This window comes from Streptomyces bungoensis (genome assembly GCF_001514215.1).
In the GTDB taxonomy this organism is placed as follows: domain Bacteria; phylum Actinomycetota; class Actinomycetes; order Streptomycetales; family Streptomycetaceae; genus Streptomyces; species Streptomyces bungoensis.
In genome coordinates this window covers 187,860-245,530 of sequence record NZ_KQ948861.1, presented here as the reverse complement: position 1 = coordinate 245,530, position 57,671 = coordinate 187,860, and the positions used below count along the sequence as shown (strand labels likewise).

46 protein-coding genes and 2 pseudogenes (1 of these 48 only partly in view) are annotated in these 57,671 nt (G+C 71.0%); 30 read left to right on the top strand and 18 right to left on the bottom strand.

Annotated elements, in window-relative coordinates; translation table 11 throughout:
- Together AQJ66_RS22600 and AQJ66_RS22595 are read left to right on the top strand one after the other, a co-directional pair.
- A protein-coding gene (locus AQJ66_RS22600; protein WP_061925256.1) for a DUF6153 family protein crosses the window boundary here: on the top strand, positions 1-9 show its 3' end. Its footprint begins 414 nt before the window's first position; 9 of the gene's 423 nt are visible here — the last part of the coding sequence; its start codon lies off the left edge, out of view; the stop codon is at positions 7-9.
- Positions 10-115: 106 nt separating this feature from the next.
- Entirely contained in the window at positions 116-784 is a 669-nt protein-coding gene (locus AQJ66_RS22595; protein WP_061925254.1) for a DUF305 domain-containing protein, read from the top strand.
- A gap of 67 nt (positions 785-851) precedes the next feature.
- Here AQJ66_RS22595 and AQJ66_RS22590 read toward each other — a convergent pair whose 3' ends face one another.
- Positions 852-2,417, bottom strand: coding sequence for a multicopper oxidase family protein (locus tag AQJ66_RS22590; protein WP_061925371.1), 1,566 nt, complete (start codon positions 2,415-2,417; stop codon positions 852-854).
- 706 nt (positions 2,418-3,123) lie between these two features.
- Between AQJ66_RS22590 and AQJ66_RS22580 the strand changes: the two genes are divergently transcribed.
- Positions 3,124-3,417 (top strand): heavy-metal-associated domain-containing protein, encoded by a 294-nt coding sequence (locus AQJ66_RS22580; protein WP_061925248.1) that lies wholly within the window; start codon positions 3,124-3,126, stop codon positions 3,415-3,417.
- 113 nt (positions 3,418-3,530) lie between these two features.
- The gene (locus tag AQJ66_RS22575; protein WP_061925245.1) at positions 3,531-5,813 is read left to right on the top strand and encodes a heavy metal translocating P-type ATPase; all 2,283 of its coding nucleotides are present in this window, start codon (positions 3,531-3,533) and stop codon (positions 5,811-5,813) included.
- Positions 5,814-5,884: 71 nt separating this feature from the next.
- On the opposite strand, the gene AQJ66_RS22570 is transcribed toward AQJ66_RS22575, so the two are convergent.
- The gene (locus AQJ66_RS22570) at positions 5,885-7,309 is read right to left on the bottom strand and encodes a pre-peptidase C-terminal domain-containing protein (protein ID WP_244162893.1); all 1,425 of its coding nucleotides are present in this window, start codon (positions 7,307-7,309) and stop codon (positions 5,885-5,887) included.
- A 314-nt stretch (positions 7,310-7,623) separates the two neighbouring features.
- On the opposite strand from AQJ66_RS22570, the gene AQJ66_RS22565 reads away from it, so the two are divergent.
- The 6 genes from AQJ66_RS22565 (at position 7,624) to AQJ66_RS22540 (ending at position 13,906) form a co-directional block, all read left to right on the top strand.
- Positions 7,624-8,571 carry an ABC transporter substrate-binding protein gene (locus tag AQJ66_RS22565; protein ID WP_079060354.1) on the top strand — a complete coding sequence of 316 codons (948 nt, stop codon included), beginning with the start codon at positions 7,624-7,626 and terminating at the stop codon, positions 8,569-8,571.
- Positions 8,572-8,573: 2 nt separating this feature from the next.
- Complete coding sequence (locus tag AQJ66_RS22560) at positions 8,574-9,536, top strand: amino acid ABC transporter permease (RefSeq protein ID WP_061925239.1); 963 nt, start codon at positions 8,574-8,576, stop codon at positions 9,534-9,536.
- Complete coding sequence (locus AQJ66_RS22555; RefSeq protein ID WP_061925236.1) at positions 9,533-10,297, top strand: amino acid ABC transporter ATP-binding protein; 765 nt, start codon at positions 9,533-9,535, stop codon at positions 10,295-10,297. Before AQJ66_RS22560 ends, AQJ66_RS22555 begins: the two co-directional genes overlap by 4 nt.
- The gene (locus AQJ66_RS22550) at positions 10,294-11,511 is read left to right on the top strand and encodes a M20 family metallopeptidase (RefSeq protein WP_061925233.1); all 1,218 of its coding nucleotides are present in this window, start codon (positions 10,294-10,296) and stop codon (positions 11,509-11,511) included. The genes AQJ66_RS22555 and AQJ66_RS22550 overlap by 4 nt, the downstream gene beginning before the upstream one ends.
- Before the next feature lie 114 nt (positions 11,512-11,625).
- Positions 11,626-12,918, top strand: coding sequence for a cyanophycinase (locus tag AQJ66_RS22545; protein WP_061925230.1), 1,293 nt, complete (start codon positions 11,626-11,628; stop codon positions 12,916-12,918).
- 124 nt (positions 12,919-13,042) lie between these two features.
- Positions 13,043-13,906, top strand: coding sequence for a MurR/RpiR family transcriptional regulator (locus tag AQJ66_RS22540; protein ID WP_061925227.1), 864 nt, complete (start codon positions 13,043-13,045; stop codon positions 13,904-13,906).
- A 10-nt stretch (positions 13,907-13,916) separates the two neighbouring features.
- Here AQJ66_RS22540 and AQJ66_RS22535 read toward each other — a convergent pair whose 3' ends face one another.
- Positions 13,917-14,789 carry a MurR/RpiR family transcriptional regulator gene (locus AQJ66_RS22535; protein WP_061925224.1) on the bottom strand — a complete coding sequence of 291 codons (873 nt, stop codon included), beginning with the start codon at positions 14,787-14,789 and terminating at the stop codon, positions 13,917-13,919.
- 140 nt (positions 14,790-14,929) lie between these two features.
- Positions 14,930-16,111, bottom strand: a complete 1,182-nt coding sequence (locus AQJ66_RS22530) for an alkane 1-monooxygenase (protein ID WP_061925365.1) — start codon at positions 16,109-16,111, stop codon at positions 14,930-14,932.
- 242 nt (positions 16,112-16,353) lie between these two features.
- On the opposite strand from AQJ66_RS22530, the gene AQJ66_RS22525 reads away from it, so the two are divergent.
- The 4 genes from AQJ66_RS22525 to AQJ66_RS22510 all read left to right on the top strand — a co-directional run bounded on the left by AQJ66_RS22525 (position 16,354) and on the right by AQJ66_RS22510 (position 19,970).
- Entirely contained in the window at positions 16,354-16,935 is a 582-nt protein-coding gene (locus AQJ66_RS22525) for a TetR/AcrR family transcriptional regulator (RefSeq protein WP_061925221.1), read from the top strand.
- A gap of 180 nt (positions 16,936-17,115) precedes the next feature.
- Positions 17,116-17,967, top strand: a complete 852-nt coding sequence (locus AQJ66_RS22520; protein WP_079060353.1) for a GAF and ANTAR domain-containing protein — start codon at positions 17,116-17,118, stop codon at positions 17,965-17,967.
- 339 nt (positions 17,968-18,306) lie between these two features.
- Positions 18,307-18,912, top strand: coding sequence for an RNA polymerase sigma factor (locus AQJ66_RS22515; RefSeq protein ID WP_061925219.1), 606 nt, complete (start codon positions 18,307-18,309; stop codon positions 18,910-18,912).
- Entirely contained in the window at positions 18,909-19,970 is a 1,062-nt protein-coding gene (locus AQJ66_RS22510) for a CU044_5270 family protein (RefSeq protein ID WP_061925216.1), read from the top strand. Before AQJ66_RS22515 ends, AQJ66_RS22510 begins: the two co-directional genes overlap by 4 nt.
- A 443-nt stretch (positions 19,971-20,413) precedes the next feature.
- Here the strand turns inward: AQJ66_RS22510 and AQJ66_RS22505 are convergent, their stop codons facing one another.
- Positions 20,414-21,787 (bottom strand): MBL fold metallo-hydrolase, encoded by a 1,374-nt coding sequence (locus AQJ66_RS22505; RefSeq protein ID WP_061925213.1) that lies wholly within the window; start codon positions 21,785-21,787, stop codon positions 20,414-20,416.
- 333 nt (positions 21,788-22,120) lie between these two features.
- On the opposite strand from AQJ66_RS22505, the gene AQJ66_RS22500 reads away from it, so the two are divergent.
- The 4 genes from AQJ66_RS22500 to AQJ66_RS22485 all read left to right on the top strand — a co-directional run bounded on the left by AQJ66_RS22500 (position 22,121) and on the right by AQJ66_RS22485 (position 25,434).
- Entirely contained in the window at positions 22,121-22,486 is a 366-nt protein-coding gene (locus AQJ66_RS22500; protein ID WP_107119008.1) for a rhodanese-like domain-containing protein, read from the top strand.
- Positions 22,483-23,232, top strand: a complete 750-nt coding sequence (locus AQJ66_RS22495) for a sulfite exporter TauE/SafE family protein (RefSeq protein WP_061925208.1) — start codon at positions 22,483-22,485, stop codon at positions 23,230-23,232. Before AQJ66_RS22500 ends, AQJ66_RS22495 begins: the two co-directional genes overlap by 4 nt.
- Before the next feature lie 121 nt (positions 23,233-23,353).
- On the top strand, positions 23,354-23,929 hold the full coding sequence (locus AQJ66_RS22490) for a rhodanese-like domain-containing protein (protein WP_061925205.1): 576 nt from the start codon (positions 23,354-23,356) through the stop codon (positions 23,927-23,929).
- A 62-nt stretch (positions 23,930-23,991) separates the two neighbouring features.
- Positions 23,992-25,434: an MFS transporter gene (locus tag AQJ66_RS22485; protein WP_061925202.1), complete on the top strand. Its 1,443-nt coding sequence runs from the start codon at positions 23,992-23,994 to the stop codon at positions 25,432-25,434.
- Here AQJ66_RS22485 and AQJ66_RS22480 read toward each other — a convergent pair.
- From AQJ66_RS22480 to AQJ66_RS22440, 10 genes are all read right to left on the bottom strand, one after another.
- Entirely contained in the window at positions 25,423-25,710 is a 288-nt protein-coding gene (locus AQJ66_RS22480) for a metal-sensitive transcriptional regulator (protein ID WP_061925200.1), read from the bottom strand. The two genes, AQJ66_RS22485 and AQJ66_RS22480, sit on opposite strands and share 12 nt — an antisense overlap.
- Before the next feature lie 104 nt (positions 25,711-25,814).
- On the bottom strand, positions 25,815-26,417 hold the full coding sequence (locus tag AQJ66_RS22475; protein ID WP_061925197.1) for a class I SAM-dependent methyltransferase: 603 nt from the start codon (positions 26,415-26,417) through the stop codon (positions 25,815-25,817).
- A 228-nt stretch (positions 26,418-26,645) separates the two neighbouring features.
- Positions 26,646-27,875 (bottom strand): NAD(P)/FAD-dependent oxidoreductase, encoded by a 1,230-nt coding sequence (locus AQJ66_RS22470; protein WP_061925194.1) that lies wholly within the window; start codon positions 27,873-27,875, stop codon positions 26,646-26,648.
- Positions 27,876-28,224: 349 nt separating this feature from the next.
- Positions 28,225-31,845: a SpoIIE family protein phosphatase gene (locus AQJ66_RS40985; protein ID WP_061925191.1), complete on the bottom strand. Its 3,621-nt coding sequence runs from the start codon at positions 31,843-31,845 to the stop codon at positions 28,225-28,227.
- Positions 31,846-31,848: 3 nt separating this feature from the next.
- The gene (locus AQJ66_RS22460; protein WP_061925188.1) at positions 31,849-32,055 is read right to left on the bottom strand and encodes a hypothetical protein; all 207 of its coding nucleotides are present in this window, start codon (positions 32,053-32,055) and stop codon (positions 31,849-31,851) included.
- A 220-nt stretch (positions 32,056-32,275) separates the two neighbouring features.
- The gene (locus tag AQJ66_RS22455; protein ID WP_061925185.1) at positions 32,276-33,415 is read right to left on the bottom strand and encodes an ABC transporter substrate-binding protein; all 1,140 of its coding nucleotides are present in this window, start codon (positions 33,413-33,415) and stop codon (positions 32,276-32,278) included.
- Between the two features lie 235 nt (positions 33,416-33,650).
- Positions 33,651-36,449, bottom strand: a complete 2,799-nt coding sequence (locus tag AQJ66_RS22450) for a SpoIIE family protein phosphatase (RefSeq protein ID WP_079060351.1) — start codon at positions 36,447-36,449, stop codon at positions 33,651-33,653.
- Positions 36,450-36,491: 42 nt separating this feature from the next.
- Positions 36,492-36,620 carry a hypothetical protein gene (locus AQJ66_RS40665; protein WP_279617333.1) on the bottom strand — a complete coding sequence of 43 codons (129 nt, stop codon included), beginning with the start codon at positions 36,618-36,620 and terminating at the stop codon, positions 36,492-36,494.
- A 488-nt stretch (positions 36,621-37,108) separates the two neighbouring features.
- A complete protein-coding gene (locus AQJ66_RS22445; protein ID WP_061925182.1) occupies positions 37,109-37,627 on the bottom strand; it encodes a hypothetical protein in 519 nt (172 codons plus the stop codon).
- A 111-nt stretch (positions 37,628-37,738) separates the two neighbouring features.
- Positions 37,739-39,688: an APC family permease gene (locus tag AQJ66_RS22440; RefSeq protein ID WP_061925179.1), complete on the bottom strand. Its 1,950-nt coding sequence runs from the start codon at positions 39,686-39,688 to the stop codon at positions 37,739-37,741.
- Between the two features lie 377 nt (positions 39,689-40,065).
- Between AQJ66_RS22440 and AQJ66_RS22435 the strand changes: the two genes are divergently transcribed.
- Both AQJ66_RS22435 and AQJ66_RS22430 read left to right on the top strand, forming a co-directional pair.
- A complete protein-coding gene (locus AQJ66_RS22435) occupies positions 40,066-41,595 on the top strand; it encodes an ATP-binding protein (protein WP_061925176.1) in 1,530 nt (509 codons plus the stop codon).
- The gene (locus AQJ66_RS22430; RefSeq protein ID WP_244162890.1) at positions 41,595-42,398 is read left to right on the top strand and encodes a DUF4118 domain-containing protein; all 804 of its coding nucleotides are present in this window, start codon (positions 41,595-41,597) and stop codon (positions 42,396-42,398) included. Before AQJ66_RS22435 ends, AQJ66_RS22430 begins: the two co-directional genes overlap by 1 nt.
- Before the next feature lie 219 nt (positions 42,399-42,617).
- Here AQJ66_RS22430 and AQJ66_RS22425 read toward each other — a convergent pair whose 3' ends face one another.
- The gene (locus AQJ66_RS22425) at positions 42,618-43,139 is read right to left on the bottom strand and encodes a hypothetical protein (RefSeq protein ID WP_061925173.1); all 522 of its coding nucleotides are present in this window, start codon (positions 43,137-43,139) and stop codon (positions 42,618-42,620) included.
- 206 nt (positions 43,140-43,345) lie between these two features.
- Here AQJ66_RS22425 and AQJ66_RS22420 point away from each other — a divergent pair, with 206 nt between their 5' ends.
- From AQJ66_RS22420 to AQJ66_RS22390, 7 genes are all read left to right on the top strand, one after another.
- Entirely contained in the window at positions 43,346-45,187 is a 1,842-nt protein-coding gene (locus AQJ66_RS22420; protein ID WP_061925170.1) for an APC family permease, read from the top strand.
- Positions 45,188-45,442: 255 nt separating this feature from the next.
- Entirely contained in the window at positions 45,443-45,532 is a 90-nt protein-coding gene (kdpF, locus tag AQJ66_RS22415; RefSeq protein ID WP_016434100.1) for a K(+)-transporting ATPase subunit F, read from the top strand.
- 32 nt (positions 45,533-45,564) lie between these two features.
- Positions 45,565-47,226 carry a potassium-transporting ATPase subunit KdpA gene (kdpA, locus tag AQJ66_RS22410; RefSeq protein WP_061925168.1) on the top strand — a complete coding sequence of 554 codons (1,662 nt, stop codon included), beginning with the start codon at positions 45,565-45,567 and terminating at the stop codon, positions 47,224-47,226.
- Positions 47,226-49,361: a potassium-transporting ATPase subunit KdpB gene (kdpB, locus tag AQJ66_RS22405; protein ID WP_208611419.1), complete on the top strand. Its 2,136-nt coding sequence runs from the start codon at positions 47,226-47,228 to the stop codon at positions 49,359-49,361. The genes kdpA and kdpB overlap by 1 nt, the downstream gene beginning before the upstream one ends.
- Positions 49,362-49,385: 24 nt before the next feature.
- Positions 49,386-50,054 carry a potassium-transporting ATPase subunit C gene (locus AQJ66_RS22400; RefSeq protein WP_208611418.1) on the top strand — a complete coding sequence of 223 codons (669 nt, stop codon included), beginning with the start codon at positions 49,386-49,388 and terminating at the stop codon, positions 50,052-50,054.
- Positions 50,055-50,187: 133 nt separating this feature from the next.
- The gene (locus tag AQJ66_RS22395) at positions 50,188-50,871 is read left to right on the top strand and encodes a response regulator (protein ID WP_061925161.1); all 684 of its coding nucleotides are present in this window, start codon (positions 50,188-50,190) and stop codon (positions 50,869-50,871) included.
- A 2-nt stretch (positions 50,872-50,873) separates the two neighbouring features.
- Positions 50,874-53,426 (top strand): sensor histidine kinase, encoded by a 2,553-nt coding sequence (locus AQJ66_RS22390; protein ID WP_061925159.1) that lies wholly within the window; start codon positions 50,874-50,876, stop codon positions 53,424-53,426.
- Here the strand turns inward: AQJ66_RS22390 and AQJ66_RS22385 are convergent.
- A complete protein-coding gene (locus AQJ66_RS22385) occupies positions 53,416-53,997 on the bottom strand; it encodes a universal stress protein (protein WP_061925354.1) in 582 nt (193 codons plus the stop codon). The genes AQJ66_RS22390 and AQJ66_RS22385 overlap by 11 nt on opposite strands.
- Positions 53,998-54,283: 286 nt before the next feature.
- Here AQJ66_RS22385 and AQJ66_RS40135 point away from each other — a divergent pair.
- A pseudogene (locus tag AQJ66_RS40135) lies at positions 54,284-54,550 on the top strand (SAV_915 family protein); the annotation flags it as partial.
- Between the two features lie 59 nt (positions 54,551-54,609).
- Here AQJ66_RS40135 and AQJ66_RS22380 read toward each other — a convergent pair.
- Positions 54,610-55,554 (bottom strand): annotated as a pseudogene (locus tag AQJ66_RS22380) (KUP/HAK/KT family potassium transporter); the annotation flags it as partial.
- 644 nt (positions 55,555-56,198) lie between these two features.
- On the opposite strand from AQJ66_RS22380, the gene panD reads away from it, so the two are divergent.
- Positions 56,199-56,618, top strand: a complete 420-nt coding sequence (gene panD, locus AQJ66_RS22375; protein ID WP_061925156.1) for an aspartate 1-decarboxylase — start codon at positions 56,199-56,201, stop codon at positions 56,616-56,618.
- A gap of 29 nt (positions 56,619-56,647) precedes the next feature.
- Positions 56,648-56,992 carry a GNAT family N-acetyltransferase gene (locus AQJ66_RS22370; RefSeq protein WP_061925153.1) on the top strand — a complete coding sequence of 115 codons (345 nt, stop codon included), beginning with the start codon at positions 56,648-56,650 and terminating at the stop codon, positions 56,990-56,992.
- Positions 56,993-57,671: the final 679 nt, after the last annotated feature.

Sequence of the window (57,671 nt, the reverse complement as noted above, 5' to 3'; positions counted from 1 at the left end):
CGGATCTAGAGGCGCCCGCACGGCCCCCTCCCGATGAGGGTGGCGTGCTCCGGGCCTGCCTGAATCCGTTTCTTCCCGCGCGTGGGCGCGGGCACTTCAAGGAGTTGTACCTCGCATGGCATCTCGCCGTTCCCTCGTCCGCCGGGCCGTCGCGCTGACCACCGCCGCCACCGCCGCGGTGGTGCTGGCCGCCTGCGGCAGCAGTGATTCCTCGTCCTCCTCCTCGTCCCCGGCGCCGGGGCACTCGGGCCACGACATGGGGGCGATGCACCCCTCGGGCACCGCTTCCGAGGGCAGCCACGACCCGCAGGACGCGTCGTTCGCCCAGGGGATGATCCCGCACCACCGGCAGGCCGTGGCCATGGCCGACCTGGCCGCCTCGCGGGCGAAGTCCCCGCAGGTGAAGGACCTGGCCGCGAAGATCAAGAAGGCGCAGGATCCGGAGATCGACACCATGTCCGGCTGGCTGAAGGCCTGGGGCGAGAAGGTCCCGGGTGACAGCGAGTCCGGCATGGGGAGCATGCCGGGCATGGACCACTCCGCCTCGTCGATGCCCGGCATGATGTCGGACCAGGACATGGGCAGGCTGAAGGGCCTGTCCGGTGACGCCTTCGACAAGGCGTTCCTGCAGATGATGATCAGCCACCACCAGGGCGCGATCGCGATGGCGAAGACCGAACAGGCCAAGGGCGCCTACGGTCCCGCGAAGCTCATGGCGAAGTCGATCGTCACCTCGCAGTCGGCCGAGATCACCGAGATGAACAAGATGCTCGGCAGGCAGTAGATCCTCAGCCGGCTGGACCCGGGGCCGACAGGACGTACGACTGTCGGCCCCGGGCACCGGTGAAGCGTCAGGCCCGGTAGGCCACGAGTGCCATCATGCCCGCCTCACCGTGGTAGGCGTTGTGGCAGTGCAGCATCCACCGGCCCGGGTTGTCCGCGTCGAAGAACACCGACACCGTCCTCTTGGGCAGCACGATCGTGGTGTCCTTGCGCGGGCCGCCGGTGCCGAGCTGGTACGTGTGCCCGTGCAGGTGCATCGGGTGCCACATGGTGGTGGTGTTGACGAAGTCCAGCCGTACCCGCTGACCCTCCTCGACCGTGATCGGGTGTGCGGCCGGGTCGTTCACGTCGAACCGCTCGCCGTTGACGGCCCAGTCGTAGGCCATCATGCTGCCGTTCAGCTCGATGCGGTGAACACGGTCGGTCTTCTTCGAGGGCAGCCGTACGTCGTCCGCCGCCCGGAGCCGTGAGGCGGCCATGATCAGGCCGTCGAGTTCCCCGGGGTGGACGTTCGTCTCGGGGACGGCGCCGGACCCGGTCCGGACGACGGCCATCCCGGCGGCGTTCTTGCCCTCCGCGAGCGCGACGAGGGGGAAGACACCGTCGGCCAGGGTGACCAGGGCGTCGTAGCGTTCCCCCATGCCGATCAGCAGGGCGTCGACCTGCTGGTGCGCGACGGGGAAGCCGTCGGTGTGGGTGAGGGTGAGCCGGTGGCCGCCGAGGGCGACGCGGTACGCGGTGTCGCTTCCCGCGTTGATCAGACGCAGCCGGACCCGCTTGCCCGGCTTGCTCCGGAACACCTGCGGATCCGCCGGGACGCGCCCGTTGACCAGGTGGTACGGGTACTTCACGTCGCCGGCGTCCCCGCCGAGCAGCGGGCTCCGCGCGCCCATGAGCATGAATCCGCCCGACATGCCGCCGCCCGAGGGCGAGGCCGACGGGGACCCGTTCATCCCGCCGCTCATGTCCATGCCGTCCATGCCGTGCATGCCGCCCATGCCCTGCCGCAGTTCGGCGAAGACCTGGTCCGGGGTGCCGGTGACGCCGTCCAGCCAGTCGTCGAGGACGACGACCCACTCCTCGTCGTACGACAGGGGCTCCTTCGGGTCCTCGACGATCAGCGGCGCGTAGAGGCCGCGGTCGAGCTGGACCCCGACGTGCGGGTGGAAGAAGTACGTCCCCGGCCTGTCGGCGAGGAACCGGTAGGTGAAGTTCTTCCCGGCCCTCACGGCCGTCTGGGTGACGGGCGGGACACCGTCCATGTCGTTGCGCAGGGCGACGCCGTGCCAGTGGACGGACGTGGCGGCCCGCCCGGGAAGCTGGTTGGACAGAGTCGCGGCCAGCGTGTCCCCGGCCGAGACGCGCAGCTCCCTGCCGGGAGTCTGTCCGTCGAAGGCCCACGTCCTGGCCTTGACCCCGGCGCCCAGCTCCGCCGTGGCCGCGGCGGCGATCAGGGTCGTCTCGCGGGTCCTGCCGGTGCCCGCGCGCCTCTTCTCGGCCGCGGCGACCGCCGAGCCGGACGGACTGAGCAGGGCGGGCGTGCGGCTGGAGCCGTTGCTGCAGGCGGCGAGGGCGCTCCCGCCTGCCATACCGAGCCCGGCCAGCAGTGCGGACCGGCGGTTGATGCTGTTCACCATGGTTCTCTTCTCACGATCGCTTCGGTGTGGTCGCGCGGTCAGGCGGCGGCGCGGAACGAGGGCACGCGCAGCCGCGGGCGCGGCCTACACCAGCAATCGGGAGAGGAACGAAAGATCGGGTGGGGCTCGGCCCACCGTTCCCGGCACGGACCGCCCAGTGGGCGGGGTGCGGGGCGAGGACGCCGTGGTGTGTCCGACGGCGGCGGCTGCCGGAGGCGCCGGCTTCACCGTCTCGACACTCGCCGCGGAGCAGTGCGGCCCGGTCATACCGGAGCAGGCATTGCCGTCGCCGGACGCCGTCGGGGCGAACCCGGCATGTTTCATGTCGGCGCCCATGGCTCGCATCGTCCCGGAGCTCGGGACGTGGCTCACGGCGGTGGCGGCCTCATGGTGGACGAGGACGGCGAGGGCGGCGACCAACGCGATGACGACGGTGCGCGTCCAGACGACGGCAGGGCACGAGGTGCTGCCCCGCCGGTCACCGCCTGCCGTCATGGTCCACGTCCTCGCTGGGAAACGATCACCTCCCAATATACCCCTCGGGGTAAATATGCGACCGGGTGGCGGGGCGGCCCGGTGAGTGCGGCCGCAGAGGCATCTCGCCTACGGCATACCCCTAGGGGGTATGATGTCATGGTCGGGGAGGCCGATCACCCCCCGGCCCCCAGACTGGTCCCACGCACCGAGATCCCGAGGAAGAACCATGACCGAACAGACGAACTCCGGCTCCTGCTGCGGCGGCGGTTCCTGCGGCTCCGGCGCCGCGGCCGACGTTCAGGGCATCGGCGTCACCACCGTGTACAAGGTGTCCGGCATGACCTGCGGCCACTGCGAGGGCGCGGTCTCGCAGGAGATATCCGCGCTGGAGGGCGTCAGCTCCGTCACGGCCGACGCCAAGACCGGCGAGGTCACCGTCGCCTCCGCCGCCCCGCTCGACGAAGCGGCCGTACGCGCGGCCGTCGACGAGGCCGGCTACGAGCTCGTCGGCCTGATCTGACGACCGCCTCGGGGCGCGCGGCCCCGCACGCCACGCGCTTCACCTCCCGCGCCGGGACGTACCGCTCCGCTGATACGGACGCCGTACGTCCCGGCCTCCCAAGGAGTCACCCCATGACCAGCACTGCGTCCGAGAAACCGCTCACCGGTTCCGCCCCCGCGGCCACCTCCGAGGTCGAGCTCTCCATCGGCGGCATGACCTGCGCCTCCTGCGCGGCCCGCATCGAGAAGAAGCTCAACCGCATGGACGGCGTCACCGCCACGGTCAACTACGCCACCGAGAAGGCGAAGGTCAGCTATCCGGCGGGGACCGAGGTCTCCGACCTGATCGCCACCGTGGTGAAGACCGGCTACACCGCCGAGGAGCCTCCGCCGCCTCCTCCGCCGGCCGGTGAGGCGGCGGAGGCCGCGACGACTGCGGCACCGGACGGTGAACTGCTCGCGCTCCGGCAGAGGCTGCTGGTCTCGCTCGTCCTCTCCGTGCCCGTCATCCTGATGGCGATGGTCCCGGCCCTCCAGTTCGACAACTGGCAGTGGCTGTCGCTGACCTTGGCCGCGCCGGTGGTCGTCTGGGGCGCTCTGCCGTTCCACAAGGCCGCGTTCACCAACGCCCGCCACGGCGCCGCGACCATGGACACGCTCGTGTCCACCGGCACCCTCGCCGCGTTCGGCTGGTCGCTGTGGGCACTGTTCTTCGGGCAGGCGGGAATGCCCGGTATGCGGCACGGCTTCGACCTCACCATCTCCCGCACGGACGGCTCGTCCTCCCTCTACCTGGAGGCCGCGGCAGGGGTGACGGCCTTCATCCTCGCCGGCCGCTACCTGGAGGCGAAGTCCAAGCGCAAGGCCGGAGCCGCCCTGCGCGCGCTGCTGGAGCTGGGTGCCAAGGACGTGGCGGTGCTGCGCGGCGGCGCGGAAGTCCGCGTTCCGGTGGCACGGCTGGCGGTCGGCGACCGGTTCGTCGTACGCCCCGGTGAGAAGGTCGCCACCGACGGCACCGTCGTCGAGGGCACGTCGGCGGTCGACGCCTCCCTGCTCACCGGCGAGTCCGTCCCCGTCGACGTGACCGTCGGCGACGCGGTGGCCGGCGCCACGGTCAACGCCGGCGGCCGGCTGGTCGTGGAGGCCACCCGCGTCGGGGCGGACACCCAGCTCGCCCGGATGGCCAGGCTGGTCGAGGACGCCCAGAACGGCAAGGCCGCGGTGCAGCGCCTCGCCGACCGCATCTCCGCAGTCTTCGTTCCCGTCGTGATCCTCATCGCCCTCGGCACCCTGCTGACCTGGCTGCTGGTCACCGGTGACGCGACGGCCGCGTTCACCGCCGCCGTGGCCGTCCTGATCATCGCCTGCCCGTGCGCCCTGGGCCTGGCCACGCCGACCGCGCTGATGGTCGGCACCGGACGCGGCGCCCAGCTCGGCATCCTCATCAAGGGCCCCGAGGTCCTGGAGTCCACACGCCGTGTCGACACGGTCGTCCTGGACAAGACCGGCACCGTCACCACCGGCCGGATGACCCTCCACGACGTGTACGCCGCCGAGGGCACCGACGAGACGGAACTCCTGCGCCTGGCAGGTGCGTTGGAGTACGCCTCCGAGCACCCCATCGCGCAGGCGGTCGCGGCCGGGGCGATCGGGAGGGCCGGCGGCCTGCCGGTCCCGGAGAACTTCGAGAGCGTCGCCGGGCTCGGCGTCCAGGGTGTCGTCGACGGGCACGCGGTCCTCGTCGGGCGCGAGAGGCTCCTGCGGGAGTGGGCGATCGAGCTGCCCCGGGAGCTGGAGGAGGCCAAGGCGGCCGCGGAGGCCGAGGGCCGTACGGCGGTCGCCGTCGCCTGGGACGGCGAGGCGCGCGGCGTGCTCACCGTCGCCGACGCGATCAAGGAGACCAGTGCGGAGGCGGTGGCCGAGCTGCGCGGGCTGGGACTGAAGCCCGTGCTGCTGACCGGCGACAACCAGCTGGTCGCCGAGTCCGTCGCCCGCGCCGTCGGCATCGACGAAGTGATCGCCGAGGTGCTGCCCCAGGACAAGGTGGACGTCGTCAAGCGGCTGCAGGGCGAAGGCCGTACGGTCGCCATGGTCGGCGACGGGGTCAACGACGCGGCCGCGCTCGCCACCGCCGACCTCGGCCTGGCCATGGGTACCGGCACGGACGCGGCGATCGAGGCCGGCGACCTGACGCTGGTACGCGGCGACCTCCGCGTGGCCGCCGACGCCATCAGGCTCTCCCGCAGGACCCTGGCCACCATCAAGGGCAACCTCTTCTGGGCCTTCGGCTACAACGTCGCCGCCCTGCCCCTGGCCGCGACCGGCATGCTGAACCCCATGATCGCGGGCGCGGCGATGGCCTTCTCCTCGGTGTTCGTGGTGACCAACAGCCTGCGGCTGCGCACGTTCAAGTAAGTACGGCACTCTGGACGAAAGGCGCCCGGCCTTCCGGCCGGGCGCCTTGTTCCGTCCCGGCCGGTCGGACCTCAGCTCTTGGCGACCGTGCACGTGTAGGTGGCCGTTCCGGCACCGCTGTACGCCTCGACGTCCACGTAGTAGGTGCCCGTTCCGGAGGAGGTCCGGGTGAAGGTGAGGGACTCGGGCGCTCCGGCGCCGTCGGTGACGGACCGTTGGAGAGTCCGGCCCGCCGAGTCCATGAAGTACAGGTCGGCGTCGTATGCCGTGGGGATCGTGCACCGCACGGAAGCCGTCTGGCCGGAGGCGAGGGCGACCCGGAAGTAGTCGCGGTCCGTCGACGACTTCATGCTGCCGGTGAGGGTGGTGGGCGAGGGGAGGGCCGAGGCGTCGTCGGCCGTGCCGCTGGTGTCGTTGGGTTCGCTCTCACCGAGCGCTGCGCCCGGGGAGCCGCACGGTTCCGCGATGCCGTCGTAGAGATCGGCGTCGGCGACGCCGTCGGTGACGCTGCGACGGTAGAACCCGCAGGTGGGCCGGTTCCCGAAGTCGAACGTGCTGCCGGGCGTGAGCCGCCAGATCTTGTAGTCGGAGAAGGTCAGCGGCTTTCCGGGCACGGCCTGCTCCGGCTGGTGGTCGCCGAGCACGACGTACGCGTTCTGGCCGTATTCGGTGGCGAGTCCGTTCCTGTCGACGAACAACGAGCCCCCGCCCTGTTCGACACCGACCCCCCAGGCGGCGCCGCTCGTGGTCAGCCCGTCCTTGATGGCCCGGGCCACGAAGGCCATGGTGCGGCCCATGCGGTCGCGTGTGACGAAGTGCGAGTCGTTGACGGTGTCGGCGTAGTGGGGCCAGTCGAACATGCCGGTGGTGAAGGTGATCGCCGGATCGTAGGGGTCGGCCAGCGCGTCCGCACTGGTGGCGCTGCCCTGGCACGCGTCGTAGACGACGGAGCTGTTGATGTGGGTGCCGGCGCTGCCGCCGCCCGATCCGCCGCCCTTGGCGACCACGGATTCGACGGACGCCTCGAGTGGGCTGCCCTTCCAGGCGGCGTACCGGCACTGGTCGCCGCCGGCGAAGTAGACGAACTCGGCATCGCGGACATCGGTGTTGACCTGGGGGTCACTGGCGTCGGACGCCTTGGTCAAGGTCCACGTGGTGCAGGAGTTCACGCCGGTCAGGGACATGATGCTGTCGCACTCGGGCGTACTGCTGCCGGACGTGGGGGCCGATCCGGCGAGCACGACGACGTCGAGGCTGCCGGTGTCGTCGCGGATGGCGTCGATCGCGCGCTGCATGGACGCCGCCACGACCGCGCCGTCGCCGTTCATGGTGAAGGCCGGACCGCTCCAGCCGGCGCGGCTCGCGTCCGAGGCGCTGCCCAGCCGCACGCGGTCGGCGGCGGCCTGCGCGGGATGGACGGCGGCGAGTGTGCCGGCGAGCGAAACGAGCGTGATCACGGCGGATGCCGCGGAGCGGTGACGCAAGCGGACGGTCATGTGCCCTCCCGGGCTGCGGACTGTGGACTGCGGTGACGGGCAGGCGGCCGGCGCCCGCCGTGGAGGTAGCAGAACTTACAAGTACCGCTCCGTGTGCGGAAGATGTAAGACGTGGGCGATCGGCACTTCGAGTCGTGGAAACGGAGAACGACTGGCTGAGCGGCTGTCGCCGGGACTCCCTCCTCCCCTCTTGGTCGATCCGCGAGAAAGTAACGTGCGATACATCTGGCCATCTGCCCGTCGAGAATGTAACTTCCGGGGAGTGGCCGGACGCGACGTTCCGCCGGCACAGCTCACCGAAGGGTCCGATCGTGATGAACGCTCGTCTCACCTGCCGCATGGCGGCCTCCGCCGTCTCGGCCGCGGCGCTCGTGGCGCTGTCCGGGTGCGGGAACAGTGACGCCGCCGCCCCCGTGGCGGGCGGCAAGGTGTCCGTCGCCGGCGTGGAGATCAAGGAAGTCAAGGCTCTCCACGACGCGCTGCCCGACAAGATCAAGAAGTCGGGTGCCGTCCGGGTCGCCACCGACGTGCCCTACCCGCCCTTCGAGATGTTCGTGAAGGAGGGGCAGAGCGAGCTGACGGGCCTCGACTACGACCTGGGGCAGGCGATCGGTGCGAAGCTGGGCGTGAGGTTCGTCTTCACCGCCCAGAAGTTCGACGGCATCGTCCCCGGCATCCAGGCGGGGAAGTTCGACGCCGCCATGTCCGCCATGACGGACAACAAGGAGCGGCAGCGGGTCGTCGACTTCGTCGACTACTCGCAGTCCGGTTCCGGGATCCTCGTCGCCGACGGCAACCCGCAGAAGATCGCCGGCCTGGACGACCTGTGCGGGAAGAAGGTCGCGGTGCAGACGGCGACCAACCAGCTCACCCTGCTCAAGTCCCGGCAGGCGGCGTGCGCGAAGGCCGGCGCCGGAAAGATCGACATCCAGACGTTCCCCAAGGACTCCGACGCCCAGCTCGCGTTGCGCTCGGGCAAGGTGGCGGCCCAGGTCGTGACCAAGCCCGCGGCCGGCTGGACGGCCAAGACGGCCGATGCGGGCAAGGCGTTCGACCTGGTCGAGGACCCCGCCGCGCCGGGCGGCTACAACGCCTCGCCCAACGGCATCGCGGTCGGCAAGCAGCTGCCCGAGCTCACCGCCGCCGTGCAGAAGGCGCTGCAGGCCCTCATCGACGACGGCACCGTGCAGAAGATCTACGCCAAGTACGGCGTCGCCTCCATCGCGGTGAAGCAGGCCACGAAGAACGCGGCGGTCGACTGAGCATGATCGACGCCGCATCCCCCGCACGCACGTCGCTCGGCGACGACGCCGATGCGCACAGCATCGAGATCGTCCCCGTGCGGCACTACGCCCGATGGGCCGCCGCCGTCGTCTCCGTCGCGGCGCTCGCCGGCCTCATCGGCTCGCTCGCCAAGAACGGCAACCTCCACTGGGACATCGTCGGCACGTACCTCTTCGCCGGACTGATCTTCGACGGACTGGCCACGACGCTCTGGCTGACCGCCGCCGCCATGGCTCTCGGCCTGTGCCTGGGCACGCTCATCGCGGTGATGCGCCTGTCCACGAACCCGGTCCTGTACGGCCTGGCCACCTTCTTCGTATGGATCTTCCGCGGCACCCCCCTGCTCGTCCAGATCATCTTCTGGGGGTACGCGGCCGCGCTCTACAAGTACGTGATGATCGGCATCCCGTTCACCCACATCACCTTCTTCAAGGCCGAGACGAACTCGCTGCTCACCCCCGCGATCGCGGCCCTGCTCGCCCTCGGCCTCAACGAAGCCGCCTACGCCTCGGAGATCGTCCGCGCCGGCATCCAGTCGGTCGACCCCGGGCAGGCCGAGGCCGCCCACTCGCTGGGCATGCGACCGGCCCTGACCATGCGGCGGATCGTGCTGCCCCAGGCGATGCGGGTCATCATCCCGCCGATGGGCAACGAGACGATCAACATGCTCAAGATGACCGCCCTGGTCTCGATCATCTCCGCGCACGATCTGATGTCCAACATCCAGGACGTGTACGCGCAGAACTACCAGATCATCCCGATGCTCGTCGTCGCCAGCGTCTGGTACCTGGCCCTCGTGACCCTGCTGAGCATCCCGCAGGCGTGGCTGGAGCGCCGCTACGGACGGGGCACCGCCCGGGCCGGGAACGCCTCGCCGCTGCGGCGCATGCTCCAGGGCACCGCGCTCCTGGCAGGCCGGAAGAACAAGGAGGGGACCCGATGACAGCCCCCATGGTGCTGGCCGAGGGAGTGCGCAAGCGGTTCGGCAGACTCGAGGTCCTCAAGGGCATCGACCTGACCGTCGAGCGGGGCCAGGTCTGCTGCCTGCTCGGACCGTCCGGCTCCGGGAAATCGACCTTCCTGCGCTGCATCAACCACCTCGAGAAGGTGGACGGCGGGAAGCTGACGGTCGACGGCGAACTGGTCGGCTACCGTCAGCAGGGCAGCAGGCTGCACGAGTTGCGCGAACGGGAGGTCGCCGAAAGACGCCGGGACATCGGGATGGTGTTCCAGCGCTTCAACCTCTTCCCGCACATGACCGCGCTCGAGAACGTCATCGAGGCCCCCACCAAGGTGGCCGGCGTGTCCCGGAGCGAGGCACGGGACCAGGCCCGGCACCTCCTGCAGCAGGTGGGGCTCGGCGACCGCGCCGGTCACTACCCCGCCCAGCTCTCCGGCGGCCAGCAGCAGCGCGTCGCCATCGCGAGAGCGCTGGCCATGAAGCCGAAACTGATGCTCTTCGACGAACCGACCTCCGCTCTCGATCCCGAACTGGTCGGGGACGTGCTGGACGTGATGCGCCGCCTCGCCGCCGACGGCATGACGATGGTCGTGGTCACCCACGAGATCGGCTTCGCCCGCGAAGTGGGGGACACCGCGGTGTTCATGGACGAGGGAGTCGTCGTCGAGGCCGGCGACCCCCGGCAGGTCCTGGCCGAACCGGAGCAGGAGCGCACGCGCGCGTTCCTGTCCAAGGTCCTGTGAGCGCCCCCCCGAGGCAGCAGCCCCACATCGACGAGCTGATGTCCCTGGCCCGCGCACACCTCGACCGGTACCTGTCCGACCTGGCCGAACTCGTCGCGATCGACTCCGGTTCGCACAGCCCCGACGGGGTCGACCAGGTCGCCGAACGGGTGCAGTCCCGGCTGGACCGCCTGGGTTTCGAGGTCCGCCGCATCCCCCTGCCCGACGTCCGGGGCCACCGCACGGGTGACGCCCTGGTCGCCCGCAAGCGGGGACGGCTCACCGAGGCGGAAGGCGGGCGGAGGATCCTGCTCGCCGCACACATGGACACCGTCTTCGAGGACGGAACCGCCGCCGCACGGCCCTTCTGCCTGAAGGGCTCCACCGCCTACGGCCCGGGCGTGTGCGACGACAAGGGCGGCCTGGTCGCGGGGCTGACCGCACTGGACGTCCTCGCCCGGGCCGGCATCGACGAGTACGCCGAACTCGTCTTCCTCGCCACCCCCGACGAGGAGATCGGGTCCCCGGCCAGCCGGGCGGTCACCGAGGAGGCCGCCCGCGGGGTGCACTACGGCCTGGGTCTCGAAGGCGCCCGCGAGAACGGGGACCTGGTCATCGCCCGCAAGGGCGTCGCCGACTTCCGTCTCACGGTCACCGGCCGGGCCGCCCACGCCGGGATCGAACCTGATCGGGGCGCCAACGCCGCACTCGCCGCCGCCCATCTCGTCGTCGCCCTCCAGGCGCTCAACGGCCGCTGGGACGAGGTCACCGTCAACGTCGGCGTCGTGCGCGCCGGCACCCGCCCCAACATCGTCTGCCCCGAGGCCGAACTGCACCTCGAAGTACGCGCGGCGACCCTCGCCGGCCTCCGGCGGGCGGAGCGGACGATCGAGGACATCGCCCGCGATCCGGCCGTACCGGGTACCAGCGTGCACGTGGAACGGCTCGACCTGTGCCCGCCGATGGAGGACACTCCCGCCGCCCGCCGGATGTTCGAGGAAGCCGGCCGCGCTGCAGCGGCCCTCGGATTCGACATCGGCGTCACCGCCACCGGAGGCGTGGGCGACGCGAACCTCATCGCCGGCACGGGCGTCCCGGTCCTCGACGGCCTGGGCCCCGTAGGCGGCGCGGACCACACCCCGCAGGAATGGCTGGACACCGGCAGCGTCCCCCAGCGCGTCGCCCTCCTGGCAGCGCTCGTCGCCGCCCTGGGCACGGCCGGCGGCGAGGCCTGACGGCAGCGGGTCTCCCGGGCGCGCGCACCGGCCCGGGAGACCCGCTGCGGCCACCCCCGCCCTCTCCCGTACGGCAACCGTCATCACCCTCACTCTCTCCCCGGAGCAGCAGCCATGACCGTTTCCGCAAGACCGTCCCGACGCGCGATCGCGCACGCGTGCGCCACTGCCGTGGCCCTCGCCGTCATCGCCGCGCCCTCCGCCCTGGCCGCACCCCGCGCCACCGCCACGACCGGCGGCTCACTGGTCCTCGTCGGCGGTGGCCTCAAGGAGGACAACGCCGAGGTCTACGAGGAGATCGTCAAGCGCGCGGGAGGCCCCGCGGCCCGCATCGGCGTCCTCACCGCGGCGTCGATACCCGAGAGCCAGGACCCCGACGCCGGCGACCCCGACAAGTGCGCCAACTCCGCCTGCAACGGCGCCTACTACTCCGCACTGTTCAAGAAGTACGGCGCCGCCGACGCGCAGTGGATACCGATCGACCTGGACCACGTCGGCAACGCCGACTCGGACGCCGTCGTCGCCCAGGTCGACTCGATGACCGGGTTCTTCTTCGGCGGAGGCGACCAGTACCGGTACGTCACCACCCTGCTCCACGGCGACGCGCACACAGACACCAAGGTCCTGGCCGCCATACGGGCCAAACTCGCCCGGGGTGCCGTCGTCGCCGGCTCCTCCGCCGGCGCCCAGATCGCCTCCGGCCCCGACATGGTCACCGGCGGCGCCTCCTACGAGGCGCTGAAGGACGGCAGCGCACCGGGCTACTTCGACGACCCCGACCGGCTCGGCTACCTGCCCGAGGGAGGCTTCGGCTTCCTGCGCTCCGGTCTCGTCGACACCCATACGGGGACCGAGGGCCGCGAGGGCCGCGCGCTGCGCCTCGCTGCCGACACCGGCCACGACCGCGTGTACGCCCTCGACGAGAACACGGCCCTGGTCGTCGACCACCCCGGCACCAGGCGCGAGGACGTGACCGTCCTGGGCACCAACGGTGTCGCGGTCCTCGACCTGCGGGGCGCCCGCGCTCGGGAGGGCCGCGCCGGATGGAGCCTGAGCGGGGCTCGCTACACCTACCTCACCGACGGCGACCGCTACGACGCCCTGCACCGCCGGCCCCTGCCCGCGAGCGGCAAGCGCCCGCTCCTTCCGGGCTCCACGACTGCCGTACCCGCGAACACGGACGTCTTCCGCTCGCCGGACGACCCCGCCGGCCTGCCGTACTCCTTCCGCACCACGGCCCGCGCGCTCGCCTCCACCGCACAGGTCACCGCCACGGCCACCACCTATGAGAGCGGCCCGCGTTTCCGGGTCGCCTTCGCGAAGCGGCCCGGCTTCTCGGCGTGGACGAGCGACGGCAGCACCGCGCAGACGCTGATCGGCATGCGGATCGCCGTCGCACCACAGTGATCCCGGCCCGGCACCGGAACCGGGAGAGCGGGGGACGGGCCGCCACCCATGGACCGCGCGGCGCGTCCCCCATCCACGTCCGGGTGGCGGACACGCCGCGCGCATGCCAGGAAAGGACACCGTCATGCCCCCCGGCACACTCGCCGACGAGATCCGCCTCAGGCTGGGCGATCTGACCCCTGCCGAGCGCAGAGTCGCCCGGGTTCTGCTGGCCGCCTACCCCTCCAGCGGCTTCGAGACCGTCGCCGCCATCGCCGAACGAGCCGCTGTCAGCGCGCCCACCGTGCTCCGGTTCGTCAGCCGCCTGGGTCATCGCGGCTTCCCCGACTTCCAGGCCGCGTTGCGCGCCGAACTCGAGGAACGCAACGCCTCCCCCCTCTCGCTGTACGAGGCCGCCGAGGAGAACGCGGCCGACGGTTCACCGGCCGGGCTCATGGCGCGCAGCAGCAGGCTCTTCGCCGGCGCCGTCGCACAGACCCTCGCCGAGATCCCCGCGGCGGACCTCGAGAGCGCCGTCGACCTGCTGTCCGATCCCAGGAGAAGGATCACCCTGGCCGGTGGACGCTTCACCCATCTCATCGCCCAGTACCTCGGCCTGCACCTGATGCAGTTGCGCGACGACGTCCGGTTCCTGCCCGAACGCGACGTCGAGCGCACGGCCGCGCTGGCTCGGCTCACGCGCCGCGACGTGGTGGTCGTCTTCGACCACCGGCGCTACGAGAGCGACAAGCTCGCCATCGCCCAGCTCACGAAGGAAGCCGGCGGCAAGGTCGTCGTCTTCACGGACGCCTGGCTCTCGCCCGCCGGCGCACACGCCCACGTCGTCCTGCCGAGCCGGGTCGCCGCCCCCTCGCCGTACGACAGCCTGGTCCCCACGCTCGCGGTGGTCGAGACCGTCGTCGCCGGTGTGATCACCGCGCTCGGCGACGACGGGCTGCGCCACATGCGGCACAGTGAGGCCACGGCCGGCCGCATCGGGCTCGTCTGACGGGTGTTGCTCAGACCAGGCCGATGCGCTGGGCGACGTCCTCGGCCCGGCGCAGGTGGTCGTGGGCGTCCTCGCCCAGGGACTCGACGACTCCGGCCACGACCGTCTCGATGACGGCGAGGGTCGGCACGAGACTGTCGTAGGGCGAGGGCGCGGTGACCCGGCACGGCAGTGCGACGTCGGCCCGCCCGGCCACCGGGGAGAGCCAGGTGTCGGTGAAGAGCAGGAGTTTTCCGCCCCGCTCCCTGGCGAGTTCGGCCATCGCGACCTTGTCGTCCTCGTAGCGACGGTAGTCGAAGAGCACCAGGAGGTCGCGGCGGCCGAGCGCGGCCAGGGCCGCGGTGCGTTCCACCGCACGGTCGGGCAGGAACTGCACGCCCTCGCGCAGTTGCATCAGGTGCAGGCCGAGGTACTGCGCGAGCAGGTGCGTGAAGCGGCCGCCGGCGAGGGTGATGCGGAGTCTGGGGTCGGCGAGCAGGCGGACGGCCTGGTCCAGGTCGTGCGGCGGGAGTTCCGCCAGGGTGCCGGCGACCTCGCTCGGGAAGATGCGGCCCGCCCTGCCGAGCAGGCTTCCCTGATCGGCTCCCTCGTCGGCGGGGCGGCCGTAGCCGGGAGTGTCGTACAGCGACAGCGGTGAGGCGTTGCGCTGCTCCAGTTCGGTGCGCAGGGCCGCCTGGAACTCGGGGAACCCGCGGAAGCCGAAGCGGGACACGAACCGCAGCACGGTCGGCGCGCTGACGTGCGCGCGCTCGGCGATGGTGGCCACGGTCTCGAAACCGGCGGACGGGTAGGCGGCCAGCAGTACGCGTCCGACCTTGCGTTCCGCGGGGCTGAGATCGCCCAGCTTGGAGCGGATCCTGTCCGCCATTGCGCCAGTGGCCATGCTGTCCGCTACTTCCTTCCCGCACGCGACCGACCCGACCGGGTGATCACAGTCGACATCGCCGAGCCTAACGCCGGGGCCGCCGCACCGACGGGCGGGTCGGTGCGGCGAGGCGCTGCCGTGCCGGGAAGGGGCCTCTCCTAGCAGGGCTCGGCCGGTGCGGCGTCCGCGGTCTCCGGCGCGGTGAAGCGGTGACGCAGGCGCGGATGGAGGTTGGCCCGGGAGAGGTCACCGCCGTAGTGCGCCGTCAGCCGCGGGTCCATCACCCGGCGCCACAGGGGCGGGAACAGGGCGAGCAGGATCATCGACGCGTAACCCGAGGGCAGCTGCGGCGCCTCGTCGAAGTGGCGCAGGGTCTGGTAGCGGCGCAGCGGGTTGGCGTGGTGGTCGGAGTGCCGCTGGAGCTGGAAGAGGAGCAGATTGCTGACGGTGTTGTTGCTGTTCCAGCTGTGCCGGGGGGCCACGCGCTCGTAGCGGCCGTCGGGTCGGCGCTGCCGCAGGAGCCCGTAGTGCTCCAGGTAGTTGACCGCCTCCAGCAGGCAGAAGCCGAGTACGGCCTGCAGCACCAGGTAGGGCAGGACCCGCGGACCGAAGGCCAGCGTGAGGACGGCGAAGAGCACCGCCGAAAGGGACCAGGCGGTGAGCACGTCGTTGTGCGCGCTGAGGACCGGCCGCTTCCGCCGGCCCAGTCGGCGCCGCTCCAGGTGCCAGGCGGAGCGGAGACCGCCCCACACGGACCGGAGCAGGAACCGGTAGTAGTCCTCGCCCAGCCGGCTGCTGGCGGGGTCCTCGGGAGTGGCCACCCGGACGTGGTGGCCGTGGTTGTGCTCGACGTAGAAGTGTCCGTAGCAGCTCTGGGCGAGTGCCAGCCGGCTGAGCCGCCGCTCCGACTGCTCGCGTTTGTGGCCGAGTTCGTGCGCGGTGTTGATCGCCACGCCCGCCACCACCCCCGTGGTCACCGCCAGCCCCAGGCCGTCGGCGGTGGACAGGTGTCCGGCGGACCACTCGCCGCAGGCCCAGACCAGCGCACCGTACTGCAGGGGCAGGTAGAGGTAGGTGCACCAGCGGTAGTAGCGGTCGGCCTCGAGGGCCGCCATCACCTCCTCCGGAGGGTTGGCTTCGCCGTCGCGGCCGGTCACCAGGTCGCACAGGGGGACCAGCACGAACGCGAAGAAGGGCCCCCACCACCAGAACGCGCCGACACCGGTGACGGAGACGAGTGCTCCGGCCTGGAAGGGGAGGGTCGGTACCGCGAGTGCGAGCAGCCACAGTGGGCGCTTGCGGTCCCGCCAGGGGTGGGTGACGTTCGGCACTGACTGCATCAGGACTCCCTCGGGGCGCTCCTCGGGCGCGCTCTCGCCGATCAGGCAGGTGACCGGCGAGAGCACGCATGGGGGGCCACTGACGGTGCCAGGTCTCGTCGCCGCTGACAAAGGAGGCGCCGTGTAAACGTTCTGACGTACCATCATAAAAGTGAGAGGCGGTGTGGTGACAGACTCTCCTCGTGCCCCCCTCACTTGACCGCGGATCCCGCGGTCCGCAGGTCCCGCCCGATCCACCACGAGTGGCCTGGCGCAAGCAGATGCGTGAACGGGTGCTGTCCGAGGCCAGGGTGCTGGCGGCGGAGGGCGGCTGGGACAAGGTCCGGGTGGCGGACCTGGCGCTGCGCGCGGAGGTGTCAAGGCCCTCCATCTACAAGGAGTTCGGCGACCGGGCGGGCGTCGGCCGGGCCCTGGTGCAGCGCGAGGCGGAGGAGTTCCTGCGCGGGCTCGCCGTGGTGCTCGAGGCGCACCGGCACGACCCGCGCTCCGCACTGGAGGCGGCGGTGGCCCACGTACTCGTGGAGGCCGGTGCCAATCCGTTCCTGCACGCGGTACTGGCCGCGGCGCGCGGCGGTACGGACGCCTTGCTGCCCTTCCTCACCAGCAGGCCCGAGCCGGTCTACTCCAGCGCGTGGCGGCTGCTCACCGGGTGGCTCGGCGAGGTGGTGCCCGAGACGGACGAGGACCGGCGTGCCGAAGCGGCCGACCTGGCGGTGCGGCTGACCCTGAGCCATGTCCTGCTTCCCGCGCCCCGGTCCGAGGAGACCCCTGAGCGGGTGTCGCGCGCCGTGTGGGCGGTCCTCGGTGCGCCGGCCGGGCGATGACCTGGCAGGCGGGCCGGGCCCGGAGCCGACTGCGTGAAGGCCCTCTGGCGGGCAGGGGGCCGGTCATGCGTACAGTGAGGGAGGGTGCTTCGGCCTGTAGGCACCGCAGTGCCGCCGCTCCTGCGCGGACCACAGGCGAGTGGGGTCGTACGGGTGCTGCCGGAACAGGAGGCCCTCTCGATGACCCAGCATCCGGATACGTCCACACCACCGGTGAACGAGGGGCGTCCCGCGGCGCGGGGCGCCGTGCAGAGTGCCGTCGACGAACGGAACCGGCGGCTGGCCCATGCCGGCGTCGCCCGCGCCGAGAAGCTGCTGACGTCTCGGTACCGGCTCTCCTCGGAACGGGAGGCGTTCGACCTGCTGCGCCGTTCGTCGCAGAAGTTCAACATCAAACTGCACACCCTCGCCGACGTCGCCATCCGTCTGCGGGGCCCCGCGCCGGGCGCCCCCGTCTGGGTGCCCAGCCGCCCCCAGGGTCCCGCACCCGCCATCCCGGTGCTGGGCGCGAGCGGATCGCGGCCGGAAAGTCACAGCGCCGTCCTCACGTCGGCCCTGCGTCAGGCCCTGCGCGTGACCGGCGCCCACATGGGCAACGTGCAGCTCGTGGAGAACGGGATGCTGCGCATGGAGAAGCACGTCGGACTGAACCGGCAGTTCACCGACTACTTCGCCTTCGTGGAGGCCTCGACGACCTCCTGCGCCCAGGCCGCGGAGGAATCCCGGCAGGTGACCGTCAAGGACGTCGCCGCCTCCGACACCTTCGACGAGGCCTCCCGGGAGGCGATCCTGGAGACGGGCAGCCGCGCCTGCCACAGCACGCCTCTGCTCAGCCCGAACGGCACGGTGATCGGCATGATCTCCTCCCACCACGAACGGCCGCTGCACGACCTCACCCCCGCCCAGCTGACCGCGATGCACGACCTCGGCACTCAGGTCGGCCGATGGCTGCTGTGGCACCGCAACACCGCCGTGCTCACCGCCCTCAACCATCTCCACGCCGACGCCACCGGTAAGTCCCGTTCCGCGTAGACCGGCTGTCCGCGGCACGGACTGTATGAAGAGTTCGTGTGTGCGCGAAGGTATGGAGACCGCTCCGAAGGGGCACTGCGGCGTCAAGGGCTCGCTTGGGGACGCAGGCGGGAGTCACCGGCCACCGGCGGGCGGCTGTGTGCCCGCCGGGACCGCCCAGGCGGCCCGTCGGCACACCCCGGTCCCCAGCCGGACGGCGCGCCTCGGGCGGCCGCCCGGTGGCGGCGATCGCACTCGCTTCGGACCACACCACCGCCACCGCGCCTCCACGTGACAGAGGCCACAGGAACTCCTGGTGCGTCGTGGAGAGAACTGGTCGTGAGGAACTCAGAAAACGATGTGCGCCGCCGCGTGCGCGAGGGGGACCGTGAGGCGTTCGCCCAGTTGTACGAGGAGTTCGCCCGAGCCGTGTACAACCACGGGCTGCGGCTGACCGGCGACTGGTCGGCAGCCGAGGAGATCATGTCCGAAACGTTCCTGACCGCGTGGCGCACCCGCGCACGAGTGCACGAGGACGGCGGCTCCCTGCTGCCCTGGCTGCTGGGCATCGCCACCCACAAGGCGGACAACGCCGGCCGGGCACTGCGCAGACGCCGGCTGTTCCTGGCGCGCCAGCCGCAGCCCCCGGTGGAGGAGGACTTCGCGCTCCGGACGGTCGGGCGCATCGACGACGCACGGCGCCTGCGTGCCGTACAGGCGGCCCTGGGCCGGCTGCGACGCCAGGAGCGGGAGGTGCTGGCCCTGTGCGTGTGGTCCGGACTGGACTACCGGCAGACGGCCGAGGCCCTCGGCATCGCCGTCGGCACCGTACGCTCCCGCCTCTCGCGCGCCCGCAGGAAACTCGCCCACCTCGCCGAAGAGGACCGGGAACCCCCCACCCCCCGCGGAGAGATGACAAGTGCGGCCGCGATCGCGGCCCTGCCCGTACGGGAGGAGCTCACATGAACGACGAGACCACCGGCGCTTCCCCGGAGCGCGACGGCGATCGCGAAGAGATCGCCCGCCTGCTGCCGGCCCCGGCCGACCGGGACCTTCCGCGCGAGCAGCACCTTCGGCACAAGGAACTGCTGATGCACCACATCGACCGAGACCAGGCGACCCGTACCGGCCGGACCCGTCGGCTGCTGCGGCCCGCGCTCCTGGCACCGGCGACCGCGCTGGCCCTGGCCTGCGCACTGACCGCGGGAGTCGCCCTGAACGGCGGCGACAGCGAGTCCTCCGGCGGAGCTTCGCACCGCGCGGCCTCCGACATGCGGCCCGTCGCGGCGCTCCTGGGCCGGATCTCCGACGCGGCGCAGGAGCGCGACACGCCCACTGTCCGGGACGACCAGTTCGTCTACACCCGGGAGAAGACCCGCGGGGCCGACCTGACCAGCGGGAAGGCCGTCGTCGGCGCCTTGCTGGACCGTGAGACGTGGATCGCGCAGCAGCCGGGGCCCCTGCACAGGCTCGGACTGATCCGGGAGGACGGTGAGACCTTCCCCCTCAACGCCGAACTCGGTGACACGGACGGCACTCCGGCCGGCATCGCCCGACCCACCTACCGCTGGCTCAGCTCACTGCCCACCGACCCCGACACACTGCTGTCCTACCTGTACGCCAGGACTCCGCACACCGAGGGCCGGGAACGCGACCAGGCGGTGTTCGAGCAGATCGGGTCCCTGCTCGGCACGATGATGCCGCCCCGCACGGCCGCCGCCCTCTACCGGGCGGCGGCGAAGATCCCGGGCGTCTCCCCGGCTCCGCAGGCCCGCGACGCGATCGGCCGCCGGGGCCTCGGCATCGCCCGCGACGACACGCGCCACGGCATCCGGACCGAGTGGGTCTTCGACGAGAAGGACTTCACCTTCCTCGGGTACCGCAGCTACCTGACCAAGGACACCTCGTACGGGAAGGCGGGAGCGCTGCTGTCCAGCGAGGCCGAACTGGAGCTCGCCGTCGTCGACAAGGCCGGCCAGCAGCCCGCGGACACGGGGCGGGTCCGGACCGAGCCGCAGAGCTGAACCGCTCGGACCGCGGGGGCACCCGGTGGTGCCCCCGAGGACCGCCCGCGACGGCACCGGACCGCGTCCCGCCGCCCGCCGTCGCGGCGCTCACCACCGTTCCCGGCCGGAACATCAGCGCGGACAGGCCGGACTCGGGACTCCGGGCCGGGGGAGTCGCGCGTGCTCAGCGGCGGCCGAAGGGCCACCAGGAGCGCCGGGGCGCCGGCGGGCAGTCGCACCGCCTCGATTTCGGCACACCCGCGAGGACTTGTTCCACGTGGTTCCCGCAGCCCGTGTACGTGGCCTTGCCGCAGTTCGAACAGGTGACACGTCGGCACATGGCGGACTTCCTTCCTCCGCTGTGAGTCCGTGGCGATGCCCGCCACGGGATGGCTTGCATGCGGAACCACCGAGGGCTCGGGCGGCCGCACCGTCGCCCTGACCCGCGGTCGTTCGGCGGGTCAGGCGACCGTCTCCCAGGCGCCGTAGCCGCCGAGCAGGTCGTAGACCTCGGTGCGGCCGGTGTGCCGGATCAGGCTGGCGGCGATGGACGAGCGGTGACCGCCGGCGCAGTGGACCACCAGCCGGCCCTCGGCCGGGACCTCGTCGAGGCGCTTGGCCAGTTCGGCCAGGGGGATGTGCAGGGCGCCCTCGATGGAGCGGCCGCCCTCGCGCTCGCCGCAGCCCCGCACGTCGAGGACCAGCGGGGGCTCGGCGGAGGCGAGTTCCTCGCGCAGGGCCTCGGCGGTCAGCCGGCCTGCCTGGCGTGTCTGATCGGAGAGGGTGAGGAAGAGCTGCCCGGGCTCGGCCGCGTAGCCGTGGACGCGGTCGAAGCCGATGCGGGCGAGGCGGGTGACGGTCTCCTCGACGCGGCCCTCGGGGGCGACGATGAGGATCTCGTCCTCGGGGGTGAGGACGCTGCCGGCCTGCTCGGCGAAGCGGCCGTCGAGCGGGACGTTGACGGAGCCGGCGAGATGACCGGCGGCGAACTCGAACTGGTCGCGTGCGTCGAGGACCACGGCGCCGGCGGTACGCAGGCGGGCGAACTCGGTCGCCTCCAGTGCGGGAGCGCCCTCCCGCGGCTCGAACAGGTCGCGGTTGCGGCGGTTGAGGTCGGCGTCGTACGAGAAGTAGCCGGGGGCGGCGGACTGGCCGGCGGTGACGAGGCGGACGAAGGTGTCCTGGTCCATGGGCCGGCAGGCGTAGTTGGTCAGCCGCTGCATGCCGATGGTCGACTGCAGTTCGGTGGAGAGGTTCTTGCCGCAGGCGGAGCCGGCGCCGTGGGCGGGGAAGACGCGGACCTCGTCGGGCAGGGCCATCAGCTTGTGGTGGACGCTGTCGTAGAGCATCGCGCCCAGTTCCTCGGCGGTGACGCCGGCGGAGGCGAGCAGGTCGGGGCGTCCGACGTCGCCGATGAACAGGGCGTCGCCGGTGAGCACCCCGTAGGGGACGGTGTCCTGGGGCTTCTCGAAGACGAGGATGCTGATCGACTCGGGGGTGTGGCCCGGGGTCTCCAGGATCTGGAGGGTGACCTCGCCCAGGGAGATCCGCTCGCCGTCGGCGAGCTTGCGGATGGGGTATTCGGTGACGGCGCGCTGCCCGTAGCCGATCCAGGCGCCGGTGCGCCGGGCCAGCTCCAGGTGGCCGGCGAGGAAGTCGGCGTGGAAGTGGGTGTTGATCACCGCCTCGACGGTGAATCCATGCGCCTCGGCGTCCGCGACGTACTCGTCCACGTCCCGGCGGGGGTCGACGACGACGGCCTTGCCGCTGGTCGGATCACCGATGACGTACGCCGCCTGGGACAGGCAGTCGAGGTAGTGCTGCGCGAAGTACATGAGGTGCCTCCTGGCGCCTGTAGTGCGGGGGACCGGAGAGTCCCGGGACACCCGAGGGGTATGGGGCAGATACCCACGGGGGTATTGATGAGACGCATCGTATACCCACGGGGGTATATGGAGGCAAGCTGTCCCGGCCGACCCCGGGGGCTGTAGCGCCCGCCCGGTCCCCGTGGGGTCGAGGGGGAGGTGGAATACCCCCTGGGGTACCGGTGCTATCGTATGTGTATACCCCCGGGGGTAAGTCGTCCGCCATCGCCGCGCGTACCGACCGCAGCGGCCGGCTGAACGCCCCTCCCGTTCCGCCCCTCCCCATTTCCGAGAGGTTGTGTGATGTCCCTCTTCCCCACCGGCGAGGACCGTGTCACCGTCGACGAGGCTGCCCGGCGCACCCGGGACGCCGACGCTCCGGCCGTCCTGCTGGATGTGCGCGAGCAGCGCGAGTGGGACGCCGGCCACGCGCCCGGCGCCGTATACGCGCCGCTGTCCGGCCTGGTGGCGGGGGTGGCGCTGCCGGACGAGGCTCGGGACCGGCCGCTGGTGGTGATCTGCCGCAGCGGGCAGCGCTCGCAGCAGGCAGCCGAACTGCTGACCGCGCGGGGCGCGCAGGTGGTGGACGTCAAGGGCGGTATGAGGGCGTGGGCCGCCGCCGGGTACCCGGTCGTCGACGACCGCGGGAACAGCGGCTCGATAGCATGACCGCTCTGGTTCTCGCGCTCGTCGCCGGTGCCGTCGTCGGCCTGGCCCTGGGCGGCCTCGGCGGGGGCGGCAGCGTCCTCGCCGTACCCGCCCTGATCTACCTGCTGCACTTCACCCCGGCCGAGGCGACGACGGCCAGCCTGGTCATCGTCACCCTCACCTCGGTCACCGCACTCACCGGGCACGCCCGGGACGGGAACGTGACCTGGCGCACCGGGCTGCTGTTCGCCGCGGCGGGCATCGTGCCCGCGATGGTCGCCGGGGCCGCCGCCGGGCATCTGCCCCAAGCCCTGCTGACCGTCGCCTTCTCGGTCATCGCGGCACTCGCCGCGGTGCGGATGCTGCGCCCCGCCACGGCCGTCGCCGCGTCCGGCGCCCAGGTGAACGCGGGCAAGGCCGGTGCCGCCGGGGCCGGTCTCGGCGCGGTGACCGGGTTCCTGGGGGTGGGCGGCGGCTTCCTCGCCGTGCCGGCGCTGGTGGGCGTGCTCCGGCTGCCCATGCGCGCCGCGGTCGGCACCAGCCTGCTGGTCATCACGATCAACTCGCTGGCCGCGCTCGGCGCCCGGGCCGGCACCGGGATGCACCTGGACTGGGCCGTCATCGCGCCGTTCACCGCGGCGGCCGTGCTGGGCGCCTGGGACGGCAAACGCCTGTCCGCGAAGCTCAAGGGCGGGACACTGCAACGCGTCTTCGCGTACGTCCTGCTCGCGGTCGCCGTCTTCATGCTCATCGACGCGGTCCTCTGACCGACCCGCCGCGGTCCGGGACCGCTCTCACCGCCACCCACGGCACGCGGGCACGTCCGCTCCTGGGCAACGACAACATCTCGACACATCGACACATCGACAGGCAAGGAACACATCTGCCATGACCATCGCCGCCATCGATCCCCGCCAGGCCAAGACCCGTCTGCACGAACTCGTCGTCATCGACGTCCGCACCCCGGGCGAGTACGCCGGCGGGCACGTGCCCGGTGCCCTGAACATCCCGCTGGACCAGCTCGACCGGGCACTGCCCGACATCCGCGACGCCGCCGAGCGCGGAGAGGTCCTCGTGGTCTGCGCCTCGGGTGCCCGTTCCGAGAAGGCGTGCCTGCGGCTCGCCGAGAAGGGCATCCACACCGCGACGCTCGCGGGCGGCACCGGGGCCTGGGCCGCCCAGGGCCACGAACTGGACCGCCCGCTGGCATGCGACGTCAAGTCGGCCTGGAGCATGGACCGCCAGGTCCGCCTCACCGCCGGATCCCTCGTCCTGCTCGGCCTGGCCCTCGGCGAGTTCGTCCACCCGGGCTTCCGGCTGCTGTCCGCCGGCATCGCCGGAGGCCTGGTGTTCTCCGCCGTGACCAACACCTGCGGCATGGCCGCCATGCTCGGCAAGCTCCCCTACAACCGGCCCCGCAAGGCCGACCTGGACGCCGCGCTGGCACGCCTGCGCAGCCTCTGACCCGTACGACCGACGCGTACAACGGCACCAGAATATTTCGGATGCCGATGTAATATCGGAGCATGGACGCTCGTACGAGTCCCCACCCGCCCAGGAGCCGCCGCTGGCCCGCGCTGCTCGTCGCGGAGCGGCCCCGCCCCGAACGGATCCGGTCACGTCCTGACGCGTGGTGGCTCGCCGTGGGAACGGTCTGCTTCGGCGCCTTCATGGGTCAGCTCGACGCCAGCATCGTGACGCTGACCTACGGCGGCCTGGGCAGCGAGTTCCACACGTCGCTGGCAGCGGTGGAGTGGGTGTCGCTGGCCTATCTGCTGACTCTGGTGGCCCTGCTCGTGCCCGCCGGCCGGCTGTCGGACGCGCACGGCCGCAAGCTGCTGTACCTGTACGGCTTCGGGGTCTTCACCCTCGCCTCCGCGGCCTGCGGCCTCGCCCCCTCCCTCCTCGCACTCGTGGCGTTCCGTGTGGTCCAGGCGGCGGGGGCGGCGATGATGCAGGCCAACAGCGTGGCGCTGGTGACGACCAGCGCTCCGCGCGGGCGGATGCGCACCGCGCTGGGGGTTCAGGCCGCCGCGCAGGCGCTGGGGCTCGCGCTGGGGCCCACGGTGGGCGGGGTGCTGGTGTCCACGCTGGGTTGGCGCTGGGTGTTCGGCGTGAATGTGCCCATAGGGGTGATCGCGCTGGTCGGCGGGCACTACCTGCTGCCGCGGACCCGGGCCCGGACACGCGTCGCCCGCTTCGACTGGGCGGGGCTCGCCCTGCTGGCGGGAGCCACCACGAGCGCCCTGATGGGCGTCTCCGCGGCATCCGGGCTCGCCGTGCCCGGCTGGGGAGTGGCCGTGCTGTTCCTCGCGGCGGCCGTGGCGGGCTGGGGGTTCGTCCGCCGGCAGCGACGGACGGAGGCGCCGCTGCTGGATCTGGCCCTGCTGAGGGTACGGGCGGTGACGTTCGGGCTCATCGGGGCGCTGAGCGGGTACCTGGTGCTGTTCGGGCCGCTCGTGCTCGTGCCGGTCGTGCTCACCGCTCGGGGCACGTCCGAGCTGACCGCCGGGCTCGTTCTGACGGCGCTGCCGACCGGTTTCGCGCTCGCCGCGACCGGCGGTGACCGGCTCTTGCCGCGGAACCTCGCGGACCGAGGACGGTGCACGGCCGGTGCCGCCGTCTTCCTGTTCGCGCTGGCCGCCCTGCTCGTCGTCCCGCTGACCATCGCCTGGCTGGTGCCCGCGCTGGCCCTGACAGGGCTGGGGCTGGGGATGTTCACCCCGGCCAACAACGCCATGATCATGGGCGCCGTACCGGCGCGTTCCTCCGGCACCGGCGGCGGTCTCGTCAACATGACGCGCGGCCTGGGGACGGCTCTGGGCGTGGCCCTGGTGACACTCGCCCTGCACCTGGCGGGCAGCGCCGGGACGCAAGCGGGAGCCCGGTTGGCCGCCGCCGTCCTGGTGGCGGTCTCGGCGGTCGCAGTCGCTTCGGCACGGCTGTCCCCGGCGTCGTCACGCCAGTGAGAGGAAGAGCCTCTCCAGGCGATTGCGGATCTGCTCGGTGTCCTCGCCGTTCTTCCTGCCGGTGTCGATGTCGGTGACACACTGCTGCAGGCCGGTGGCGATGATCGCGAAACCCGCGCGGTCGAGGGCCCGTGACGCGGCGGCGAGCTGCGTGACGACGTCCTCGCAGTCGCGGCCCTCCTCGATCATCCGGATGACACCCGAGATCTGACCCTGCGCGCGACGCAGTCGGTTCAGTACGGATTTCAGGTCCGCGCCTTCAAGATCCAGTTCCACGACCCACTCCTCGCCCTCATACCCCGTGGGGTATGTTATCCGCCCTGATACCCAGCGGGGTATAACGGCTGCAACTCGTCCGGTGACGGATCTGTTCCGGGAGGTCACAGCCGCACGGCGCGGACCAGAGCGTCGAGGGCCGTGCGGGGGCCATCGGGGGTGGTCACCGGGCGCTCGGCGGTATCGGCTCGCACGATGTCGGCGTACGGCCGCCACACGGCGGCGACCTGCTCGGGGGTGTACAGGACACGGGGGTCCTGCGGCCCGCCGTGGCCCTGCCGGAGGTTGGCCGCGTCGTGACCGACGAGCAGCAGGGTCCCGCCCGGCCGGACGGCACGTGCGGCCTGCCGCAGCACATGCTCCATCTGCTGCCACGGCAGGTGGAGATAGGCGATGAGGGCCAGGCCGTACGTCGCCTCCGAGGCGGACCATGTGGTCAGGTCCGCGCGGAGGGTGCGCAGCCGTGCGCCGCGCCCGGCGGCCAGCCGGTCGGCTTTCTCCAGGGCCACGGCGGAGAAGTCCACGGCGTCCGCTTCCCACCCCAGCTCCGCCAGCCAGACCGCGTTGCGCCCCTCCCCGGCGGCCAGGTCCAGTGCCCGGCCCGCGGGCTCGAGGTCGGCCAGTTCCCGCTCGACGAACCGGTTGGGCTCCGCCGCCCACACGAGTTCGGCGCCGCGGTAACGCTCGTCCCATGCGCTTGCGTCCATGTGGTGCTCCTCGCGTCTGCTCTGCACGGACCCTCCGTGGCAGTGGGGCCGCTCGCCTCGCCGGACCGGCGCCGGGTGCCACCGCCGCACGGCGGACTTCGCCGGCCGTGGCCCGCGCCGGGGATGGTACTCGGCTCCGGCGCGGTGTCCGTGGTCGATCCACGCGCCGGTCGGGTGGAGCCGGCCCGGGCCCGGCGAAGCCCGGCCCGGGCGGACGGGGACGGCCGGTCAGAGGCGGCCGGTCAGCATGCCGTGCCAGTACACCGGTGGCAGCACGTACCGCTTGAACACCCACATGTCGCGCCGCTCCTTGAAGGTGTCGACGAGGGGGAAGGTGGGCGAGGGCTTCAGGTCGTAGTCGAACTCCGCGAGCAGCATCCGGTCGCGTGCGGTGACGAGCGGGCAGGACGTGTAGCCGTCGTAGCGCCGTGCCGGCTGCCGGCCGTTCATCACGTCGAGCACGTTGGCGGCCACGACCGGGGCCTGCTTGCGCACGGCCGCGCCGGTCTTGGACGTCGGCAGGTTCGCCACGTCACCCAGCGCGAAGACGTTCCCGTACTGCGGATGCCGCAGTGTGTGCTTGTCCGCGGCGACGAACCCCAGAGGACTCGCCGGGTCGGCGAGCGGGCTGCTCTTGACCCAGTCGGGCGCGCTCTGCGGCGGCACGGCGTGCAGCAGGTCGTAGCGGACGGTCTCCTTCGTGCCGCTCGCGTGGTCGGCGACGACCACCTCGCGCCGGTCGCCGTCCACGGCGGTCATCTCCGACCGCAGCCGCACCTCGATCCCGTACCGGGCGGCCACCTGCTCCAGGGTGCGCGCCCATTCGGGCACCTTGAACAGGACGGGATCGGGGATGACGAGGATGATCCGGATCCGGTCGAGCACCTTCTGCCTGCGCCAGTGATCGGCGGCCAGGTAGGCGATCTTCTGGGGTGCGCCGCCGCACTTGAGCGGCGTGGCGGGGTGAGTGAAGACGGCCGTGCCCGACCGCATCCCCTTGATCAGGTCCCAGGTACGAGGGGCGTACTCGGGCGCGTAGTTGCTGGTCACCCGGTCGTGTCCGACCGCTTCGGCGAGCCCGGGCACGGCGTCCCAGTCCAGTTGCAGTCCGGGCGCCATCACGAGGTGCTCGTAGGTGAGCTCCTCGCCTCCGGACAGCGTGACGGTGCGGGCGTCGGGGTCGACGGCGAGAGCGTGCCGGCGTATCCAGCGCACTCCGTCGGGAACCACGGAAGCCTCGGGCCGGCGGGTGCCGCGCAGGGACGCCTGGCCGCCGCCGACGAGGGTCCACAGGGGCTGGTACCAGTGGGTGTCGGAGGGTTCTACGAGGGTGATGTCGGTGACGCCGGCGCGGCGCAGTCGGGCGGCGACGCTGATTCCGGCGCTGCCGCCACCGACGATGGCGACGCGGTGCCGGCCGGCCGTCGAGCCGGGGCCGGCTTGGGGGCTGGCGACCATGATGGAAGTCCTTTCCGGCTGGTCAGGCACCTCTCCGATGCCTTCACAGATACCCCGGGGGGTTTATTGCCGTCGAGGCTACGGTGTCGCCCGAGACCGGGTCAAATACCTAGGGGGGTATTTGACTGAGAGGCAAAACGTCCGATTTTTCACCAGTCCTCGGTCGCCTCCTCTCCGCTGATCAATCCCACCGGGCAGAGAACACGCGCGCCGCCACGGCCGGCACCGGTCCGGCTGTGCGCGTCAACACTCCCACTCCGAGCGCCAGTTCGCCCTGTCCCGCACCAAGGGCGCCGGCGTGCCGTCAGAGAGGCCGGCAAAGAGCGAGCGGGTCCTCGGGCTGCGCCGGTCAGCCGCCGGGCGTCCCCGGCATCGCCTGCTCGGCCCAGATGACCTTGCCGTCCTTGGTGTAGCGCGTGCCCCAGCGCTCGGTGAACTGGGCCACGAGGAAGAGGCCGCGTCCGCCCTCGTCCGTGCTGGCCGCATAGCGCAGATGCGGCGAGGTGCTGCTGTGGTCGGAGACCTCGCAGATGAGCGCACGGTCGCGGATCAGCCGCGCCTTGATGGGCCCTGTGGCGTGGCGCATGGCGTTGGTGATCAGTTCGCTGCAGATCAGCTCCGTGGTGTACACGAGGTCCTCCAGCCCCCACTCCATGAGCCGGGCGGAGACGGCGGCGCGGACGCGGCGAACGGCGGCGGGGTCGCACTCGACGTCCCACTCGGTGACCTGCCCGGGCCCCAGCACCCGCGTACGGGCGACGAGCAGCGCGATGTCGTCGCTCCGGAGCTTCGGGGGCAGGGCGTCCAGCACGGCGTCGCAGGTCTCCTCGGGCGACTGGCCCACGCGCGCCAGCGTCTCGCGGAGCAGCCCGAGCCCGGTGTCGACGTCCAGGTCGCGGCGCTCGACGAGGCCGTCGGTGAACAGGACGAGCGTGCTGCCCTCGGGCAGTCGCAACTCGGCGCACTCGAAGGGCAGTCCGCCGATGCCGAGGGGTAGGCAGGACGGCACGTCCAGGAACTCCACCGTCCCGTCGGGGTGTACGAGCGCGGGCGCGGGGTGACCGGCGCTGGCGATGGCACAGTCGCCGGACACCGAGTCGTAGACCGCGTACAGGCAGGTGGCGCCGGTGACGGTGGTCTTGTCACCGGCCGCGATCGCGTCCTGGTCGATGAGCGCGACCAACTCGTCGAGATGGCTGAGGAGTTCGTCGGGCGGCAGGTCCAGGGGGGTGGAGAAGTTGTGCACGGCGGTGCGCAGCTGCCCCATGGTGGCTGCGGCATGCAGTCCGTGCCCGACGATGTCGCCCATGACCAGCGCCACCCGGGCGCCCGGGAGGGGGATGACGTCGAACCAGTCGCCGCCGACCGCCTGCGCGGGGAGGTAACGGGAAGCGACCTCGACGGCGTTCTGTTCGGGCAGCGCGCGGGGCAGCAGCCTCCGTTGCAGCGCCACGGCCAAGCCGTGCTCGCGGGTGTAGCGGCGTGCGTTGTCGAGTGACACGGCGGCTCGGGTGGCCAGCTCGGCCGCGAGGGAGAGATCGTCCTGATCGAAGGGCTCGGGCTTCTCCGAGCGCCAGAAGTGGACCATGCCCAGCAGCACGCCGCGGGCGGACAGCGGCGCGGTGATGAGCGAATGGATCCCGTAGTCGATGACCCGGGAGCCTCGCGCGGGGTCCAGGTCCACCTCCTGCCATTCCGCGGAATCACGCAGCTGAGGCACCAGGACCGCCACGCCGCTCTCGACGGCTCGGGCCTGTGGGGAGGACGGCGCGAAGGTCAGCAGGTCGCCCACGGCGAACAGGGGAGCGTCGTCGTGGATGCCGCTGACGGCCGCGCGCTGCATCCGCCTGCTGCCGGTGCCCGTGCCGTCCGTCACCAGTTCCTCGTCGCGCAGCACCGACTCGACCAGGTCGACGGTGACGTAGTCGGCGAAGCGCGGAACCGCGACCTGCGTCAGTTCCTCGGCGGTACGGGTCACATCGAGGGTGGTGCCGATGCCGCCGGTCGCGTCGTAGAGCAACTTCAGCCGCCACCGGACCAGCTCGACCCTCTGCGACGCCTCGCCGATCATCTCCATCACGTCATCGCTGCCTACCACCTCCTCTCCGGCCACCGCGGCGACCGCGAGCCGAGCGGACGCGGCGCCCACCGAACCGGCGAGCTGGGCTTCCGCGTGATGGACCAGCTCCGGCGGCGCTTCGGCTGCCAGTGAGCCGGGTCTCCCTCCAGGGAAGGAGCTCAACGCCCGCTGGGCGCCCTCCCGCCCGAGGAAGCGCTCCAGCAGGGTCTGCAGTTCCCCGACGGTGGCACGGACCTGCCAGCGCCGCTCCCGGACAGGCTCCTCGAGGATTTCGACGAACTGCACCGCCTGCGCCCGCTCGGCGGCGTCCGGTCGGTCCGCGAGGGAGACCGCGACATACCCGCCGAGATTCAGGAGTGCACTCCAGAACATCGCATGGCTGATCGGGTCCAGTCCCCCCAGGCCGAACAGCCGCTGTGGCCGGAGCAGCCCGACGCCCAGCGGGCCCTCCCGCAAGAAGGAAGCGGACAGCAACCCGGCATCGGCGAAGGTCGGCAGCACCAGGGTGTACGCCCACACGGCGAACCCCGCCACCAGGCCGACCAGCACGCCCCGGCGGGTACCACCCTTCCAGAACAGACCGCCCAGGATGGCGGGCGCGAACTGCGCCACGGCCGCGAACGACACCAGGCCGATCGACACCAATGCCGTCTGCTCGCCCGCGAGACGAAAGTACGCGTACCCGAGCAGCAGGATCAGCACGATGGTCGCCCGGCGAATGCCCAGCACCAGCCCGGCGAGGTTGTCCCGGTGCGCCAGCCGGGACCTGCTGCGCAGCAGCAGCGGCATCACGAGCGAGTTCGACACCATGGTGCTGAGCGCGGTCGTCTCGACGATGACCATGCTGGTGGCCGCGCTGAGGCCGCCGATGAAGACGAGCAGTGCGAGTGCCTGCTGGCCTCCGGCCATCGGCAGGGTCAGCACGTAGGTGTCGGCGTCGACGGCCTTCCCGAACCGCAGAAGCCCGCCGGCTGCGATCGGAAGCACGAAGATGCTGATCGCGAACAGGTACAGCGGGAACAGCCACATCGCCCGCTTGAGGTGCTTCTCGTCGACGTTCTCCACCACGCCGATCTGCCACTGCCGGGGCAGCAGCACGATCGCCAGCATGGACAGGACCGTGAGCCACACCCACATGCCGTAGCCGCCCTGCCCGCGCAGCGTGAACATCGTGGTGAGGCCGGCGTCCGCTGCCCGTGAGAACAGGTCGTGGAGCCCCCCGAACATCCAGAAGACCACGAAGATCCCGGCCGAGAGGAACGCCACGAGCTTGACCACGGACTCGAACGCGATGGCTGCGACCATGCCCTCGTGGCGTTCGGTGGCGTCCAGATGACGGGTGCCGAAGACGATGGTGAACGCGGCGAGCACCAGCGCCGCGTACAGCCCGGTGTCCTGGAACAGCGGGATGTGGCTCAGTTCGGGGGCGGAGGCCACCCGGGGGTGCCGCCGAATGATCGCAAAAGTGAGGGAGACCGCCTTGAGCTGCAGCGAGATGTAGGGAACCACCCCCACCACGGCAATGATCGTCACCAGACAGCCCAGCGCGGTGCTCTTGCCGTAGCGGGCGGAGACGAAGTCGGCCAGCGAGGTGACCCGGTGCCGGTGGCTTATCCGGATGATCCGGCGCAGCACCAGCCAGCCCAGGGCGAGCATGAGCGTCGGCCCCAGGTAGATCGGCAGGAAGCCGACTCCGGCCCGGGCGGCCCAGCCCACGCTGCCGTAGTACGTCCACGAGGTGGCGTACACGCCGAAGGACAGCGCGTAGATCGTGGCATTGTTGATGATGCTCCGACCGGCATCTGCCCGCCGGTCACCGTAGAAGGCCACCGCGAAGAGCAGGCCGAGGTACCCGGCCGAAACAGCGACGATGAACCAGGTCTGGAGCACGGCCTACCTCGATCTGCCGCCGATCACGGCGACCAGACCGATCACGATCGCCCAGACGAGAAACAGGTACGCCGCGAGAACGGGGACGCCGAAGACCTGGTCCAGGCGATCGAACCGCGCCAGGAACGGCGGAACGATCAGCACGAACCCCAGCGCCGCCACGACCGTCAGGCGCCGACTGAGCTGCTCGTCGTCTCGCGACTCCGCCATGAGCCGCCTCCACATCCTCAATGCCACGCTGTGTGATGTAAACCCGATGACCGATGTCATGCCATGGCGTCGATCGGCGCCGTGGGGGCGCGCACTCTGCTCAGTTCAACACGGCACCGGGACGCCCGCTACCTCGCCGAACCGTCGCACCCGCTGCGATGAAGCCGGTGTGAATCGTCGATCGTGTTCTCGTGCGCTGGAACGCGCAGGCCGTCTCCGGCTAGCCGGAGACGGCCTGCGTCCAGCCCTGGCTGACCGTCTTCCGCGCCTTCTCCAGTTGCGCGTCCGTCGGGAACCGCGGTGTTCCCTCGACTGTCGGCAGTCGTGCGGCGGCGGCGTTGTCGAGAGTGCCGTCCTGCCTCATCGCGTCCATGAGCACCGGGCGGGCATAGGCACGCAGCCGCAGGTTCTGGCCCTCCGGGCTGAAGAGATACTCCTGCCACAGGCGGGCAGCCGCCGGGTGCGGGGCGTTCTTGTTGACCGCCAGCGCGAAGTACTGGGCGAAGCTGCCGTCGAAGGGGATCGCGACCTGCCAGTGCACGCCCTTGTCGCGGAGCTGGTCCGCGTAGTGGAGGTTGATGTAGTCCCAGTTGATGCTGACGGGGGTCCGGCCGTCCTCGACCGCCGCCGAGTCGGAATGGACAGGGTTGAAGTTCCCTCTCCTCGCGAGCTCGGCGAAGAAGTCGAGACCGGGCTGGACGTTCCCGAACGACCCGTTGTTCGCCAGCGCGGCCGCGTAGACACCGGCGAAGGCGGTGGCCGACCGGGGCGGGTCGCCTTCGAGTGCGACCTTGCCCCTGTAGGCGGGCTTCAGCAGATCGGCGAAGGTCGCCGGACAGGGCTTGACCCGGTTGGCATCACAGCCGATGGAGATGTAGCCGCCGTAGTTGTTGTACCAGCGCGCCTTCGCGTCCTTCTGGTTGCCGGGGATCGAGCCGTAAGCGGCTACCTTGTACGGCGCGAGCAGATTCTGCGCCGCGGCTTTCCGTGCGAACGTGTCGCCCACGTCGATCACGTCGGGTGCCGTCGGCCGGTTCCCCCTCCGCTTCAGGGCATCGACCTCGTCCTCGCTGTGGCCCAGCGGATTCTCGTCCGTGACCTTGATCCCGTACTTCTTCTCGAAGCCGTTGATCAGAGCGCCGTAGTTCGCCCAGTCACCCGGCAGCGCGATCGTTCTGAGCGCGCCCTCCCGTTTGGCCGCGGTGACGAGTGCGGGCATGCCGCCCATGTTCTCGGCGGACGTGGCCACTGACGGTTTCGCCACTTCGGCGGGCGGTGTGCTCTCGCAAGCGCTCAGGCCCAGTGCCACGAGAGCGAAGCAGCCGAAGACCGCGGCTCCACGAGCACAGGCTGTAGTCACGACTGCTCCCGGACGTGGGGGAACGTGGTCACCTCGACCGGCAGCCTCACCCGTGGGTCCGCGGGGGCGAACCTCCCACCGCGCGTCCCGGTTCCCTCGGGCCCGCTGTGCCGACGAAGCGGTCATCGAGGCCAGCGTACCCGGCCGCCTCGACGGCAGGACGTCGCTCGGGAAGCCTGCGATCAGGGTTCTTCCCCGGCTGGACGCGCCTTCCGCGCGCCCGTGCACGCCGCTCTCACACGGCCGTGTCGTCCCATTGGTCCAGCAGGATCTCGCCGAGGTCGTCCGCCTCCGGCGCGGCGGCGTGGTGCAGGGACTGTTCGGCCCAGATGACCTTGCCCGTGGATGTGTAGCGGGTCCCCCAGCGTTCGGCGAAGCGGGCTACCAGGAACAGTCCGCGGCCGCCTTCGTCGGTGACCTTCGCCCGGCGCAGCCGCGGCGAGGTGCTGCTGCCGTCGGAGACCTCGATGATCAGGGTGCCCCCGGCGGAGTCGTTCTTCGGCACCCTGCGCAGCAGCCGGACGGCGATGGGCTCGGCGGCGTAGCGGATGGCGTTGGTGATCAGCTCGCTGAGGATGAGTTCGGCGGTGAAGGCGACGTGCTCCAGCCCCCACTCCGTCAGCCGGCGGGAGCAGGCGGCGCGCACCGGGCCCACAGCCGCCGGGTCACGGGGCACGTCCCACTCGGCGACCTCCTCCGGTCCGAGCCGGCACGTGCGGGCCACCAGCAGCGCGACGTCGTCCCTGGGGCGGTCGGACAGCATGGCCTCCACCACCGTCGCGCAGGTGGCCTCCGGCGTGCGGTCGGGCCCTGTCAGAGCATCGCGCAGGGCCTCCAGACCGGCGTCCAGGTCTCGGGTGCGGTCCTCGATCAGTCCGTCGGTGTACAGCACCAGCCGGGAACCCTCGGGCACGGTGAGCTCGGCGGTCTCCACAGGCAGGCCGGCGCCGAGTCCCAGTGGCGGGGAGACGGGCAGCGAGGGGAAGTCGACGGTCCCGTCGGACCGGACCACCGCCGGTCCCGGATGACCCGCGGTCGCGATGCTCAGCCGCCCGGTGACGGGGTCGTAGACGGCGTACTGGCAGGTCGCCCCGCTGATCATCGCCTGCCCGTCCTCCGCGGCGACGGCCTCCTCGGCGTCGATCTGCGCCACCAGTTCGTCCAGTCGGCCCAGCAGCTCCTCCACGGGCATGTCGAGGCTGGCGAAGTTGTGCACGGCGGTACGCAGCCGGCCCATGGTCGCCGCGGCGTGCAGACCGTGGCCGACGACATCGCCTACGACCAGGGCCACGCGGTTGCCGGACAGCGGGATGACGTCGAACCAGTCCCCGCCCACCCCGGCCTGGGCCGGCAGGTACCGGTAGGCCACGTCGAGGACGGACAGCTCGGGCAGCGCGCGTGGCAGCAGGCTGTGCTGCAGGGTGACAGCCATGGCGTGTTCGCGGGTGTAGCGGCGGGCGTTGTCGATGCACACCGCTGCCCGTGCGGCCAGTTCCTCGGCGAAGGACACGTCCTCGTCCTCGAACGGCGGGGAGCCCTTCGCGCGCCAGAATTCGACCACTCCCAGCACCACGCCGCGGGCTCGCAACGGAACCACGAGCAGGGAGTGGATGCCGTGATCGAGGATCCGGCGGGCACGGTCGGGCTGCTGGGCCTGCCAGTCGTGGGAGGCGCTCAGGTCCCTGATCACGACCGGTCGGGCCTCGGCCATCGCCGTGGAGACGGGGTGGGCCGGGCCGAACCGGATCAGGTCGCGGACGTGGTGGAGCGGATGGCCCGCGCCGGGACCGGCGACGGCGGTGTGGCGCAGCTCCGTGATCCCGGCGGTCGCACCGGTGGACTCCTCGCCGCGCAGGACCGGGTCCAGGAGATCGACGGTGACGATGTCGGCGAACCGGGTCACCGCCACCTCGGCCAGTTCCTCGGCCGTACGCTTCACGTCGAGCGTGGTGCCGATCCGCGTCCCGGCGTCGTAGAGCGACTGCAGTCGTTCGCGCGCCACCTCCGCCCGGCCGGAGAGGGCCCGCAGCTCGGTGGTGTCCCGGAGCGTCACCACGCTGCTGACCGGTCCGTGCGGTGCGGTGAGTCGCTTGCTGACCGCGAGCAGCCGGTCGGCCGCCAGGCACACCTCGTCGGTGGCGGGGCGGTCGGAGGCCAGCAGTCCGGTGAGGTCCTCCTCCAGTCCCAGATCGCAGACACGTCGCCCTTCCGCGTCCGCCGGCAGGTGCAGGAGCCGTCGTGCCTCGTCGTTGGCCAGCAGCAGCCGGCTGTCACCGCCGACGATCAGCACTCCTTCCCGCACCGCGTGCAGCACCGCGTCGTGGTGCTCGTACATCCGGGTCATCTCCGTCGGGCCCAGGCCATGGGTCTGCCGCCGCAACCTCCGGCTGACCAGGCCCGACCCGCCTGCGGCGACCACCACGGCCGCGGCGGCGCCGCCGAGGAGGACCGGCAGCTGCCGGTCCACCCTGTGCTGCACCGTCTCGACCGTGACGGGCACGGAGACGATGGCGATGACCGAGCCGTCGGGCCCCCTGACGGGAACGGCCGAGATCACGGAGAGTCCCAGTGAGCCCTTGAACGTGCTCGTGAACGGCTTTCCCGTCGCCGCCGCGGCGTAAGGCCCGATGACGCGCTTCCCGATCTGACGCGGGTCGCTGTGGGCGAGGGTGATCCCGTTCAGCCCGTACACGATGACGGCGTCGACGCCTGCGGCCTTCCGGGCCGCCACGGCGTGTGGCTGCAGCGCCGCGGTCGGGTGCGCGCTGTCCAGTGCCGCGACGATTCCCGGGGAGTTCGCGAACGTCTGTGCGGCGGTGAGCGTCCGGTGGCGGGCGTCGGCCATGACGTCACGTCGAGCCTGCACCACGAGCGCCACCAGGGCGGCGGCGACGAGCAGCATCACGACCGCCAGCTGGAGCAGGAAGACCTGCCCGGCGAGGCTGTGCACGCTCAGCAGTGACCCCGACCGCCTCGCGCCTCCTCCCCGAGGGGGCCGACCGGGCCGATGCGTCCGCATCGACGCATCGGGCATCCCTCGCCCGGATTGATCTGAAACTCCGCTCATATCCCCTTTCTATCGTTTCTGGATGGCCGACCACGAGGCGACCACGATCTCCCGCACCTGTCCGTCCCGCTTCCGCAGCGGCCGGCCGGTGACGTGGCTCTTGCGGCCGTGCTCGCGCAGCTGGGTCGGTGTGAGCACGGCAACAGCAGGCGGCGACTGCCCGAACGCGCCCGTCGTTGTCAGTCTCCGAGGACCGCCCTTGACCTGCAAGAGCAGGCAGCGTTTGGGTGTTTTCACAGCTCAGAGCGCTGATCGCCGCCTCCAGGTCGGCAAACGGTCAGCATCAGGCCGGACGGTTTCCGGTGTGCTGACCCGCGCCCGCGGCAGGTATCGACTGCCCCGCCCGACGCCCTGCTTCCGCGCCCTGAAAGCCATCCTGCAGGACGCCTACGGCAAAGGCGCCATGGCACTCGACCCTGTGAAGGCAGTGCCGTAACCGGAGTACGTCCGCCAGAAGGTGGTCATCCCGCCCCTCGCCCACCTCAGGAAGGCGCTCACTACCGCTGATGAGTATCTCGCTCGAGATCGGCATGATGGTGGGTTGCCGCCGCCGTGCTGGGCGTGGCTGTACCAGCACTGTGTCCGTGGCCCCAGGAGTTGCTGCGCCCCGTCGGGCCGGTGTGCGGTCAGGAAAGCCCCGACGCCCGAAGCATCGCCTGCAGTGTCTCGTCGTCGATGCGGTGGCCCAGCCGTTCCAGGACCGCGGCTCCCTGGCGCAGGGTGCCGCGTTCCAGGGAGCGGCGGACGCCGGTGTCGAGTTCGTGCCAGAGCAGGGGGTTGGCGGCGAGGACGCGGGGGTCGAGTTCCAGGCGGTGGCCGTGTACGTCGCGCAGGACCAGGTGGGAGGAGACGCCGTCGTACTGCCGTACGGCGGTCAGCGCGTCCGTGCGGACCACGCGTCGGCGCCAGGGCGTGCGCACGGCGAGCCAGCCCGGGCCGGCGCTCACCCGCTGGGGGAGCAGCACGGCGCACACCGTGGCCGACAGGGCGATCCAGAGCAGGGCCCTCAGGGGTGTCAGGCCTCCCGCGTCCCAGTCGACCAGCAGACTCAGGGCGCAGAACAGCAGAGCGCAGCTCACAGCGAGCCGGGCGCTGCCACGCCAGTGGCGGTCGCCGGCAAGGGCCGTCGGACCGCTCCGTCGCATGACACCGACGCTAGGCGGCCGCACTGGTGGCGGCGACCGCTGCTTACGGACCCCTAGCGCCGCACGGGCGCATCTTGACGGGATCCTGACCTGGTCGCCGCGAGCCGGCCCTCACGCGGTGTGGACGCGAGGTCGGCGGGCTCGGTTGTGCTCTGCCTCGCGCAGGACCTCGCGGGTGACCGGGGCGACCTCGCCCTGGCCGAAGAGGAAGAAGCGCAGGAAGTTGTTGAACGGGGTTCCTTCGGTCCACTCGAAGTAGATGTGTGGCGTGCAGCCCGTCATGTCCCGGGCGTGCAGGAGGAGGGCCGCCAGGGCGTTGGAGACGGAGGAGTGCTCCAGGGTCATGACACGGTAGCGGTCGTGCAGGACCTCGCCGCGCACGGTGAGGCCGGCCTCGAACTCGGACGGGTCGGTGATCGTGACCTCGACGAAGACGAAGTCCTCCGTGTCGGGAATGTCGTTGTCGGCGCGGATCTGCTCGATCTTGGCGCGGTACGCGGCCTTGTCACGCCGCCCGGGCTTGTTCGCGATGAAGCGGATGCGGCGGTGGGACATGTCCCGGATGAATCGTTCCGCCATGTCGTCCAGGTCGACATGGGTCACGCGCAGCTCGAAGGCGCGGGCCAGCCGGGACAGCAGCGAGACCAGCATGATGCCGACGATGAAACAGGCACCGATCTTCACGCCGTCCGGGCGCTCGATGACGTTGGCCACGGTCACGTAGAGCAGGACGGCCGAGACGACCGCGAACGCGACGGTCCAACCGCGCTGCGCGGCCCGGCGGGAGGCGATCGTCACCGCGATGGCCGCGGAGGACATCAGGACCAGCACGCCGGTGGCGTAGGCGCCCCCCTGTGCGTCGACGTTGGCGTCGAAGATCCAGGTGACCAGGAAGGCGATGAGGGTGAAGGTGATGACCATCGGGCGCACGGCGCGGGCCCAGTGCGGGGCCATGCCGTAGCGGGGCAGGTAGCGCGGCATGAGGTTGAGCAGGCCGGCCATGGCCGAGGCGCCGGCGAACCACAGGATCGCGATGGTGGAGAGATCGTAGACGGTGCCGAAGGCACCGCCGAGATACTGGTGGGCGAGGTAGGCCAGCGCGCGGCCGTTGGCCTGACCGCCGGTCTTGAACTCGTTGGCCGGGATCAGCACCGTGGTGATGAAGCTGGTCGTGATCAGGAAGACGCTCATGATCAGCGCCGCGGTCGTGAGCAGCTTCTTGGTGTCCCGGATCCGGCCGGTCGGCTTCTCCTCGGTGTCGCCGACGTCGCCGCGTACGTGCGGCATGACGGCGACGCCGGTCTCGAAGCCGGACAGGCCGAGCGCGAGCTTCGGGAAGACCAGCAGGGAGACGCCGATCATGGCGAAGACGTTGCCGTGCTGGGTGGTCAGGGCGCTGGTCCAGTCGGTGACGACGTGCTCGGCGGTGAGCACGTGCCAGAAGCCGACGACCACGACCACGGCGTTCAGCGCGAGATAGACGACGACCAGGGCGACCGCGACGCCGATCGCTTCCAGGAATCCCTTGAGGAACACCGCGCCCAGCAGAGCCACCAGCGCAAGCGTGATCATCATCTGCCGGCCGTGCAGCAGGTCTGTCAGGTGCGGGTTCTCGATCAGGTGGGTGGAGGCGTCGGCCGCCGACAGGGTGATGGTGATCAGGAAGTCGGTGGCGGCGAAGCCCAGCAGGGTGAGGACGAACAGCTTGCCCTTCCAGAAGGACAGCAGCCGCTCCAGCATCGCGATGGAGCCCTCTCCGTGCGGGCTCTCCTCGGCCACCCTGCGGTAGACCGGCAGGGCACCCGCCAAGGTGACGACGACGAGGACGAGCGTGGCGACCGGGGACAGCAGACCGGCCGCGAGGGCGGCGATGCCGGGCTGGTAGCCGAGGGTGGAGAAGTAGTCGACACCTGTCAGGCACATCACGCGGTACCAGCGCTGGCCCTTGTGGGGTGCCTCCGCCTCGGCGTACGGCCCCTGCTGGTGCCCTGCCATGTCGGACAGGCCCTCCAGCATCCACGTCCGCAGTCGGCTCGGCGGCGATTGTTCGGTGGTGGCCATCGACGTGCTCTCCTGACGTGCGGCTCAGCGTGGGGTTCCGGCCATCACGCGGACGGTGACACCAGCCTATGGAGAGAGTGACGCACGGGCCCGTGGGCGATTTCACCGAGCGCGTCAAGCCTGCGTTAAGACCGGCCGCGTGAGTGACGGCTGCACATCAGGATCAAGAGGCGTCCATTGCCGGGGCGCGGATCGGGCTGTAGGGGGCACGCAGACCAGAGCGTGGGGCAGGCCACGTCAAGACAGTGTCAAGGTCCCCGGGACCGCCGCCAAGGAACCGCTAACGATCGCACCGACGGTCCCGCGAAGCGGCTTCCTTGGAGGAGGAGCTCTTCCCGCAAGGGGAGTTGGACAAATGAGCGGAGCGCGTCGCGGCGATGAGTGACGTACGGCCCGGACGACTGAAGGTCTACCTCGGCGCGGCCCCGGGGGTCGGCAAGACCTACCGGATGCTCGACGAGGGGCGCCGCCGTGCCTCGCGCGGGGTGGATGTGGTGGTCGGCTTCGTGGAGTGCCACGGACGTCCGCACACGGAGGCGATGCTCGAGGGCCTGGAGACCGTGCCGCGGCTTGCCTGCGCCCACCGTGGCGGGCACTTCGAAGAGATGGACCTGGCCGCGGTCCTCGCACGCCGGCCGCAGGTGACGATCGTCGACGAGTGCGCCCACACCAACGTCCCCGGCGACGGCCGCAACCCCGAGCGCTGGCAGGACATCGAGGCCCTGCTCGGCGCCGGCATCGACGTGCTCACCGCGTTGAACATCCAGCACCTGGAGTCCCTCAACGACGTCGTCGAGAAGATCACCCGCGTCCCGCAGCACGAGACCGTGCCCGACGAGGTCGTACGGCGCGCCTCGCAGATCGAGCCGGTCGACATCCATCCCGAGGGCCTGCGTCGCCGGATGGCTCACGGCAGCATCTACGCCCCGGAGAAGATCGACGCCGCGCTCGCCAACTACCTCCGGCCCGGCAACCTCACCGCGCTGCGGCAGCTGGCGCTGCTGTGGGTGGCCGACCGGGTCGACGAGGCGCTCCAGGAATACCGTTCCCGCAGGCCTCGGCGCTTACTGGCCCTGCGTGGCCGCACCCTCTCCTTCTCCGAACGGCGGGTACTGGCCGTGTTCGCCGCACACGTCGGCTCCGCCGTCGAACGGGCCAGGCTGGCCGAGGCGGCGGCCGAGGTGGAGCCAGTGAAGGCGGCCGACCGGCTGCGCACGGCCCTGCTGCGGGCCGTCGGCCACGACCTGCGGACCCCGCTGGCCGCCGGGTGGGCCGCGGTCACGTCCCTGCGCAGCCGCGACGTCGCCTTCTCCGAAGAGGACCGGGAGGAGCTTCTCGCCACCGCCGACGAGTCGATGGCCAAGCTCAGCCGTCTGGTGGAGAACCTCCTCGACCTCAGTCGCCTGGAGGCCGGCGCCCTCACCCTGAACCTGCGGGCGACCTCCCTGGCGGAGGTGCTGCCCATGGCCCTGGTGGACGTACCGGAGGTCGAGGTGGCGGACGTGGAGGACATCCCCGCGGTGCTGGCCGACCCTCCGCTGCTGGAGCGAGTGATCGCCAACCTGGTCGGCAACGCCGCCCGGCACACCCCGCCGGGGAAGGGGGTGCTGGTCACCGCGAGTGCCCTGGCCGGGCGGGTGGAGCTGCGAGTGGTGGACCAGGGGCCCGGGCTGCCCGCCGACGGCCGCGACCGGCTCTTCGAGCCCTTCCAGCGGCTGGGCGACACCGACAACACCACAGGACTCGGCCTCGGGCTCGCCCTCGCCCGCGGCCTGACCGAAGCCATGAACGGCACCCTCGGCCCCGAGGACACCCCCGGCGGTGGGCTGACCATGGTCGTCTCGCTGCCGTTCGCGGCACAGCCGGTGGGTGCCGGACCGACCGAACAGAGCGCAGGAGGTGCGTGATGAGCATGGTGACCGGAACCTGGAAGCTGCGCCGCGGAGCGGGGAAGCGCGCCACTCCCCGGACCTGGTCGCTGCGTGACCGGCTCGCCCTCACGGCCGGCCTGGCCGCACCGCTCCTGGTGTCCCTCGCACTCGTCCCGTTCCGTACGGGTGTGTCGCACACGAACGCCGCCCTGATTCTCGTCGTGGTGGTCGTCGCCGTGGCCGCGCTGGGCAGTCGTACGGCAGGCGTGGTCGCCGCGCTGTCGGCGGCCGCATGGTTCGACTTCTTCCTCACCCGGCCGTACGAGACCTTCGACATCACCGCATCCGCCGACATCGGGACGGCGGTGCTCCTGATGGCCGTCGGCTTGATCGTCTCTCAACTCGCGGCCCGGGCGCGCCGTCTGGAGGTCATGACGGTGACGGACGCGGCTCACCTGGCGCGCATCCACCGCACGGCCGACCTCGTCCAGTCCGTCAACTCGGCGGACACCGTGGTCGACCACGTCCGGACCGAGCTGACCGACCTCCTGGGCCTGCGCGCCTGCCGCTTCGAGTACGGCTCGCTCCTGGGCCGGCCCCCGCGTCTGGAGAAGGACGGCAGCGTGACGGCGGGACGGCGCACCTGGAATCCGGACACCGACGGCTGGCCCGAGGGCGAGATCGAACTTCGGGCGTACGGCAACGGCCACTACCTCGGCCGCTTCCTGCTCACCCCCGGACCAGGCCCCGTGCCGTCGCTGCAGGCCCGCCTGGTCGCGGTCATCCTGGCCGACCAGACAGGGGCGGCGCTGGACACGGCGGGACCGGTGCGCGGGTGACGGGCAGGGCAGCCAAGACTGCGGAGGTGATGTCGAGGGCGAGGTCCACCGCGCTGTCGTCCGACCCCGCAAACTCCGTCGCAGGCAACCGACTTGGCCACGCTCGCCGACCTTTCGTCAGTGGCCGGGTAATCCTGGCCGCAACCCGGCGGGGGCTGGACATCCTCACGACGGGCGTCCAGCCGCATCCGGGGAACCGCAGGGACCGATCAGCGGTCTCTACTCCAGTCCGGATGCCTTGAACACGGCCCGCGCCGTCTCGTGGTCCATGCGGGCGGAGAGACGGCGCAGTGCGGTCTGCCCGCACAGCAGCAGGCCGTCGGCCGTCGCCTTGTGTGCGCCCTCGTCGAGGCGGAGCCACAGCTGAGGGGTGCGTACCAGGACCTCGGGGTCGATCTCGACCCGGCCACCCCGGGCGTCCCGCAGCAGAAGTCGTGGAGAGATGCCCTCCAGGCAACGAACCGACACCAGCAGGTCCGTCCGGACCCGCTGCTCGCGCCCCAGCCGGCGCGAGGCCACCCAGTTCCCGCCGGCGGACACGCGGGCGGGATACAGAACCACGAAGAGCAGCCCGGCGAGTGCGCACCACAGACCGGTGCGCCACCAGGCGATCCGGCCGGTGCCCCAGTCGACCAGGAGCAGCAGGGCCGGCAGAACGGCGGCGCAGCGTACGGCGCTCCACAACTGCTGTGCCCACTCGCGGTCGTTCGCCGCCTCACCTGATGCGTCAGGGCGTCCCATGGCGTCGACGGTAGTGACCTGGGGATGAGGTTCGGCGGACCTTGATACGGCTCTGACGGTGATGCCCGTCAAGGTCCTGTCAAGGTCAGCAGGTTGGGCGCGAAGATGTCGCAAGGAAGGGCCGGATGAGGCCGGAAACGGTCAGAACCTGGGTGCACCCGCGCGCCTGAACCTTGTGCGTCGCGGAAGGAAGAAGGAGCGCGCCCATGTCCGTCCTGACCACCGAGCATCCGGATGCCGTCCCGGCCGGTGACGAGCCCCCTGATACCGGCGAACGCCACCGGCTGACCGCGGTCACCGGGCTCGCGGCGCTGTCGCTGGACGCGATGGCGTCGGTGGCCTACGGCCCCGAGGCGATCGTCCTCGTGCTCGCCGCCGCCGGTGCGCACGGACTGGGGTTCACCATGCCGGTGACCCTGGCCATCGCCGCCCTGCTCGCGGTGCTCGTGGCCTCCTACCGGCAGGTGATCGCGGCCTTCCCGGACGGCGGCGGCTCCTACGCGGTGGCGAAGACGCACCTGGGTGCGCGGACGAGCCTGGCGGCCGCCGCCTCGCTGGTGCTGGACTACGTGCTCAACGTCGCCGTCGCGGTGACCGCGGGGGTGGCGGCGCTGACCTCCGCCTTCCCCGCCCTGTACGGCGACCGGCTGTGGCTGTGCCTGGCGGTGCTCGTACTGATCACGTGCGTCAATCTGCGCGGGATCGTGGAGTCCGCCAAGGCGTTCATCGTGCCCACCGTCGTCTTCGTCGGCTCGATCTTCGTACTGATCGTCGTCGGCCTGTTCCGGTCCCATCCGGTGAGCACCGCGACGGCGGCGGGGCATGCCTCGGTCCTCGCGGACAACACCTCGTCGGTGGGGGCGCTGCTTCTGCTGAAAGCTTTCGCCTCCGGATGTGCTGCGCTGACCGGCGTCGAGGCCATCGCCAACGCCGTCCCCTCCTTCCGCGTCCCCCGCGTCCGGCGGGCCCAGCGGGCGGAGGTCGCCCTGGGCGCCGTACTCGGTCTGATGCTGATCGGGCTGGCGGTGCTGATCGGCCGCTTCCACCTCCAGCCGGTCGCGGGCGTCACGGTCCTGGCCCAGCTCGCGGACGCCTCGCTCGGCCACAACCGGGCTTTCTACGTCATCCAGTTCGCGACGATGATCCTGCTGGCGCTGTCGGCGAACACGTCCTTCGGCGGGCTGCCGGTGCTGCTGAAGCTGCTCGCCCGCGACAACTACGCACCCCATGTCTTCGCCCTGAAGGCCGACCGCCAGGTCCACCGGCACGGCGTCCTGGCCCTCGCGGTGGTCTCGGCCGCGCTGCTGGTCTTCTCCGGCGGCGACACCAACACCCTGGTGCCGATGTTCGCCATCGGTGTCTTCGTCGGCTTCACGATCGCCCAGGTCGGCATGGTCCGGCACTGGCGTCTGGAGAGGGGCAGGGGCTGGCGCGGCAAGGCGCTGCTCAACGGCTTCGGCGCGGTCCTCACCGGTGTCGCGACGGTCGTCGTCACGGCGAGCAAGTTCACCGAGGGGGCGTGGCTGATCGCGATCACTCTGCCACTGCTCGTGGTGGTCTTCGAGAGCGTGCACCATGCCTACGGCCGGATCGGCGAGCGGCTCGGCCTCGGCCGCGTACCCCAGGCCCCGCACCGCGAGCGCTCGTTGGTGATCGTCCCGGTCTCCTCGCTGTCCCGGCTCGCTTCGGAGGCGCTGACCGCGGCCGGCTCTCTCGGTGACGAGGTCCGCGCAGTGACCGTCACCCACCCGGACCCCGAGGACCGCGCCGCGCTGCACGCGCTGGAGCGCGCTTGGGAGGAGTGGGATCCGGGGGTGGAGCTGGTGCGGCTGTCCTGGGGGCGGCGCAGCCTGGGCCGCCCCATCGCCGCGTACGTCCGCGAGGTGGCCGCCGCCGAGCCCGGCACCCGGGTCACCGTGCTGATCCCGGAGGCGGAACCGGAGCGGCTGTGGCAGCGGTTGCTGCAGAACCAGCGGGGCGCGGTCGTCGCGCACGCCGTGCGACGGGAGACGGACGCGGTGATCTGCCGCTTGCGCTTCCGGCTGTGAGGTGGGTCACCGACCGTCTCAGCTGACTACTGACCGGTACGGATCAGGGGTCGTAAGGGTCCCGTCAAAGGTGTCGGCGCAGCCGTATGAGAGCCGTCAACGGTGACGGATTCCGGCCAGAGAGGCGCTTTCCTCTAATCGTCCGATTCATCGAACCTCACTTCAGGAGTTCGCGATGGCCGATCTGGCCTTCGTCTTCACCGTGCTCGCGGGTTTCGCGCTGGTGGCCCTTGTCGCCAAGGGGGTGACGAAGCTGTGACCGCCGAGAACATCGTCGGCCTGGTCGTGGCCGTCGCCCTGCTGGGCTATCTCGTCCTCGCCCTGATCTTCCCGGAGAGGTTCTGACTGTGACATCGGCTGCCTCCGCAGCGGGCCACATGAGTCCCGTCCTCGCCGGCGTCCTCCAGTTGCTCGCCCTCATAGGCGCGCTGGCGCTCGCCTACGTCCCCGTCGGCACCTACATGGCCGGGGTCTACTCCTCGAAGAAGCACCTGCGGGTGGAGAAGTGGATCTACAAGGTCATCGGTGCCGACCCTGACACCGAGATGAGCTGGCCCGCGTATCTGCGCGGTGTGCTGGCCTTCTCCGCCGTCAGCGTCCTGTTCCTCTACCTGCTCCAGCGTCTACAGGGCGTGCTGCCCGGTTCGATGCACTTCTCGTCGGTGAACCCGGCACAGTCGTTCAACACGGCCGTGTCGTTCGTGACGAACACCAACTGGCAGTCGTACTACGGCGAGCAGACCATGGGTCACGTCGTGCAGACCGCCGGTCTGGCCGTGCAGAACTTCGTGTCCGCCGCGGTGGGTATCGCCGTAGCGGTCGCTCTCGTCCGTGGTTTCGCCCGGTCGCGCACCGGCGAGCTGGGTAACTTCTGGGCCGACCTGGTGCGCGGCACGCTGCGCATCCTGGTGCCGGGTGCGGTGGTCGCCGCGGTGATCCTGGTGGCCTGCGGTGCGATCCAGAACTTCTCCGGCATCCACGAGGTCGGCCGGTTCATGGGCGGCTCGCAGCAGTGGAACGGCGGCGCGGTGGCCTCGCAGGAGGCGATCAAGGAGCTGGGCACCAATGGGGGCGGTTACTTCAACGCCAACTCCGCCCACCCCTTCGAGAACCCGACGCCCTTCACCAACCTCTTCGAGATCTTCCTGATCCTGGTCATCCCGTTCTCGCTGACCCGCACCTTCGGCGTGATGGTCGGCTCGGTGAAGCAGGGTTACGCGATCCTCGCCACGATGTTCACCATCTGGCTGGGCTTCGTCGCGCTGATGGCGTGGACCGAGTTCGCCCACCACGGCCCGGCGCTCCAGGCCGCGGGCGGCGCGATGGAGGGCAAGGAGACGCGGTTCGGTGTCGGCGCGTCGTCGATCTTCGCAGTGTCCACGACGCTGACCTCGACCGGTGCGGTGGACTCCTTCCACTCCTCGTTCACCGGACTGGGCGGCGGTATCACCATGCTCGGCATGATGCTGGGCGAGATCGCGCCCGGTGGTACCGGCTCGGGTCTGTACGGCATGTTGATCATGGCGGTCATCGCGGTGTTCATCGCCGGTCTGATGGTGGGCCGTACGCCCGAGTACCTGGGCAAGAAGATCGGCGGCCGGGAGATGAAGCTCGCCGCGGCGTACATCCTGATCACACCGGCGCTGGTCCTGGTGTTCACCGCGGCCTCGATGGCGTTGCCGACCCCGCCGCACTCGATACTCAACTCCGGCGCGCACGGCTTCTCCGAAGTGCTGTACGCCTTCACCTCCGCGTCGAACAACAACGGGTCTGCCTTCGCCGGGCTGAACGCGAACACCGACTGGTTCAACACCATGACCGGGCTCGCGATGCTGCTGGGCCGCTTCCTGCCCATGGTCTTCGTCCTGGCGCTGGCGGGCTCGCTCGCCGAACAGACACCGGTCCCGGTCACGGCCGGCACCCTGCGCACCGAGAAGCCGCTGTTCACCGGCCTGCTGGTCGGCGCCATTCTGATCATCACCGGTCTCACCTACTTCCCGGCCCTCGCACTGGGCCCGCTCGCGGAGGGACTGGCGTGATGACCACCCGTACGGAAAACCCAGAGGACTCCATGTCCACAGCCACTCCCACCCGGGCGCCGCACAGTGACGTCCCCACCGGGCACAAGCCCGGCGAGGGCCGTGTCGGGGCGGGCCTCTTCGACCCCAAGCAGCTTCTGAAGTCCCTGCCGGAAGCCTTCCGCAAACTGGACCCCCGGGTGATGGTCAAATCGCCCGTGATGTTCGTGGTGTGGATCGGCTCGGTGCTGACCACGGTCTTCTCCTTCAAGGACCCGACCGACTGGTTCGGCTGGACGATCAGCGCCTGGCTGTGGCTGACCGTGCTCTTCGCCAACCTGGCGGAGGCGGTCGCCGAGGGCAGGGGCAAGGCGCAGGCCGACACCCTGCGCAAGGCGAAGACCGACACGGTCGCGCGCCGGCTGCTCGCTGACGGCACCTCCGAGGAGGAGGTGCCCGGCACCGCGCTGACCATCGGTGACCTGGTGGTCTGTGAGGCCGGGGACGTCATCCCCGGCGATGGTGATGTCGTCGAGGGTGTCGCCTCGGTGGACGAGTCGGCCATCACGGGCGAGTCCGCGCCGGTGATCCGCGAGTCCGGCGGCGACCGGTGCGCGGTGACCGGTGGTACGAAGGTGCTGTCCGACCGGATCGTCATCAAGATCACGACGAAGCCCGGCGAGACGTTCATCGACCGGATGATCAACCTGGTCGAGGGCGCCGCCCGGCAGAAGACGCCCAACGAGATCGCGCTGAACATCCTGCTCGCCTCGCTGACCATCGTCTTCCTGCTGGCGGTGGCGACCCTGCCGCCGTTCGCGAACTTCGCGGGCACCCACCTGACGATGGTCGTGCTGGTGGCCCTGCTGGTCTGCCTGATCCCGACCACGATCGGCGCCCTGCTCTCCGCGATCGGCATCGCGGGCATGGACCGCCTGGTGCAGCGCAACGTGCTGGCGATGTCCGGCCGCGCGGTCGAGGCCGCAGGTGACGTCTCCACGCTGCTGCTGGACAAGACCGGCACCATCACCCTCGGCAACCGCCAGGCCGCCGAGTTCGTCCCCGTCAAGGGCACCACCGAGGCCGAGGTGGCCGACGCCGCACAGCTGTCGTCCCTCGCGGACGAGACCCCCGAGGGCCGCTCCATCGTCGTCCTGGCGAAGGAGAAGTACGGGCTGCGCGAGCGCCACCAGGGCGAGCTCGCCCACGCGGAGTGGATCGAGTTCACCGCCCAGACCCGGATGTCGGGTGTCGACGTCGACAGGCGCAAGGTCCGCAAGGGTGCCACGGCCTCGGTCATCGCCTGGGTGAAGGAGGCGGGCGGCACCGTCGCCGAGGACGCGGACGCGATAGCGAACCGCATCTCCGAGGCCGGCGGCACCCCGCTGCTCGTCGCCGTGCACGACCACAAGGGCGCCCGCGTACTGGGTGTCATCCACCTCAAGGACGTCGTCAAGCACGGCATGCGGGAGCGGTTCGAGGAACTGCGCCGCATGGGCATCAAGACCGTCATGATCACGGGAGACAACCCGCTGACCGCGAAGGCGATCGCCGAGGAGGCGGGCGTCGACGACTTCCTCGCCGAGGCCACTCCCGAGGACAAGATGGCCCTCATCAAGCGGGAGCAGGCGGGCGGCAAGCTGGTCGCGATGACCGGTGACGGCACCAACGACGCCCCGGCGCTCGCGCAGGCGGACGTCGGCGTGGCGATGAACACGGGCACGTCGGCCGCCAAGGAGGCCGGCAACATGGTCGACCTCGACTCCAACCCGACGAAGCTGATCGAGATCGTCGAGATCGGCAAGCAGCTGCTGATCACCCGCGGTGCGCTGACCACGTTCTCCATCGCCAACGACGTCGCCAAGTACTTCGCGATCATCCCGGCGCTGTTCGCGGTGGTCTACCCGGGCCTGGACAAGCTCAACATCATGCACCTGTCCTCGCCCGACTCCGCGATCCTCTCGGCCGTCGTCTTCAACGCGCTGATCATCATCGCGCTGGTGCCGCTGTCCCTGAAGGGCGTGCGGTACCGGCCGATGAGCGCGGACAGGATGCTGCGGCGCAACCTCGGGATCTACGGCATCGGCGGACTGATCGCCCCCTTCATCGGCATCAAGATCATCGACATGCTCATCTCCCTCATCCCCGGGCTGTAATTCTTGAAAGGCGTGCTGATCGCCATGAACAACTCTTTTGTGAACACAGCCCGATTGCTGGGCGCGGGCCTGCGGGCACTGCTCGTGCTGACCCTGGTGACCGGTGTCGTCTATCCGCTGGTGGTCACCGGCATCGCTCAGGCGGCGTTCCACGACAAGGCGAACGGCTCGGAGATCAAGACGGACGGCAAGGTCGTCGGCTCGTCCCTGATCGGGCAGTCGTACAACCTGCCGCTGAAGAAGGGGCAGCAGACCCCGGACGCGGACCTGAAGTGGTTCCAGGGCCGCCCGGCGAACGGCCTCGGCACGAACAGCGTGAACACGCGGTACAAGCTGATCCTGTCCGGCGCCACCAACCTGTCCGCGGACAGCAAGGTTCTGCTCGAGCAGGTGCAGGACGCCAAGGCCGCCGTCGTGAAGGACAACTCGGTTCCCGGCTACTCGGTCGACCCCTCGGACGTCCCCGCGGACGCGGTGACCTCCTCCGGGTCCGGCCTGGACCCGGACATCTCCCCGGCCTACGCCGAACTGCAGGTGCACCGGATCGCCGCGAGGAACGGCCTCCCGGTCGCCCAGGTCGAGAAGCTGGTCAAGGACCACACGACCGGGCGCACCCTCGGCTTCGTCGGCGAACCCCGGGTGAACGTCCTGGAACTCAACATCGCGCTCAAGGACCTCGCGGCGAAGCAGTGAGTGTTTTACGCGACCCGCACGGGAGCCGGCGGTCCGGGACGTACTCCGGTGCCGCCGGCTCCCGCGGCCATGAAACCGGTCGCCCCGCTTCCGGCGCCTACGGCCCGACGCATGACAGGAGAGGCACACACCCATGACCAGGGTGCTCGTGGTGGAGGACGACCCGCAGCTGGTGCGGGCCCTCGTGATCAACCTTCAGGCGCGTCACTACGGCGTGGACGCCGCTCCGGACGGTGCCACGGCCCTCCGACTCGCCGCGGCCCGCCAGCCCGACGTGGTCCTGCTGGATCTCGGTCTGCCCGACATGGACGGCGTCGACATCATCAAGGGCCTGCGGGGCTGGACCCGCGTACCGATCCTGGTGCTGTCCGCCCGTCAGGCGTCCGACGAGAAAGTGGCAGCGCTCGACGCGGGCGCCGACGACTACGTGACCAAGCCGTTCAGCATGGACGAGTTGCTCGCCCGGCTGCGCGCCGCCGTCCGCCGTACCGAGGACACCCCGCTCGTCCCCGAGACGACCATGGTCGAGACGGAGCACTTCAGCATCGACCTGCTGGCGAAGAAGGTCCTCCGGGACGGGAAGGACGTCCGGCTGACGCCGACCGAATGGCACCTGCTGGAGATCCTCGTGACCAACCCCCGCCGGCTGATCACGCAGAAGCAGCTGCTCCAGGAGGTCTGGGGCGTCTCGCAGAGCAAGAAGACCAACTACCTGCGGGTGTACATGGCCCAACTCCGCCGCAAGCTGGAGACGGACCCCTCCCGGCCCCGCTATCTGATCACCGAGCCCGGCATGGGCTACCGCTTCGAAGGGTGAACATGGCACGCGGCAAACTTCGGATCTACCTCGGTGCGGCACCGGGCGTGGGCAAGACCTACGCGATGCTGTCGGAGGGGCACCGCCGCGTGGAGCGGGGGACGGACTGCGTGGTGGCGTTCGTGGAGCATCACGGGCGGCCTCGTACCGAGGTGATGCTGCACGGTCTGGAGCAGGTGCCGCGCAAGGAGCTCGAGTACCGGGGCAGTACGTTCACCGAGATGGACGTGGACACCGTCCTCGCCCGCCGTCCCCGGGTGGCCCTGGTGGACGAACTGGCTCACACCAACATCCCCGGATCGCGCAACGCCAAGCGCTGGCAGGACGTCGAGGAACTGCTCGGGGCCGGGATCGACGTGATCTCCACCGTCAACATCCAGCACCTGGAGTCCCTGGGTGACGTGGTGGAGTCGATCACCGGGGTGCGACAGCAGGAGACGGTGCCGGACGAGGTGGTCCGGCGGGCCGACCAGATCGAGCTGGTCGACATGTCCCCGCAGGCCCTGCGCCGCCGGATGGCCCACGGCAACGTCTACAAGCCGGACAAGGTCGACGCGGCCCTGTCGAACTACTTCCGCCCCGGCAACCTGACGGCGCTGCGCGAGTTGGCGCTGCTGTGGGTGGCCGACCGGGTCGACGAGTACCTGAACGCCTACCGCAGGGAACACCGGGTCTCGACCATCTGGGGCTCGCGCGAGCGGATCGTGGTCGGGCTGACCGGCGGCCCCGAGGGACGCACCCTCATCCGGCGTGCCGCGCGGCTCGCCGAGAAGGGGGCCGGCGGCGAGGTGCTGGCCGTCTACATCTCCCGCAGCGACGGCCTCACCGCCGCCTCCCCGAAGGAGCTGGCCGACCAGCGCACCCTGGTGGAGGACCTGGGCGGCACCTTCCACCACGTCGTCGGCGACGACATACCGGTCGCCCTGCTGGACTTCGCCCGGGGCGTGAACGCCACCCAGATCGTGCTCGGGGTCTCGCGTCGCCGGAGCTGGCAGTACGTCTTCGGGCCGGGCGTCGGCGCGACCGTGGCCCGGGACTCCGGCCCCGACCTCGACGTGCACCTCATCACGCACGACGAGGCGGGCAAGGGGCGCGGGCTCCCGGTGGCCAGGGGCGCGCGGCTCGGCCGGGCCCGGATCATCTGGGGCCGGCTGGCCGGCATCGGCGGACCGCTGCTGCTGACCTGGCTGCTCAGCGGTGTCGTCCCCGATGTGGGGCTCGCCAACGACATGCTGCTGTTCCTGACCATGACGGTGGCGGCGGCCCTGCTCGGCGGGCTCTTCCCCGCCCTGGCCTCGGCGGTGGCCGGATCCCTGCTCCTCAACTGGTACTTCACCCCGCCGGTGCACACCTGGACGATCGCCGACCCCAAGAACATCGTCGCCATCGCCGTGTTCTTCGGTGTCGCCGTGTCCGTCGCGTCCGTGGTGGACCTCGCCGCCCGCCGCACCCACCAGGCCGCCCGGCTGCGCGCCGAGTCGGAGATCCTCTCCTTCCTCGCCGGTAACGTCCTGCGCGGCGAAACCACGCTGGAGGCACTCCTCGAACGGGTCCGCGAGACCTTCGGCATGGAATCGGTGGCCCTGCTGGAGCGGACCGCCGAGACGGCCCCCTGGACCTGCGCCGGCAGCGTGGGACCCCGGCCCGCGGAGATTCCGGAGGACGCGGACGTCGACGTACCGGTCGGCGACCACATGGCGCTGTCCCTGCGCGGCCGGGTGCTGCCGGCCGCCGACCGCCGGGTGCTGGCCGCGTTCGCCGCGCAGGCCGCCGTGGTCCTGGACCGCCAGCGCCTGCAGAGCGAGGCCGACCGGGCGAAGGAACTGGCGGAGGGCAACCGGATACGGACCGCGCTGCTCGCCGCCGTCAGCCACGATCTGCGCACCCCGCTGGCCGGCATCAAGGCCGCCGTCACCTCGCTGCGTTCCGATGACATCGAGTGGTCCGCACAGGACCAGGCTGAACTGCTGGAGGCCATCGAGGAGGGCGCCGACCGGCTCGACCACCTGGTCGGCAACCTGCTCGACATGTCCCGCCTGCAGACCGGCACGGTGAAGCCCATCATCCGCGAGAGCGACCTGGACGAGGTCGTACCCATGGCGTTGGGCGGGATCCCGAACCCGGAGGAGTGCGTCGAACTGGACGTCCCCGAGACCCTGCCGATGATCTACGTCGACCGGGGGCTGCTGGAGCGCGCCGTCGCCAACATCGTCGAAAACGCCGTGAAGTACAGCCCCCCGGACGAGAAGGTGCTGGTGTCCGCCAGCGCGCTCGCCGACCGGGTCGAACTGCGGGTCGTCGACCGCGGGCCCGGCGTCCCCGACGAGGCCAAGGACCGCATCTTCGAACCCTTCCAGCGGTACGGTGACGCGCCTCGAGGGGGCGGCGTCGGCCTGGGCCTGGCGGTGGCGCGTGGCTTCGCCGAGGCCGTGGGCGGCACGCTGCACGCCGAGGACACGCCCGGCGGCGGCCTCACCATGGTGCTCGCCGTACCGACGGCACCCGAGCGGAGGCAGGCGGAGCAGTCGGATCTGCCGACCACGGTCACGCACTGAGACCTCGTGCGTCGGGTGGCACCGTCTCGAACTCCTTTTGCAGATCGCGGGTGTCCAGCCGCAGCCGCCAGGCGTTCCGGCGGTGCACGGACGCCAGCGCGGCCTGGAGCGGGGAGGGCGGCACCGCGAGGACGGGGCAGGCGGCGTGGGCGAGGCAGTAGCGGCTCACCGAGGGCCACAGGGCACGGTGCAGCCGGCCCCGTCCACCGGCGCCGATGACGAGGACGTCGTCGTCCCGGTCAGCGGTTCGCACGAGGGCCGGGCCGGGGGCGCCCCGGACGACGAGTGCGTGGCCGGCCAGCCCGGTACCGGTGCTGCCGAACACGTCACGCAGCGCTGCTACCAGCCGTTCCCGCGCCAGCCGCTCCCATTCCGGCACCATGGAGGTCGAGGCCGGGCACCTGCGGGCGGCGACATCCCCCTCGGGCGCCTGCCACGTCAGCACCGGCCAGAGCTCGGCTCCCCGGTGTCGGGCCTCGTCGGCGGCCCGACCGAGGGCGGTGAGACTCCCCGGCGAGCCGCTCACCCCGACCACGAAACGGGCGGTTGAGGGCGTGCGGGACTCGGACATCGCTTCCACCTTCTGCATACGCCGACCGGCGACTTCCCGTCGGCGATCCTTCTCGGAACCGCTCTCATCTCACCTCCGTGCCGAGGTTCTCGAAAAGTCCGCACGCCGCTTCTTGGCGCCCTTCTGACGACCCGTTCCATGCCCTCCCACCGGGGCTGTCAGCATCGCGTCAAAGTCGTCCGGTTCCTCGTCAGCGTCCCGTCAGGACGGGTCCGGGAACCGGGGGCCTCGGGCATAGCGTCGACATCGGGCCCCGGTCAGCCTCCCCGCGTCCGGGGTCTCCCAGATCCCCCGCCTACCGCCTTCACGGAGGCACGGCGAAGACCCCGAGCCCTCCGATCGATTCCCGGCCGGACCCCTGTACGTCCCGGTCCGGCCGGGCCTCTCCGGGTGTGCGGCCCGCATCTTCCGCACCCCGCTCGGCGAACGCACCGCCGTCGGCTTCACCTCCGAGCAGCGACTGACCGCCACCCTCGGCACCGGCCAGGCGTGGATCCGCCTCGCGGAACCCGCCCTGCGCGCACTGACCGCACCGCTCGGCGTCACCACCCTCATTCGTTCGGCGGTGACGAGTTCGCGGCCGCGTTGCCAGGTGGTCATGACGGTGAACGCGGTCAGGCCGATCAGCAGCGGCAGCCACGCGCCGTGGACGAGTTTCGTCAGGTTGGCCGCGACGAAGAGCAGGTCCACGAAGAGCAGCACGGTCGCACCGACGGCGATCAGCCACGTGGGCGTGCCCCACTTGGCGCGGGCGACGTAGAAGAACAGCAGGGTGGTGATGGTGATGGTGCCCGTGACCGCCATGCCGAAGGCGAAGGCCAGCGCGGTGGAGCTGCGGAAGGCGAAGACCAGGGTGAGCACCGAGACCATCAGCAGCCAGTTGATCCAGGGAACGTAGATCTGGCCGATCGTGGATTCGGAGGTGTGCGCGATCCGCAGCCTCGGCAGGTAGCCGAGCTGGGCGGCCTGGGAGGTGACCGAGTACGCACCGGTGATCACGGCCTGCGAGGCGATCACCGTGGCCGCCGTGGCCAACAGGACCATCGGCCACCTGCCCCAGTGGGGCACGAGCAGGAAGAAGGGGCTGCTGATGCTGTGCGGGTCGGCGAGGATCAGTGCGCCCTGGCCGAAGTAGCTCAGCACGCACGCCGGGAAGACGAGGAGCATCCAGCCGCGCGTGAGGGCCCGGCGGCCGAAGTGTCCCATGTCCGCATACAGCGCCTCCGCGCCGGTGACCGCGAGCACGACCGCGGCCAGGGCGAAGAAGGCGGTTCCGAAATGGCCGACCAGGAAGCCCAGGGCGTAGGTCGGCGACAGCGCCCTGAGGATCGCCGGGTGGCCGACGATGCCGGCCATGCCGCACGCACCGATGGACACGAACCAGGCGACCATGACCGGCCCGAACATCCTGCCCACCGCCGCGGTTCCTCTGCGCTGCACGAGGAACAGCAAAACGATGATCACCGCGGTGATCGGCACGACCGCGCTCTCCAGCGACGGCTGGACGACCTTGAGCCCTTCAACCGCGGACAGCAGCGAGATCGCCGGAGTGATCATGCTGTCGCCGAAGAACAGCTAAGCGCCCAAGACGCCCAGCCCCGGACTGGTCCCGATGTCCCCGAAGACCACGCCGAGAGCGCCGATGACCAGCGTGAGACGCACCGCCTCGTGCGCGCTCGGACCATGAACCTCCGGCGTCCCCGGTCCCGATCCACCGCCCGACGTGGCTCCGTGCCGGGGGTCGGCCATCGCATTCTCCTCCGCTCGGGCCAGTGCGCCGCAGGCCAGGTGTCCTACCAGGTGCCTCACGCGGGGACGATACCGATCACTTGCACAGTCGTTCGTAGCGCACGCCGCGTCCGATTCCCACGAGATGCGGCGAGGGCCGCATGTGCGATTCATTGGGCGGCGAACGTCGGTGGAGGTGTACTCCTCGTACCCGGCCGTGACGTGACGGGAATCTCGATGCGGCTTGGGCGTGCTGTTCCATACCCTGGTCACGCTTCTCGGTCGTGGGTGAGACCGGTGGATCACGCAGGCTTCCGTATCTGACTGGCGAACTGTCAGCTTGACTCAGCAGGCAGTCAGCGTGAATCCCCCGATGAGTGGGGGACGTTGGCTGAAGATGAGCTGCTGTAAACTGAGAGAACAGCCCTTGACCTGCAAAAACGCGGGCAGGGAGCGAATTTCGGGAGCACTGAATGCTGCGTACTCTGTTCAAGTCCAAGATCCACCGCGCCACCGTCACCCAGGCCGACCTGCACTACGTGGGATCCGTGACCATCGACGCGGATCTGCTGGACGCCGCCGATCTGCTGCCCGGTGAGCTCGTCCACATCGTCGACATCACCAACGGGGCCCGGCTCGAGACGTACGTCATCGAGGGCGAGCGCGGGTCCGGGGTCGTCGGGATCAACGGGGCCGCCGCCCATCTCGTGCACCCCGGGGACCTGGTGATCATCATCAGCTACGCTCAGATGACCGACGCCGAGGCGCGGGCCTTCCGGCCGCGGGTCGTGCACGTCGACGCCGGGAACCGGATCGTGGCTCTCGGCGCCGATCCGTCCGAGCCGGTGCCCGGGTCGGACCAGGAGCGCAGCCCGCAGGCCGTACGGGCCTGACCGGGCGACACCGGACCAGGAGCGTGGCAGTGAGCGACATCGAGATCCGAGACGACCGCGCGGCGGGCCGGCTGGAAGCCGTGACCGGCGGCGCGGTCGCCGGACGCATCGAGTACTTCGTGCTGGAGGCTCCCGCGCGCGCCCTGGTCCCGGTGCACACCGTCGTCGAGCCGGCCCACGAGGGCAAGGGCGTCGCCGGCTCGCTCGCCCGCGAGCTCTACGGCATCGCGGAGCGCGAGGGCGTTCCGGTCGCCCCGCTCTGCCCGTACGTCGTCAAGTGGGCCGCACGCCACCCCGAGACGGCCCCGCCGGCCGACCCGGAGCTGCTGGCGGCGGCGAAGGACTGGCTGCGGGCCCACCCCGGCCGGTTCTGACCGCCCCGGCGACGCGCGTACGCCGGAGGCGCCGGTGGTTTTCGGCCATGCGGCGCCCCCGGCGCGTCCACTCGGTCGTGTCGCGTGCCGCCGTCGGGTGAGTGGCCGAGCGGCCCTCGGGTAGGCGGGGGATGAGTTCAGAGGCGATCTCCAGCGAATGCCCGGAGGACACGATGACGAACCCGTACCCGGAACCCGTTCCGCCGAGCCCGGGCCCCGGTCCCGGCCCCACTCCGCCGGACCCCTATCCCAGTCCGGTCCCGTCCCCCGAGCCGGGCCCCCAGCCGACGCCGCCGGGTCCTGGCCCCGGACCCACGCCGCCCGCGCCGGGCCCCAACCCGACCCCGCCCCCGGCACCGGGTCCGCCGGAACCGTCACCGTCCCCGATCCCCCCGGGCCCGGAGCCCGTACCGAACCCGGAACCCGGCCCGCCCCTCACCACCTGAGGCGCAAGGGGCCGCCGAGGCGCCCCGGAAGGGGGCGCAGGACGGACCCGACGGAGCCACTAGGCCGTCTTTGCCGGGAGCCGGGAGCGGAGCCGGAAGTCGGACACCCGGGCCGGCCGGCGAACAGGGCGTAGCCCCGGCCTCATCCGCCGGGGCACCCACAGCCCCGCCGGACTCCGTCGGGGTCGGGGCCTGGCCTCGCCCGGGCCCGGCGGCCGCCCGGCAGTGGCCCC

Excerpts from the sequence above, each read along its gene's own strand:
- AQJ66_RS22500 (WP_107119008.1), top strand. The coding sequence starts at position 22,121 with ATGTCCCTCTTCCCCACCGGCGAGGACCGTGTCACCGTCGACGAGGCT.
- AQJ66_RS22475 (WP_061925197.1), bottom strand. The coding sequence starts at position 26,417 with ATGGACGCAAGCGCATGGGACGAGCGTTACCGCGGCGCCGAACTCGTG.
- AQJ66_RS22490 (WP_061925205.1), top strand. The coding sequence starts at position 23,354 with ATGACCATCGCCGCCATCGATCCCCGCCAGGCCAAGACCCGTCTGCAC.
- AQJ66_RS22565 (WP_079060354.1), top strand. The coding sequence starts at position 7,624 with ATGAACGCTCGTCTCACCTGCCGCATGGCGGCCTCCGCCGTCTCGGCC.
- AQJ66_RS22425 (WP_061925173.1), bottom strand. The coding sequence starts at position 43,139 with ATGGGACGCCCTGACGCATCAGGTGAGGCGGCGAACGACCGCGAGTGG.
- AQJ66_RS22440 (WP_061925179.1), bottom strand. The coding sequence starts at position 39,688 with ATGGCCACCACCGAACAATCGCCGCCGAGCCGACTGCGGACGTGGATG.
- AQJ66_RS22430 (WP_244162890.1), top strand. The coding sequence starts at position 41,595 with ATGAGCATGGTGACCGGAACCTGGAAGCTGCGCCGCGGAGCGGGGAAG.
- panD (WP_061925156.1), top strand. The coding sequence starts at position 56,199 with ATGCTGCGTACTCTGTTCAAGTCCAAGATCCACCGCGCCACCGTCACC.
- AQJ66_RS22575 (WP_061925245.1), top strand. The coding sequence starts at position 3,531 with ATGACCAGCACTGCGTCCGAGAAACCGCTCACCGGTTCCGCCCCCGCG.
- kdpB (WP_208611419.1), top strand. The coding sequence starts at position 47,226 with ATGACCACCCGTACGGAAAACCCAGAGGACTCCATGTCCACAGCCACT.
- AQJ66_RS22495 (WP_061925208.1), top strand. The coding sequence starts at position 22,483 with ATGACCGCTCTGGTTCTCGCGCTCGTCGCCGGTGCCGTCGTCGGCCTG.
- AQJ66_RS22435 (WP_061925176.1), top strand. The coding sequence starts at position 40,066 with ATGAGTGACGTACGGCCCGGACGACTGAAGGTCTACCTCGGCGCGGCC.
- AQJ66_RS22420 (WP_061925170.1), top strand. The coding sequence starts at position 43,346 with ATGTCCGTCCTGACCACCGAGCATCCGGATGCCGTCCCGGCCGGTGAC.
- AQJ66_RS22395 (WP_061925161.1), top strand. The coding sequence starts at position 50,188 with ATGACCAGGGTGCTCGTGGTGGAGGACGACCCGCAGCTGGTGCGGGCC.
- AQJ66_RS22580 (WP_061925248.1), top strand. The coding sequence starts at position 3,124 with ATGACCGAACAGACGAACTCCGGCTCCTGCTGCGGCGGCGGTTCCTGC.
- AQJ66_RS22390 (WP_061925159.1), top strand. The coding sequence starts at position 50,874 with ATGGCACGCGGCAAACTTCGGATCTACCTCGGTGCGGCACCGGGCGTG.
- AQJ66_RS22540 (WP_061925227.1), top strand. The coding sequence starts at position 13,043 with ATGCCCCCCGGCACACTCGCCGACGAGATCCGCCTCAGGCTGGGCGAT.
- AQJ66_RS22485 (WP_061925202.1), top strand. The coding sequence starts at position 23,992 with ATGGACGCTCGTACGAGTCCCCACCCGCCCAGGAGCCGCCGCTGGCCC.
- AQJ66_RS22555 (WP_061925236.1), top strand. The coding sequence starts at position 9,533 with ATGACAGCCCCCATGGTGCTGGCCGAGGGAGTGCGCAAGCGGTTCGGC.
- AQJ66_RS22450 (WP_079060351.1), bottom strand. The coding sequence starts at position 36,449 with ATGCCCGATGCGTCGATGCGGACGCATCGGCCCGGTCGGCCCCCTCGG.
- AQJ66_RS22510 (WP_061925216.1), top strand. The coding sequence starts at position 18,909 with ATGAACGACGAGACCACCGGCGCTTCCCCGGAGCGCGACGGCGATCGC.
- AQJ66_RS22560 (WP_061925239.1), top strand. The coding sequence starts at position 8,574 with ATGATCGACGCCGCATCCCCCGCACGCACGTCGCTCGGCGACGACGCC.
- AQJ66_RS22385 (WP_061925354.1), bottom strand. The coding sequence starts at position 53,997 with ATGTCCGAGTCCCGCACGCCCTCAACCGCCCGTTTCGTGGTCGGGGTG.
- AQJ66_RS22535 (WP_061925224.1), bottom strand. The coding sequence starts at position 14,789 with ATGGCCACTGGCGCAATGGCGGACAGGATCCGCTCCAAGCTGGGCGAT.
- AQJ66_RS22400 (WP_208611418.1), top strand. The coding sequence starts at position 49,386 with ATGAACAACTCTTTTGTGAACACAGCCCGATTGCTGGGCGCGGGCCTG.
- AQJ66_RS22445 (WP_061925182.1), bottom strand. The coding sequence starts at position 37,627 with ATGCGACGGAGCGGTCCGACGGCCCTTGCCGGCGACCGCCACTGGCGT.
- AQJ66_RS22570 (WP_244162893.1), bottom strand. The coding sequence starts at position 7,309 with ATGACCGTCCGCTTGCGTCACCGCTCCGCGGCATCCGCCGTGATCACG.
- AQJ66_RS22505 (WP_061925213.1), bottom strand. The coding sequence starts at position 21,787 with ATGTACTTCGCGCAGCACTACCTCGACTGCCTGTCCCAGGCGGCGTAC.
- AQJ66_RS22520 (WP_079060353.1), top strand. The coding sequence starts at position 17,116 with ATGACCCAGCATCCGGATACGTCCACACCACCGGTGAACGAGGGGCGT.
- AQJ66_RS22595 (WP_061925254.1), top strand. The coding sequence starts at position 116 with ATGGCATCTCGCCGTTCCCTCGTCCGCCGGGCCGTCGCGCTGACCACC.
- AQJ66_RS22470 (WP_061925194.1), bottom strand. The coding sequence starts at position 27,875 with ATGGTCGCCAGCCCCCAAGCCGGCCCCGGCTCGACGGCCGGCCGGCAC.
- AQJ66_RS22530 (WP_061925365.1), bottom strand. The coding sequence starts at position 16,111 with ATGCAGTCAGTGCCGAACGTCACCCACCCCTGGCGGGACCGCAAGCGC.
- AQJ66_RS22460 (WP_061925188.1), bottom strand. The coding sequence starts at position 32,055 with ATGGCGGAGTCGCGAGACGACGAGCAGCTCAGTCGGCGCCTGACGGTC.
- AQJ66_RS22545 (WP_061925230.1), top strand. The coding sequence starts at position 11,626 with ATGACCGTTTCCGCAAGACCGTCCCGACGCGCGATCGCGCACGCGTGC.
- kdpA (WP_061925168.1), top strand. The coding sequence starts at position 45,565 with ATGAGTCCCGTCCTCGCCGGCGTCCTCCAGTTGCTCGCCCTCATAGGC.